At 69.6% G+C, this 41618-nt stretch carries 36 protein-coding genes and 1 pseudogene; 18 read left to right on the forward strand and 19 right to left on the reverse strand.

Annotated features, from left to right (window positions below; genetic code table 11):
• Positions 1–30: 30 nt before the first annotated feature.
• The gene (locus tag QN350_RS08880) at positions 31–1110 is read left to right on the forward strand and encodes an NADH:flavin oxidoreductase/NADH oxidase (RefSeq protein WP_323516231.1); all 1080 of its coding nucleotides are present in this window, start codon (positions 31–33) and stop codon (positions 1108–1110) included.
• Between the two features lie 34 nt (positions 1111–1144).
• Here QN350_RS08880 and QN350_RS08885 read toward each other — a convergent pair whose 3' ends face one another.
• From QN350_RS08885 to QN350_RS08895, 3 genes are all read right to left on the reverse strand, one after another.
• On the reverse strand, positions 1145–2236 hold the full coding sequence (locus QN350_RS08885) for a hemolysin family protein (protein WP_323516166.1): 1092 nt from the start codon (positions 2234–2236) through the stop codon (positions 1145–1147).
• Positions 2229–3665: a hemolysin family protein gene (locus tag QN350_RS08890; RefSeq protein ID WP_323516168.1), complete on the reverse strand. Its 1437-nt coding sequence runs from the start codon at positions 3663–3665 to the stop codon at positions 2229–2231. The genes QN350_RS08885 and QN350_RS08890 overlap by 8 nt, the downstream gene beginning before the upstream one ends.
• 169 nt (positions 3666–3834) lie before the next feature.
• A complete protein-coding gene (locus tag QN350_RS08895) occupies positions 3835–5274 on the reverse strand; it encodes a GuaB1 family IMP dehydrogenase-related protein (RefSeq protein ID WP_323516172.1) in 1440 nt (479 codons plus the stop codon).
• 130 nt (positions 5275–5404) lie between these two features.
• Between QN350_RS08895 and QN350_RS08900 the strand changes: the two genes are divergently transcribed.
• Positions 5405–9202 (forward strand): multifunctional oxoglutarate decarboxylase/oxoglutarate dehydrogenase thiamine pyrophosphate-binding subunit/dihydrolipoyllysine-residue succinyltransferase subunit, encoded by a 3798-nt coding sequence (locus tag QN350_RS08900; protein WP_323516175.1) that lies wholly within the window; start codon positions 5405–5407, stop codon positions 9200–9202.
• A 145-nt stretch (positions 9203–9347) separates the two neighbouring features.
• Complete coding sequence (locus QN350_RS08905) at positions 9348–10292, forward strand: VOC family protein (RefSeq protein ID WP_323516176.1); 945 nt, start codon at positions 9348–9350, stop codon at positions 10290–10292.
• A gap of 53 nt (positions 10293–10345) precedes the next feature.
• Here the strand turns inward: QN350_RS08905 and QN350_RS08910 are convergent, their stop codons facing one another.
• Positions 10346–10588 carry a zf-HC2 domain-containing protein gene (locus QN350_RS08910; RefSeq protein WP_281534124.1) on the reverse strand — a complete coding sequence of 81 codons (243 nt, stop codon included), beginning with the start codon at positions 10586–10588 and terminating at the stop codon, positions 10346–10348.
• Positions 10585–11223 carry a sigma-70 family RNA polymerase sigma factor gene (locus QN350_RS08915; protein WP_281536179.1) on the reverse strand — a complete coding sequence of 213 codons (639 nt, stop codon included), beginning with the start codon at positions 11221–11223 and terminating at the stop codon, positions 10585–10587. The genes QN350_RS08910 and QN350_RS08915 overlap by 4 nt, the downstream gene beginning before the upstream one ends.
• Positions 11224–11333: 110 nt before the next feature.
• On the opposite strand from QN350_RS08915, the gene aroA reads away from it, so the two are divergent.
• The 3 genes from aroA to bcp are packed head-to-tail and all read left to right on the forward strand — an operon-like array spanning position 11334 to position 14234.
• Positions 11334–12698, forward strand: a complete 1365-nt coding sequence (aroA, locus tag QN350_RS08920) for a 3-phosphoshikimate 1-carboxyvinyltransferase (RefSeq protein WP_323516178.1) — start codon at positions 11334–11336, stop codon at positions 12696–12698.
• Entirely contained in the window at positions 12695–13744 is a 1050-nt protein-coding gene (gene rsgA / locus QN350_RS08925) for a ribosome small subunit-dependent GTPase A (RefSeq protein ID WP_323516180.1), read from the forward strand. Before aroA ends, rsgA begins: the two co-directional genes overlap by 4 nt.
• A gap of 10 nt (positions 13745–13754) precedes the next feature.
• Positions 13755–14234, forward strand: coding sequence for a thioredoxin-dependent thiol peroxidase (gene bcp / locus QN350_RS08930; RefSeq protein WP_323516181.1), 480 nt, complete (start codon positions 13755–13757; stop codon positions 14232–14234).
• A 127-nt stretch (positions 14235–14361) separates the two neighbouring features.
• On the opposite strand, the gene QN350_RS08935 is transcribed toward bcp, so the two are convergent.
• Positions 14362–14817, reverse strand: coding sequence for a hypothetical protein (locus tag QN350_RS08935; RefSeq protein ID WP_323516183.1), 456 nt, complete (start codon positions 14815–14817; stop codon positions 14362–14364).
• Between the two features lie 180 nt (positions 14818–14997).
• Between QN350_RS08935 and QN350_RS08940 the strand changes: the two genes are divergently transcribed.
• Positions 14998–15246, forward strand: a complete 249-nt coding sequence (locus tag QN350_RS08940; protein ID WP_035837005.1) for a WhiB family transcriptional regulator — start codon at positions 14998–15000, stop codon at positions 15244–15246.
• Positions 15247–15292: 46 nt separating this feature from the next.
• Here the strand turns inward: QN350_RS08940 and QN350_RS08945 are convergent, their stop codons facing one another.
• Positions 15293–16786 (reverse strand): sensor histidine kinase, encoded by a 1494-nt coding sequence (locus tag QN350_RS08945; RefSeq protein ID WP_322139084.1) that lies wholly within the window; start codon positions 16784–16786, stop codon positions 15293–15295.
• An 81-nt stretch (positions 16787–16867) separates the two neighbouring features.
• Between QN350_RS08945 and QN350_RS08950 the strand changes: the two genes are divergently transcribed.
• Together QN350_RS08950 and QN350_RS08955 are read left to right on the forward strand one after the other, a co-directional pair.
• Positions 16868–17335: a hypothetical protein gene (locus QN350_RS08950; protein ID WP_323516185.1), complete on the forward strand. Its 468-nt coding sequence runs from the start codon at positions 16868–16870 to the stop codon at positions 17333–17335.
• Positions 17332–19023 carry a DUF5671 domain-containing protein gene (locus QN350_RS08955; protein WP_323516187.1) on the forward strand — a complete coding sequence of 564 codons (1692 nt, stop codon included), beginning with the start codon at positions 17332–17334 and terminating at the stop codon, positions 19021–19023. Before QN350_RS08950 ends, QN350_RS08955 begins: the two co-directional genes overlap by 4 nt.
• Positions 19024–19032: 9 nt before the next feature.
• On the opposite strand, the gene QN350_RS08960 is transcribed toward QN350_RS08955, so the two are convergent.
• Positions 19033–20289, reverse strand: coding sequence for a regulator (locus QN350_RS08960; RefSeq protein WP_323516189.1), 1257 nt, complete (start codon positions 20287–20289; stop codon positions 19033–19035).
• A gap of 2 nt (positions 20290–20291) precedes the next feature.
• Entirely contained in the window at positions 20292–20927 is a 636-nt protein-coding gene (locus QN350_RS08965) for a hypothetical protein (RefSeq protein ID WP_323516191.1), read from the reverse strand.
• A 148-nt stretch (positions 20928–21075) separates the two neighbouring features.
• Between QN350_RS08965 and QN350_RS08970 the strand changes: the two genes are divergently transcribed.
• Entirely contained in the window at positions 21076–21378 is a 303-nt protein-coding gene (locus tag QN350_RS08970; RefSeq protein WP_323516193.1) for a helix-turn-helix domain-containing protein, read from the forward strand.
• 2 nt (positions 21379–21380) lie between these two features.
• On the opposite strand, the gene QN350_RS08975 is transcribed toward QN350_RS08970, so the two are convergent.
• Positions 21381–21503, reverse strand: a complete 123-nt coding sequence (locus QN350_RS08975; RefSeq protein ID WP_323516195.1) for a hypothetical protein — start codon at positions 21501–21503, stop codon at positions 21381–21383.
• Complete coding sequence (locus tag QN350_RS08980; RefSeq protein WP_323516197.1) at positions 21491–22117, reverse strand: hypothetical protein; 627 nt, start codon at positions 22115–22117, stop codon at positions 21491–21493. Before QN350_RS08980 ends, QN350_RS08975 begins: the two co-directional genes overlap by 13 nt.
• Before the next feature lie 131 nt (positions 22118–22248).
• Between QN350_RS08980 and QN350_RS08985 the strand changes: the two genes are divergently transcribed.
• Positions 22249–22686 carry an Rv3235 family protein gene (locus QN350_RS08985; protein ID WP_323516200.1) on the forward strand — a complete coding sequence of 146 codons (438 nt, stop codon included), beginning with the start codon at positions 22249–22251 and terminating at the stop codon, positions 22684–22686.
• Here QN350_RS08985 and QN350_RS08990 read toward each other — a convergent pair.
• Complete coding sequence (locus QN350_RS08990) at positions 22673–23392, reverse strand: TetR/AcrR family transcriptional regulator (protein ID WP_323516202.1); 720 nt, start codon at positions 23390–23392, stop codon at positions 22673–22675. The genes QN350_RS08985 and QN350_RS08990 overlap by 14 nt on opposite strands.
• 132 nt (positions 23393–23524) lie before the next feature.
• Here QN350_RS08990 and QN350_RS08995 point away from each other — a divergent pair.
• Positions 23525–24826, forward strand: a pseudogene (locus tag QN350_RS08995) (MFS transporter); the annotation flags it as partial.
• Between the two features lie 161 nt (positions 24827–24987).
• Here the strand turns inward: QN350_RS08995 and secA are convergent.
• The 6 genes from secA to mtrA form a co-directional block, all read right to left on the reverse strand.
• The gene (secA, locus tag QN350_RS09000; protein WP_323516204.1) at positions 24988–27810 is read right to left on the reverse strand and encodes a preprotein translocase subunit SecA; all 2823 of its coding nucleotides are present in this window, start codon (positions 27808–27810) and stop codon (positions 24988–24990) included.
• A gap of 173 nt (positions 27811–27983) precedes the next feature.
• Positions 27984–28691 carry a ribosome hibernation-promoting factor, HPF/YfiA family gene (hpf, locus tag QN350_RS09005; protein ID WP_281534112.1) on the reverse strand — a complete coding sequence of 236 codons (708 nt, stop codon included), beginning with the start codon at positions 28689–28691 and terminating at the stop codon, positions 27984–27986.
• A 99-nt stretch (positions 28692–28790) separates the two neighbouring features.
• Positions 28791–29543: a ComF family protein gene (locus QN350_RS09010; RefSeq protein ID WP_323516205.1), complete on the reverse strand. Its 753-nt coding sequence runs from the start codon at positions 29541–29543 to the stop codon at positions 28791–28793.
• A 98-nt stretch (positions 29544–29641) separates the two neighbouring features.
• Complete coding sequence (locus tag QN350_RS09015; protein WP_323516208.1) at positions 29642–31390, reverse strand: LpqB family beta-propeller domain-containing protein; 1749 nt, start codon at positions 31388–31390, stop codon at positions 29642–29644.
• A complete protein-coding gene (mtrB, locus tag QN350_RS09020) occupies positions 31383–33092 on the reverse strand; it encodes an MtrAB system histidine kinase MtrB (protein WP_323516216.1) in 1710 nt (569 codons plus the stop codon). Before mtrB ends, QN350_RS09015 begins: the two co-directional genes overlap by 8 nt.
• A gap of 7 nt (positions 33093–33099) precedes the next feature.
• Positions 33100–33780 (reverse strand): MtrAB system response regulator MtrA, encoded by a 681-nt coding sequence (gene mtrA, locus QN350_RS09025; protein ID WP_281534107.1) that lies wholly within the window; start codon positions 33778–33780, stop codon positions 33100–33102.
• 135 nt (positions 33781–33915) lie between these two features.
• Between mtrA and QN350_RS09030 the strand changes: the two genes are divergently transcribed.
• The 5 genes from QN350_RS09030 to QN350_RS09050 are packed head-to-tail and all read left to right on the forward strand — an operon-like array spanning position 33916 to position 39274.
• Positions 33916–35067: a hypothetical protein gene (locus tag QN350_RS09030; RefSeq protein ID WP_323516218.1), complete on the forward strand. Its 1152-nt coding sequence runs from the start codon at positions 33916–33918 to the stop codon at positions 35065–35067.
• Positions 35064–35747 carry a DUF4129 domain-containing protein gene (locus QN350_RS09035; protein WP_281534105.1) on the forward strand — a complete coding sequence of 228 codons (684 nt, stop codon included), beginning with the start codon at positions 35064–35066 and terminating at the stop codon, positions 35745–35747. Before QN350_RS09030 ends, QN350_RS09035 begins: the two co-directional genes overlap by 4 nt.
• Positions 35744–36997 carry a DUF4350 domain-containing protein gene (locus QN350_RS09040; RefSeq protein WP_323516221.1) on the forward strand — a complete coding sequence of 418 codons (1254 nt, stop codon included), beginning with the start codon at positions 35744–35746 and terminating at the stop codon, positions 36995–36997. Before QN350_RS09035 ends, QN350_RS09040 begins: the two co-directional genes overlap by 4 nt.
• On the forward strand, positions 36994–37965 hold the full coding sequence (locus QN350_RS09045) for a MoxR family ATPase (protein WP_323516223.1): 972 nt from the start codon (positions 36994–36996) through the stop codon (positions 37963–37965). Before QN350_RS09040 ends, QN350_RS09045 begins: the two co-directional genes overlap by 4 nt.
• A 1-nt stretch (position 37966) precedes the next feature.
• The gene (locus tag QN350_RS09050; protein ID WP_323516225.1) at positions 37967–39274 is read left to right on the forward strand and encodes a DUF58 domain-containing protein; all 1308 of its coding nucleotides are present in this window, start codon (positions 37967–37969) and stop codon (positions 39272–39274) included.
• 184 nt (positions 39275–39458) lie between these two features.
• Here the strand turns inward: QN350_RS09050 and QN350_RS09055 are convergent, their stop codons facing one another.
• Entirely contained in the window at positions 39459–40454 is a 996-nt protein-coding gene (locus QN350_RS09055; RefSeq protein ID WP_323516227.1) for a stage II sporulation protein M, read from the reverse strand.
• A gap of 17 nt (positions 40455–40471) precedes the next feature.
• Between QN350_RS09055 and QN350_RS09060 the strand changes: the two genes are divergently transcribed.
• Positions 40472–41326, forward strand: coding sequence for an RDD family protein (locus QN350_RS09060; protein WP_281534100.1), 855 nt, complete (start codon positions 40472–40474; stop codon positions 41324–41326).
• Positions 41327–41618 lie beyond the last annotated feature (292 nt).

Genomic DNA, 41618 nt, shown 5'->3' on the forward strand with positions numbered 1-41618 from the left:
GGCCCCGCCCAGCCCCTCGCCTTCCGTCCCCTGACCGTCCGCGGCGTGACCATGCGCAACCGGCTCTGGGTCGCCCCGATGTGCCAGTACTCAATCCTCAAGAAGGACGGCGTGCCCGAAGACTGGCACCTCGTGCACCTCGGCGGGCTCGCGGCGGGCGGGGCCGGCCTCGTCATCGCCGAGGCGAGTGCGGTGAGCCCGGAGGGTCGCATCACCGACCAGGACACCGGCATCTGGAACCCGGAGCAGGCCGACGCCTGGGCCCGCATCGTCCGCTTCATCCACGGGCAGGGCGCCCGGGCCGGCATCCAGCTCGCGCACGCCGGCCGCAAGGCCTCGACCTGGCCCGCCTGGGGCACCGACGGCCACGGCGCCGTCCGGCACGGCACCGTCCCCGCTGAAGAAGGCGGCTGGCCGACGCTGTCGGCGTCGACCATCCCGTTCCCGGGCTACGCGGCTCCCGTCGCCCTCGACGCCCCCGGCATCGACACGGTCGTCGACGACTTCGCCGCCGCGGCCGTCCGCGCGATCGACGCCGGCTTCGACGTGCTCGAGATCCACGCGGCCCACGGGTACCTGCTGCACCAGTTCCTCTCCCCACTCAGCAACGACCGCACCGACGAGTTCGGCGGTTCCCTCGAGAACCGCGCCCGGTTGCTGCTGCGGGTCGTCGCGGCCGTCCGCGCAGCGGTCGGCGACACGCATCCGCTCTTCGTCCGGTTCTCGGCCACCGACTGGGCCCCGGGAGGCTGGACCCCTGAGGAGACCTCCATCGTCGCCGGCTGGGCGCGGGATGCCGGCGCCGACTTCTTCGATATCTCCTCCGGCGGCAACGTCACGGGCGTGCAGATCCCGCTCAGTCCCGGCTACCAGGTGCCGCTCGCCGCGTTCGTGAGAGGCGAAGCGGATGTGCAGGTGAGCGCGGTCGGGCTCATCACGACCCCGGCGCAGGCCGAGGAGATCCTCGCGAGCGGGCAAGCAGACGCGGTCATGCTCGCCAGGGAGCTCCTGCGCGACCCGCACTTCCCGTTGCGGGCTGCCCACGAGCTCGGGGCGACGATCGACTACTGGCCGCCGCAGTACCTGCGCGCCCGCTGGCCGGAGGCCTGAGGCCCCACCCGGCCACCCTGAGCGGGCCTGTGGGTCAGAGGCGCCTGGTCGCGTCCTGCACTTCGCCCACGAGTTCCTCGATGATGTCCTCGAGGAAGAGCACGCCCGTCGTCGCCCCGACGGCGGTGAACGAGCGGGCGAGGTGCGCTCCGGAGCGGCGCATGGTCGCGAGGGCGTCCTCGAGGTCGGTGCCCTCGTAGATCGACACCAGCTGACGGATCCGCTTGGCGGGGATCGGGTCTGCGTAGCTGCCGAGGCCGTGCCCGGCGGTGCCACCCGTGCCATCCGGGACCGGGGTCCCGGCATAGCCGTCGAGGTCGATCACGTCCTTGAGGTGCACGTAGCCGGTCGGCTCCCCTTCGGCGGTCACGAGCACGTAGCGCGAGAAACCGTGCTTGGTGACGGCCTTCTCCACGTCGGCCGGGCTGGCGGACTCCGGCAGGCTGATCAGGTCTGCGAGCGGGACCGCGACATCGCGCACCTTGCGGGTGGTGAACTCGAACGTCGCGCTGAGCGCGCCGGTCCCGTCGCGGAGGACGCCCTCCCTGGTCGACTCCGACACGATCGTCGCGACCTCCTCGAGCGTGTACGTGCTGTTCGCCTCGTGCTTGGGCTCGACCCGGAACAGGCGCAGGACGCCGTTCGCGGTGGAGTTGAGCGCCACGATCAGGGGCTTGACGAGGCGCCCGAAGAACACGAGCGGCGGCGCGAGCACGAGCACGGCCTTGTCGGGGATCGAGAACGACAGGTTCTTCGGCACCATCTCGCCGAACACGACGTGCAGGTAGGAGACGAGCAGCAGCGTCACGACGAACGCGATCGCGGTGAGCGCCTCGTCCGGCAGCCCGGTCAGGGCGAGCGGCGCCTCGAGCAGGTGGTGGATCGCCGGCTCCGAGACGTTCAGGATCAGCAGCGAGCACACCGTGATGCCGAGCTGGGTGGTCGCGAGCATGAGCGTCGCGTGCTCCATCGCGTACAGCGCCGTCCGCGCGCCCATCCGGCCGGCGGCCGCGAGCGGCTCGATCTGGGAGCGCCGGGCGGAGATGACAGCGAACTCGGCGGCGACGAAGAAGGCGTTCCCGGCGAGCAGCACGAAAAGCCAGACGATTCCTGCCCAGTCACTCATGTCGGCGCTCCTTCGACTTCGCCGATGTCGGTCTGGCGGGCGCCGAGGGCGCAGCGGGCACCGTCGTGGGCGTTGCCTCCTGCGACGGTGCGACCACGACCGCGGTGCCCGGCTCGGACTCGGTCTCCGGCTCCGGCTCCGACGTGGGTGTGAAGCGGATGCGGTCGATCCGGCGGCCGTCGAGGCGTTCGACCGAGAGTTCCCCCGTGTCGATGAGCACGACGTCACCGACGACGGGCAGCCGGCCGAGCTCGCTCATCACGAAACCGGCGACCGTCTCGTACGGGCCGTCCTCAGGGACCTCGACGCCGGTGCGTTCGAGGAGTTCGTCCGGACGGAGCATGCCGGGGAAGGTCAGGGAGTCCGGCGAACGCACGACCCCTGCCCTGGTGCGGTCGTGTTCGTCTGCGACCTCGCCGACGAGTTCCTCGACGAGGTCCTCGAGGGTGGCGACGCCGGCGGTTCCGCCGTATTCGTCGACGACGACGGCCATCTGGTAGCCGCGACCGCGGAGTTCGACGAGGAGGCCGTCGAGTTTCATGGTCTCCGGCACGCGAACGGCCTCGGACTGGAGTGCGGACACCGGCACATCCGCCCGGCGGTGCCGGGGAACCGCGACGGCCTGCTTCACGTGCACGATGCCGACGACGTCGTCGACGCCCTCGTCGACGACGGGGAACCGTGAGTACCCGGTCTGGCGGGTCAGGTCGATCACGGCCTGGGCGGAGGCGTTGCGCTGGATGCTCGCGACGCGCGGGCGGGGCGTCATGACGTCTGCGGCCGTGTGGCCGGAGAAGAGCAGGGTGCGGTGCAGCAGCGTCGCGGTGTCCTTCTCGAGCAGGCCGGCACTCGCGGAACGCCGCACGAGCGAGGAGAGCTCTTCCGCGGTGCGTGCGCCGGACAGCTCTTCCTTGGGTTCGATACCGATCGACCGGAGCACGGCGTTCGCGCTGCCGTTGAGCACGTTCACGGCGGGCTTGAACACGGTCGTGAACAGGGTCTGGAACGGGATCACGAGTTTCGCGGTCTGGATCGGCAGGGCGAGGGCGAAGTTCTTCGGCACGAGTTCGCCGATGATCATCGACGCCAGGGTCGCGATGACGATCGCGGTCGTCGAGGCGACGGCGGGCACGACGAGTTTCGGCAACCCGGCGGCGAGCAGCGGGGGTGCGAGCAGGCTGCTGATCGCGGGCTCGAGGGCGTAACCGGTGAGCAGCGTGGTCAGGGTGATGCCGAGCTGGGCGCTCGACAGGTGCGTCGAGGTGATCCGGAGGGCGGCGATGGTCTTCGCGAGCCGCGTTTCGCCGCGGGCCTGCCTGGCCTCGAGGTCGCTGCGCTCGAGGTTCACGAGGGAGAACTCACTCGCGACGAAGAGGCCGGTGCCGATTGTCAGGATGATGCCGACGCCGAGCATGGCCCACTCAAACATTGTGGGATCCGAGTGTCATCACAAGGGGAAAACCGTTCTCGCGGGGAGAACGGTCACTGGGCGAATTCGCAGGAGGAGGGTCGTCCATTATTCATCCCACTATACCGGTGAGCCCGCTGCGGGGCCGGGTGAGCTGCGCCACCCGGACCCGATTGTCAGGAAGAACCGCCTACCAGGAGACCGGCAGCGCCTTGCCCTCCTCGTAGCCGGCGGCCGACTGGATCCCGACGAGGGACCGCTCATGGAACTCGTCGAGGTTCGTCGCGCCGGCGTAGCTGAACGAGCTGCGCACGCCGGAGGTGATCATGTCGAGCAGGTCCTCGAGCGAGGGGCGGAGCGGGTCGAGGTAGATCTTCGAACTCGAGATGCCCTCTGCAAAGAGGGTCTTCCGTGCGAGCTCGTACGGGTCGAGCCTGTCGAAGCGCTCCTGGACGGCCTTGGTCGATGCCATCCCCCAGCTCTCCTTGTAGACCGCGCCGGAGGCGTCCGTGTCGAGCAGGCCTGGCGCCTCGATCGTGCCTGCGAACCAGGAGCCGATCATGACGGATGCCGCGCCGGCTGCGAGCGCGAGCGCCACGTCCCTGGGGTAGCGCACCCCGCCGTCCGCCCAGACGTGGGCGCCGAGTTCGCGCGCGGCCGCAGCGGTCTCGAGCACTGCGGAGAACTGCGGCCGGCCGACGGCCGTCATCATCCGGGTCGTGCACATCGCACCGGGTCCGACGCCGACCTTCACGATGGTGGCGCCCGCGCCGACGAGGTCGTTGACGGCATCCGCGGTCACGACGTTGCCCGCGACGATCGGGATTCCGAGGCCGAGTTCGGCGACGATGCCGAGCGCCCGGATCATGCCGGCCTGGTGCCCGTGCGCGGTGTCGACGACGAGGACGTCGACCCCCGCGGCGACGAGCGCGCGCGCCTTCGCGGCGACGTCGCCGTTGATGCCGATCGCCGCGGCGACGAGCAGGCGGCCGTGGGCGTCGACGGAGGGGCGATAGAGCGTGGAACGGAGCGCGCTCTTGCGGCTCAGGGTGCCGACTATGATGCCGTGCCGGAGCACGGGGGCGAAGTCGAGTTCTGCGGCGGTCATCACGTCGAAGGCGCGGCGCGGGCCGTCGATGTCCTCCGCGTCGAGCGAGGTCAGCGGACCGTGGAGCAGGTCGCCGAGCTGGGCGTCCGGCAGGGCGGTGCCGAGCCTGGCTGCGTCGATGCAGCCGAGGTAGGCACCGCGGGCATCGTTGACGACGATGCCCTGACCGGCGACGGGCGGCACCTGGCGCAGGGCGCTCGCGACGGTTTCACTCGGCCCGAAGATGAACGGGGTGTCGAAACGGGTCGACTGGTCCTTCACCCAGCGAATCGCGGCGTCGAGCTCCTGCAGGTGCATGTCCTGCGGCAGGACGCCGAGTCCTCCGCGGCGCGCGAGGGACGCGGCGAGCCGGGGACCGGTCACCGAGTTCATGTTCGCGGACACGATGGGGATGGTGGCCCCTGTCCCGTCACCGGGCGCCAGGGAGACGTCGAGCCTGCTCGTGACGGCCGATTCGCTCGGCACCAGGAAGACGTCGGAATACGTGAGATCGTGGCTGGGGATCGCTCCATAGAACTGCATGCAAATAACGCTAGCCCCCCGCATCGATACCCGCAGCCATGCGCGATTGGTTTAGGCTGGGCGGGCAGACCGAACCGGAGATTTTCGGCCGGGGATATCCAAAATTCAACGCAGAGAGTGGGAACCGGCTGTGTCGAGCCAGTTGACCGGTAGTGGATCCGACGAAGCAACGTCGGGTGAATTCGGAGCGAACGAGTGGCTCGTGGACGAGCTGTACGAACGGTACCTCGTGGACAAGAACTCCGTGGATGAGTCGTGGTGGCCCGTGCTGGAGAGCTATCACCAGACCGCGAACGGAGCAGGACAGGCCGCGGAAGAGCCCTCCGCCGATGCCGCACCGGCGGCCCGGCCCGGGGCATCCACCCCCGCAGCAGCAGCCCCGGTCGCTACGGCCCCCGCTGCATCGGCCCCGGCCGCATCGGCCCCTGTCGAACCCGCCCCGATCACGGCCCCGATCGCGATCATCGGCGGCCAGCGCACCGCCCGCACCACCTCGACCGCGCCGCGTTCGCTCCCCGTCCCCGCCGACGCACCCGTCAAGGGTCCACAGGCGCCGGCAGGTGCCGTCGCGTCGCAGGACCTCGTGACCCCGCTCCGCGGCATGCAGAAGAGCCTCGCCGCCAACATGGCCACGAGCCTCACCGTGCCAACGGCGACGAGCGTGCGCACCATCCCGGCCAAGCTCCTGATCGACAACCGCATCGTGATGAACAACCACATGCGCCGGTCCCGCGGCGGCAAGGTCTCCTTCACGCACCTGATCGGCTGGGCGCTGATCAAGGCCCTGAAGATGTTCCCGAGCCAGAACGTCTGGTACGACGAGATTGACGGAAAGCCCTCCGTCGTCGCGCCCGCCCACGTCGGCCTCGGCATCGCGATCGACCTGCCCAAGCCCGACGGCACCCGCGCCCTGATGGTCCCTGCGATCAAGCGCGCGGACACCATGACCTTCGGCGAGTACCTCTCGTCCTACGAGGACCTCGTCACCCGCGCCCGCAAGAACAAGCTGACCGCCGACGACTTCTCCGGCGCGACGGTGTCGCTCACCAACCCGGGCGGCATCGGCACCGTCCACTCCGTCCCGCGGCTGATGAAGGGGCAGGGCTGCATCATCGGCGCCGGCGCCCTCGACTACCCGGCCGAATTCCAGGGTGCGAGCGTGAAGACGCTCACCGGCCTGGCCATCTCCAAGACCATCACCCTCACGAGCACCTACGACCACCGCGTCATCCAGGGCGCGGGTTCTGGCGAGTTCCTCAAAATCGTGCACGAGCTCCTCATCGGCGGGCACCACTTCTACGAGGACATCTTCGCGGCGCTGCGCATCCCGTACGACCCGATCCACTGGGCGCCCGACATCAGCGTCGACCTCGCGAGCGCCGTCGACAAGACGGCCCGCGTGCAGGAACTGATCAACGCGTACCGGGTGCGGGGCCACCTGATGGCCGACGTCGACCCGCTCGAATACACCCAGCGCACCCACCCGGACCTCGACATCGCGAACCACGGCCTGACCTTCTGGGACCTCGACCGCCAGTTCGTCACGGGCGGCTTCGGCAGCCAGCGCCTGATGCTGCTCCGCGACATCCTCGGTGTGCTCCGCGACTCCTACTGCCGCACGACCGGCATCGAGTACATGCACATCCAGGACCCTGCCCAGCGCAAGTGGATGCAGGAAAAAATGGAGAAGACGTACGTCAAGCCCACGCATGACGAGCAGATGCGCATCCTCGGAAAGCTCAACGAGGCCGAGGCCTTCGAGACGTTCCTGCAGACCAAGTACGTCGGCCAGAAGCGGTTCAGCCTCGAGGGCGGCGAGTCCACCATCCCGCTGCTCGATGCGATCCTCGAGGGGGCGGCGAATGCCGGCCTCGACGGCGTCGCGATCGGCATGGCCCACCGTGGCCGGCTGAACGTGCTCACCAACATTGCAGGGAAGACCTACGGCCAGATCTTCCGCGAATTCGAGGGCACCCAGGACCCGCGAAGCGTGCAGGGCTCCGGGGACGTCAAGTACCACCTCGGCACAGAGGGCAGCTTCCGCGGAAACAACGGCGTGGAGATTCCGGTCTACCTCGCCGCGAACCCCTCGCACCTCGAGGCCGTCGACGGCGTGCTCGAAGGCATCGTCCGCGCCAAGCAGGACCGCAAGCCGATCGGCACCTTCTCGACCCTCCCCGTTCTCGTGCACGGCGACGCCGCCATGGCCGGGCAGGGCATCGTGCTCGAAACGCTGCAGATGTCCCAGCTGCGCGGTTTCCGCACCGGCGGCACGATCCACCTGGTCGTCAACAACCAGGTCGGCTTCACGACGCTGCCCCTCGACGCGCGCACTTCGGTGTATTCGACGGACGTCGCGAAGACCATCCAGGCCCCGATCTTCCACGTGAACGGCGACGACCCGGAGGCCGTCGTGCGGGTCGCTGAGCTCGCATTCGCCTACCGCCAGGAGTTCAAGCGCGACGTCGTCATCGACCTGATCTGCTACCGCAGGCGCGGTCACAACGAAGGCGACGACCCCTCGATGACCCAGCCCCTGATGTACAACCTGATCGAGGCCAAGCGCTCGGTGCGGAAGCTCTACACCGAAGCCCTCGTCGGACGTGGCGACATCACGGAGGCCGAGTACGAGGCCGCGCACGCGGACTTCCAGGACCGCCTCGAACGGGCGTTCATGGAAACGCATGCCGCTCAGTCCTCCTCGATCCCGATTGTCGGCAGCCAGGGCCTGTCTTCGGGCAACAGCCTGCAGGAGGAAGCCGTCGGCGAGCCCGCGACAACGGGCGTCCCCGAGGCGGTCGTGCACCTCATCGGAGATGCCTTCCTCAATAAGCCCGCCGGATTCACCGTGCACAACAAGCTCCAGCAGCTCATGCAGAAACGCGCGGACATGAGCCGGAACGGCAGCATCGACTGGGCGTTCGGCGAACTCCTCGCCCTCGGCTCCCTCCTGCTTGAGCGCACCCCGGTGCGTTTCGCCGGCCAGGATGCCCGCCGCGGCACCTTCGTGCAGCGTCACGCCGTTCTCCACGACCGCATCAACGGCCAGGAATGGCTGCCACTCGCGAACCTCAGTGAAGACCAGGCCCGGTTCTGGATCTACGACTCACTCCTGAGCGAATACGCGGCGATGGGCTTCGAGTACGGCTATTCCGTCGAACGCGCCGACGCCCTCGTGCTCTGGGAGGCGCAGTTCGGCGACTTCGCCAACGGCGCGCAGACCGTGATCGACGAGTTCGTCTCCTCCGCCGAGCAGAAGTGGGGCCAGCGGTCCTCCGTCGTGCTCCTGCTGCCGCACGGGTACGAGGGCCAGGGCCCCGACCACTCCTCGGCGCGGATCGAACGCTACCTGCAGCTCTGCGCCGAGAACAACATGACCGTCGCCCGCCCGTCGACGCCGGCGTCGTACTTCCACCTGCTGCGTCGCCAGGCGTACATGCGCCCGCGGCGCCCGCTCGTGGTCTTCACGCCCAAGTCGATGCTCCGCCTGCGCGGCGCGACAAGCGCCGTCGCCGACTTCACCCAGGGGCGCTTCGAACCCGTGATCGACGACGCGCGCATCACCGACAAGGCGGCCGTCAAGCGGGTGCTGTTCATGGCGGGCAAGCTCTACTACGACCTGCTCAGCGAACTCGAGAAGAAGCCGAACCCCGAGATCGCGCTCGTGCGACTCGAGCAGTTCTACCCGCTGCCCGCTGCCGAGCTGCAGCAGGTCGTCGACCAGTACCCGGACGCCGAACTCGCCTGGGTGCAGGATGAGCCAGAGAACCAGGGCGCCTGGCCGTTCTTCTACTTCAGCGCGAGCAAGCTCATCAAGCGACCGGTGCGGGTGTTCTCCCGGTCCGCCTCCGCGTCCCCGGCCGCCGGTTCTGCGAAGCGGCACGCCGCAGAGCAGGCCGAGCTGCTCTCGAACGCGCTCACGCTCTAATCGCACCGTTCCGGTCGAGGGTGCCCGTTGCAACGGGCACTCTCGACCGGAAAAGTACAGGCATTGCCGGGAGCCGGGCCCGGTCGTAGGCTGGCCGCGAACGCGACCGAACGCGACCATCGACCTGCGACGAAGGAGCATTCCCGTGCCTGCCCGCGACCTCACCCGGCTCGGCGAGCCGTGCTGGAACGACCTGATGACCTCGGACCCCACGAGGAACCGCGACTTCTACACCGGGCTCTTCGGCTGGCACGCGGGTGCGTCCGAACCCGAATACGGCGACTACGTGACGTTCCGGCGCCGCACCTCCGACGTGGCAGGGATGGCGCCTTCCCCGGAAGGATCGACAGCGGGGAACGCCTGGCTCGTCTACCTCTCCGTCGACGACGTCGATGACACGGTGACGGCCGCGGTCGCCGCCGGAGGGCAGATTCTCCAGGAGCCGTTCACCGTCGGCGCGATGGGCCGCATGGCGGTGCTCGCGGATCCCTCTGGCGCGGCCGTCGGCGTCTGGCAGCCGATCGAGTTCGTCGGCTTCCGCGTCGTCGCCGAGGCCGGCACGCCGATCTGGCACGAACTCAGCACGCGCGACTACGACGCGGCCCTGGCCTTCTACACGGCCGTCTTCGGCTGGGAGCCGCAGGTTTTGAGCGACACGCCGGAGTTCCGGTACAGCACGGTCGGGCCGGAAGGGATGCCCGTCGCCGGGGTCCTCGACTCGAGCGCCTTCCTGCCCGACGGAGTGCCCTCGCACTGGGCGGTGTACTTCGGCGTCCCCGACGCGGCCGAAGCAGCGGCACGCGTCGTCGAGCTCGGCGGCGCCGTCGTGCGCGAAGCGTGGGATTCGGAATTCGGGACCTTCGCCCAGGTGTCCGACGCGACGGGCGCGGTGTTCTACATCGGTTCCGTCGAGCCTGCGACGCCGACAGGCGCAACCCCGGACAGCACCGTCACGACGGCATCGGCCAGCGCGGGAACGGTCGCGACCGGCGTCGGCGACAACGCCGCCTTCGTGGACGCTGCCTCCGTTGACGCCGCCTTCATCGATGTCGACGAGAGCGACGTTGAAACGAGCCAGTCCGCCGGGTGACCCGACACGGGCATCCGGCAGATGAGGGCCCGGCCGAGCTGGTCAGCGGCAGCCTAGTGAGCGGACTGGATGGTGCGCAGCTTGAGCAGCACCTGGTCGCGGAGGTCTTCCGGAGCGATCTCCCGGCAGGCGCGCTGCACGGCCTCGGTCAGGGTGCGCCCGACGAGATGTTCGCTGCTGCAGTCTGTGCAGTGGGCGAGGTGCTCCTGAATGTCGGCGGCGTCCTCACCGCAGAGTTCGTTGTGGAGGTATTCCTCGAGTTCGGCCTTGGCCTTCTCGCAGCCGCAATCGGTCATTTCGTGCTCCCAGAGGTGGTGCGACCGGTCCGGCCCGTTGCAGCCTTGGCCCCGGATGCGGGCTGGGCTGAACCCAGGCCGCGTTCGAGCGCGTAGCCGGCCAACAGGTCACGCAGGAGTCGCCGGCCACGGTGCAGGCGGCTCATCACGGTGCCGATCGGTGTCTTCATGATTTCGGCGATCTCCTGATAGGAGAAGCCCTCGACGTCGGCGAAGTAGACCGCCAGCCGGAAGTCTTCCGGGATGGACTGCAGGGCGTCCTTCACGGCGCTGTCCGGCAGGTGATCGATCGCTTCGGCCTCTGCCGAACGGCTCGCCATGGCGGTCGTCGATTCGGCGCCGCCGAGCTGCCAGTCTTCGAGGTCGTCGATGGTGCCCTGGTAGGGCTCGCGCTGCTTCTTGCGATAGGTGTTGATGAACGTGTTCGTGAGGATGCGGTAGAGCCAGGCCTTGAGATTCGTGCCCTGCTCGAACTGCTTGAAAGCGGCGAACGACTTGACGAACGTCTCCTGGACCAGATCCTGCGCATCCGAGGGATTGCGCGTCATCCGCATTGCTGCGGCGTAGAGCTGGTCGATGTAAGGCATGGCCTGTTCTTCGAACAGGTCTCGCAGGTCGATCGCGTCAGTTGTCATCACGGACAATTCTAATGCGTCGATCACGGACGTTTCGGGTCGTTCAAGCACCGTTGACAGCACCATCGGAACCTCCCTCATCTGTTCATCACCGACTATCCTGATAACCGATGTTGATCTCGAGATATTCCAAGCCCGATTTCGATCCCTACGGCGACAACGCGCCCGAAGAGACGGATGCCTGGTGGCCGGCCCCCGTCGCCGCCCGGCCGCTCGCCGCCGTCGTCTCCCTTCCGGGCTCGAAGTCGCTCACCAACCGTGAGCTCGTGCTCGCCGCGCTGGCCGACGGCCCCTCCCTCCTCCGCTCACCGCTGCACTCCCGCGACAGCGACCTGATGGTCGCCGCGCTCCGGCAGCTGGGCACAACGATCGACTCCGTCCCCGGCGACGGAGAGTTCGGCGGAGACCTCAGGATCACTCCCGGCGAGCTCTTCGGCTCGACGACGATCGACTGCGGCCTCGCCGGCACCGTGATGCGCTTCCTCCCGCCCGTCGCCGCCCTCGCACTCGGCCCGACGACGTTCGACGGCGACGCCGGAGCCCGCCGCCGCCCGATGGCGACCACGGTCTCCTCCCTCCGCGCCCTCGGTGCAGACATCAACGACGACGGCCGCCATGCGCTTCCGTTCACCGTGCACGGCACCGGCAGCCTCGCCGGTGGCGAGGTCACGATCGACGCGTCCACCTCGAGCCAGTTCGTCTCCGGCCTCCTCCTCGCCGCCCCGCGCTTCGAGCACGGCCTGCACCTCCGGCACGACGGCGAACGCCTGCCGAGCCTGCCTCACATCGAGATGACGATCGCGACCCTCGCCCGCCGCGGCGTCACCGTGACGAGCCCCGCCGTCGGCGAATGGATCGTCCGGCCCGGCCCGATCCGCGGCATCGACGTCGACATCGAACCCGACCTGTCGAACGCCGCCCCGTTCCTCGCCGCAGCGCTCGTCGCCGGCGGTAGCGTCACGATCACCGGCTGGCCCGCAGAGACAACCCAGGTCGGCGCAGACCTCGAGCACCTCCTGCCGCTCTTCGGCGCGGTCGTCACCCGCTCGGGAGACCGCCTCACCGTCACGGCGGGCGAGCGTCTCACCGGCGTGACCATCGATCTGTCCACCGGGGGCGAACTCGCGCCTGCCCTCGTGGCCCTCGCCGCCCTCGCGGACTCCCCGAGCACCATCACCGGCATCGGCCACATCCGGAACCACGAGACCGACCGCCTCGCCGCCCTCGCGGCGGAGATCAACGGCCTCGGCGGTTCCGTCACGGAGCTGCCGGACGGCCTGCAGATCGACCCTCGTCCCCTGCACGGCGGCCAGTGGCACAGCTACGACGACCACCGGATGGCGACGGCCGGCGCCCTGATCGGCCTCGCTGTTCCCGGCGTCCTGGTCGAGGACATCGGCACGACCGCGAAGACACTCCCCCAGTTCCCCCAGCTGTGGCACGCGCTCCTCGCTTCGTCGACCGTGCTCTCATGAGCTGGTGGGCCGGCGCGGACGACGACGAACCCGAGTTCGACGAGTCGAGCGTGCGTGTGCGCCCCAACCGCAAGGGCAGCAAACCGCGCACCAAGACCCGCCCGGACCACGAGGACGCACTCACCGGGCGCATCCTCTCGGTCGACCGCGGCCGGTACACCGTCATGCTCGACGAGAACAAGCGCACCGAGCGCCGCGTCACCGCGGCCCGGGCGAGCGAGCTGCGCAAGCACGCCGTCGTGACCGGCGACCGCGTCGACATCGTCGGAGACACCACCGGGGCGGAGGGCAGCCTCGCCCGGATCGTGCGCATCGTGCCGCGGGTCACCCTGCTGCGGCGCAGCGCCGACGACACCGACGCCGTCGAACGGGTCATCGTCGCCAATGCCGACCAGATGCTCATCGTCGTCGCCGCCGCGAACCCGGAGCCACGCATCCGCCTGGTCGACCGGTACCTCGTCGCGGCGTACGACGCGGGCGTCACGCCGATCCTCTGCATCACCAAGACCGACCTCGCCGATCCCGCCGAGTTCCTGAACAACTTCGCCGGCCTCGACCTGATCGTCTTCACGAGCCGCGACGACGCCATGCCGCTCGAGAGCATCTCCACAGCTCTCGTCGGCCACGACACCGTCTTCGTGGGGCACTCGGGCGTCGGCAAGTCCACCCTCGTCAACGCCCTCGTGCCCGACGCGCATCGCGCCGTCGGCGTCGTGAACACCGTGACCGGCCGCGGCAGGCACACCTCGTCCTCGACGGTGTCGCTGCGCCTCGAAACGGATGCCGGCCGCGGCTGGGTCATCGACACTCCCGGAGTGCGCTCCTTCGGCCTCGGGCACATCAACACCGACAACATCCTCAAGGCGTTCACCGACCTCGCCACGATCGCGGAGAAGTGCCCGCGCGGCTGCACTCACCTGCCTGACTCGCCGGACTGCGCCATCAACGAGGCCGTCGCCGCCGGCGAACTCGGCGACACCGGCAAGGCGCGCCTCGATTCCCTGCAACGGCTGCTCGCGACCTTCGCGGTCGCCCCGCACCACTAAAGTGGCGGGCATGACGGATTCCACGCGCCTCGAAGCCGGCGACCCTGCACCGCAGTTCACGCTCACCGACCAGGACGGGGCATCCGTCTCGCTCGCCGGGTTCGCGGGCGAGGGGGTCGTCGTGTACTTCTACCCCGCAGCCCTCACTCCGGCCTGCACCAAGCAGGCCTGCGATTTCCGCGACAGCCTCGGCTCGCTCGAAACGGCCGGCTACCGGGTGCTCGGCATCTCGCGGGACACCCCGGAGAAGCTCCGGGCGTTCCGGGACGCCGAGGGCCTCACCTTCCCGCTGCTGAGCGATGCCGACCTCACCGTGCACCGGGCCTACGCGGCCTGGGGCGAGAAGAACCTCTACGGCAAGACCGTCACGGGCGTGCTGCGGTCCACCTTCGTGATCGACGAGGCCGGACTGGTCACTCTCGCGCTCTACAACGTGCGCGCGACGGGCCACGTCGCGAGCCTGCGCAAGAAGCTCGGCCTCGGCGACTGACACCCGGTCCCACGTCCCAGGGGCCGTCAGCGGCTCCTGGTGGCCGCTGACGGCATCCGCTGCCGCTGGCGGGGGCACCGACATGCTGCCCGGACGAAATAGTGGGTGAACACTCGGCGACGGATGTCTACCCGGCCGTGTCGCCCCCGTCGCGCGGGGTCTGCGTGGCCGCGAGCACCGCGGGAGTGAAGAGAAGCCCGAGCACCACGATCGACGGAACCAGGAGCGCCCAGCCGAGGTCGGGACGCGCGTACAGGCCCTGGAAGCAGCCGACCGCGACGGCGATCTGCACGACCTGCCAGGTCACGGCGGCGCCGCGGATCCAGCCCCGGTGCCTCAGGGAATTGACCGCGATCGCGGTCACCCAGACGGCGGCGATCAGCACGATGATCAGGATCGCGACCCCGCTCGCGAGCGAGGTCGGCGTCGCGGTGAGGAGCTCGAGCACGAGCCAGACCACGGCGGCCCAGAGCAGTGCGGCCTCGGCCCAGAGCAGGCCGGCGAGCAGGAGGAGTGCGGGCGCACGACGCGGGCGGAACGCACCGGCGTCACCGTCCGGACGCTGGTCGAACTGTTGATTCACAGAGATATCCCATACCAAACTATTGATTTGACCCCACCATTATGCGACCATAATTGAGGCCCGGTTGACGCTCACAGGGACGTGAGCCCTATGAATGCGTAAATCGCTTACCTTCCTGCAATCGGCAGCCTCTCATCTTCGGCCAATCGGCCAGGCACCCTGCAATAAAGGAGCATCTCTATGGACTGGCGCGACAAAGCGGCCTGCCTCACCGCCGACCCGGAATTGTTCTTCCCCGTCGGTAACACTGGACCCGCTGTGGACCAGATCGAAAAGGCCAAGTCTGTATGTGCCCGTTGCAATGTCACCGAGGTGTGCCTCCAGTACGCGCTGGAGACCGGACAGGACTCCGGCGTCTGGGGCGGCCTGAGCGAAGACGAACGCCGCGCCCTCAAGCGCCGCGCCGCACGGGCGCGCCGCGCGTCCTAGCCCACCGCACCTGTCCTGAAGCCTGGCGCGCCGCCCCCGCGGCCCGTCAGGCTTCACGCATGTAGCGCAGCGGAATCTCGATCGTCACCTCGGTGCCGCTGCCCATCATCGTGTGCCAGTCGATGCTTCCGCTGAGCTCGCCCTGGATCAGGGTGCGCACGATCTGGGTGCCCAGTCCCGATCCGACCTTGCCTTCCGGAAGACCCGAACCGTTGTCGCGCACGCGCACCGTGAGGGTCTCTTCGTTGCGCTCGGCCTCGATCACGACTTCGCCTTCGCGCCCGGCGAGACCGTGCTCGACCGCGTTCGTGACGAGCTCCGTGAGCGCGAGCGCGAGCGGGGTGGCGAAGGCGCTCGGCAGCACGCCGAAACTGCCGGACAGCTTCGGGTGCGCCGTCGTGTTGTGGGCGGATGCGACCTCGGCGATCAGGAGCAGAACCCGGTCGAAGACGACGTCGAAGTCGACCTGCTGGTTCAGCCCCGTCGACAGGGTGTCGTGGACGACGGCGATCGCCGCGACCCGGCGCATCGCCTGGTTGAGCGCCTCGCGCGCGGTATCGGAGTGGGTGCGCCTGGCCTGGATCCGCAGCAGCGACGCCACGGTCTGGAGGTTGTTCTTCACCCGGTGGTGAATCTCCCGGATGGTCGCGTCCTTCGTGATGAGTTCGCGCTCCTGGTGGCGCAGTTCGGTCACGTCGCGGCAGAGCACGATCGCGCCGATCCGCTGGCCGCGGTTGCGGATCGGGATCGCCCGGAGCGACACGGTCACGCCGCGCGCCTCGACATCCGTTCGCCAGGGCGCCCGGCCGGTGACGACGAGCGGCAACGATTCGTCGACGACGACCGTTCCGGTGAGCAGGCCCGTCGTGACCTCGGCGAGGGACTCGCCCTCGAGCTCGTCGGCGAAGCCCATCCGGTTGAAGGCGGAGAGCGCGTTCGGGCTCGCGAAGGTCGTGACACCGTCGAGGTCGAGCCGGATCAGGCCGTCGGAGGCGCGCGGGGCGCCGCGGCGCGGGCCGGTCGGGGCGCCGAGGTCCGGAAAGTCACCGGAGGCGATCATCGCGAACAGGTCGTTGGCGCAGTCGTTGAAGGTGAGCTCCTGGCGGCTCGGGGTGCGCGCCTCGCTCAGGTTCGTGTGCCGGGTGAGGACGGCGACGGGCACGGGCGCGATCTGGGAGCCGGTCGTGCTGAGCCGGCGCATCACCGGGATCGCCCGGACCCGGGTCGGCGTCTCCTCGTACCAGTCGGGGGCCGTCGTATCCACGATCCGGGCCGATTCGAAGGCCTCGGTCACCTGCTGGCGCCACTCCCCCTTGATTCCCTGGCCGACGAAGTCGCGGTAGAACAGGGTCGCCGCGCTCGAGGGGCGCGCGTGCGCGACCGCCACGAAGCTCCCGGTGGTGCCGGGTACCCAGACGACGATGTCGGCGAAAGCGAGGTCGGCGAGGAGCTGGCCGTCGGCGACGAGCATGTGGAGCCAGTCCACATCCTCGGCACTGCTGCGGCCCTGGGCAAGTACGAGATCACTGAGCGTCGACACCCTGCCAGCCTAGGTCCCCCCGAACGCGTCCGGCGACTCGAACCTCCCCCGGATCACGACCCGGGCTGCCATGCTGGCCCCATGACCTCCACGTCAGCACGACCGGATCGCACCCTGATCGCCATACTGTTCGTCATCGCAGCTCTCGTGATCGTCGCTCTGGTCGTCGTCCTCTCCCGCGGGACGCCAGAACGCCTCGACCGCGGAACCCCTGCCGGCGTCGTCCAGGCGTATGCGGCAGCGGTCCTCGATGGGGACGAGTCGACGGCCGCCGGCTACCTCACCGAGAACGCCGTCGCCGGCTGCGAGTCGTACGGACGCGACGCCGCGGCCGACGACCTCAGGATCACCCTCGTGCGCTCCGTCGAGCGCGGCGACTCTGCCGACGTGACGGTCTCCGTCGCGAGCTCGACGAACTCGGGGCCGTTCGGGGCATCCGAATACCAGACCGAGGAGGTCTTCGAGCTCGTGCGCGTGCCCGACGGCTGGAAGATCGACTCCGCGCCCTGGCGATTCGCGGTCTGCCCCGGTACGAAGGCCACCTCATGAGCGCGACGACCGGGCTGTCCACGGTGCGGCGCGTCATCGTCTTCGTCCTGCTCTTCGCCTTCGTCACGCTCGCGGCCGCCGGGCTCTCGGGGCTGTTCGGCCGGCTGTTCGATGGCGTGCTCGAGATCCTGCCGGGCGACACGGGCCGGCTCGCGGGAAACGACGTCTCCGGGCTCGCCCAATCCCTCGCCTTCACGCTGATCGCCGGCCCGTTCGCCGCGGTGCTCTGGTGGTCGCTGTGGCGGCGGATGGCCGGCGACGAACGCTCGGCGCCGGCCTGGGGCCTCTACATCGCCGCCATGTCGACCGTCGCGTGCATCACGTCCACAACGGCCCTGCTCGGCGCGGCATCCGCACTCGTCGCCGACGACCGGCAGCCGCACGGCCTGGCGACCGGCCTCGTCTGGGCGGCGGTCTGGGTCTGGCACCGGTGGATGTCCGGACACCGGGACAAGGGTCCGCTGCGCCTCAGGTCGGTCGCGCCCGTTCTCGGCAGCGTGTTCGGCCTCCTGATCGGCGCCGGCGGGGCGATCACGGCCATCGGCTCGGTGTTCGACCTGGCCGTCACGTCCCTGCTCCCCCTGCTCGACGAGGGCGCGTTCTGGTGGCGCCAGCCGGCGGTCGGGCTCGTCTGGTGCGCCGGCGGGGCATCCGTGTGGTGGTGGCACCTCAGCCGGGAACGGGTGTCGACCATGCGCGGCGGCTTCGCGGACGTCGCCCTCGTCTGCGTCGGCATCGGCGCGGCCCTCGTCACGACGCTCGTCGGGGCGGGGGTGACGCTGTACGTCCTGCTCAGGCTCTGCTTCGACAGCTCGGAACCTCTCGGCGGCATTCTCGATCCCCTCGGCCCCTCCCTCGCAGCCGCTCTCGTCGGCGCGCTCGTCTGGCGGTATCACGGCCGACTCGCCACGCGCCGTTCGGCGGCGACCCGTGGCGCGGCCACCCTGGTCACCTCCGGGCTCGCGCTGGCGTCCGCGGCAACCGGGGTCGGTGTGGTGGTCAATTCCCTGCTCTCCGTGCTCACGGACCCTCTCGTCGGGTCGGACACCCGCACGCTCCTGCTCGGCGGGCTCAGTGCCCTCATCGTCGGCGGGCCGCTGTGGTGGGCGGCCTGGCGACCGCTCACGCCGCGGGTCTGTGACCGTTCGAACCAGGGCAGCGCCGATAACGGCCGGCGGGTCTATCTCGTCCTCGTCTTCGGCCTGAGCGCCGTCGTCGCACTCATCACGCTGCTCGTGGTCGGCTTCCGGCTGTTCGAGTTCGGCCTCGGCGGCACGGCGGACCGCAGCGTCCTCGAGGACGTGCGGGCGCCGCTCGGACTCCTGGTCGCGACGGGTCTCGTCGCCGGGTATCACTTCGCCGTCTGGCGACGCGACCGGTCTCTGCTCGCAGCACCAGGGGAACGGCAGCCAGGCATCGGCAGGGTGATCCTGATCACGACCGCAGGCACAGATCCGGAACCGCTCCGACGGGCCGTCACCGAAAGCACCGGCGCAGCAGTCACCGTCTGGTCGCGCGCCGGAACCGGAGCCGGGACCGACGCCGGGACGGAAGCCGGGCAGGCAGCCGGGACGGAAGCCGGGCAGGCGACCGCCGTCGCCGAGGCCCTGGCCGGGGTCACCGGCAAGCGTGTGCTCGTCGTGACCGGACCAGGCTCAAGCATCGAGGTGATCCCGCTCGGCGACTGAGCGCCCCCTTCACACCGCGGGAGCCCGGCGACGCCACGGCATCCGCCCCAGGCCCCCGCTTCGCTCCGGAACCGGAACGGGCAGAAGCTCCCGGTGCACCAGCCGCAGGATGCCGGCGCGGGCGGGCGAATTCGGCGCGGTATCGCGCAGCGTGCGTCCGGTCAGCACGGCGGCATCGGCGCCCGCCTGGTCGTGCGGGATCAGGAACGGGGCCTGGATTCCACCGAACCGGCGGAGCGCGGCGACGACCTGCCGGTTGGCGTCGATGCCGACGGCGCTCGGTCGAACCCGGTTCATCACGACGCTGACCCTGTCGGTCGAGACCGCCTCGGCGAGCTCGGCCCAGGACCGCAGGAACCGGGCGAGCCCGACCGGGTCGGCGAGCCCGCACGCCACGACGTGGTCCGCCGCCCGGAGCGCCGTGAGTGTCGCTGCGTTGCGGCGCGGCGCGAACAGGTCGCTCGAGATCTCCTCGTCGCTCTCCAGACTGAACCCGGTGTCGAGCACGACGTAGTCCACCCAGTTCCGGAGCACCTCGATGGTCTTCGAGACGCGCTCGCCGGTCAACTCCGGCCAGCGCGAAGGCCTCCCGATGCCCGTGAGCACCCAGAACGCGCCGCGCGGCGAGGTGTAGCGCTGCGCGATCCGTTCGAGTTCCGGCCGGGTGAGGCTGTCGGTCCCGGCGAGACGGCAGGCCGCGGCGAAACCGGGCGATTCGTCGAGCATCCCGAGGGCCGGCGCGATCCCGCCTCCATAGCTGTCGACGTCGACGAGCGCAACGGTGTGCCCCGCCGCCGCGATCTCGGCGGCGACGTTGATCGCGAGCGTCGTGCGACCCGGCGCGCCGGAGGGCCCCCAGACCGCGATCACGGTGCCGCGGGCGGGCACCGGGCGGGAGGCCTCGCGTTCGGTGACCCGCAACGGGATCACCACGCCTGCCTCGATCACCGCTTCGATTCCGGCCCAGGGCGCCGTTGCGTCGATCACGTCGAGGAGGCCGAGCCCCGCTGCATGCCTGCGGTCCTGGTCGGTCGCGGCGAGCGCGATCACGCGCACTCCGTGCTCGTCGCACGCCCGGATCACGGCGGCACTCAGCGTCGCCCGTGCAGCGCTGACGAGCGCGACATCCGCCTCGGTGCGGTCGAGGACCGCGAGCAGTTCCCCTGCCCCCGACAGCCGGGCGAGGACGGCGTGCCCGTACTGCACGATGTCCGCCAGGAGGCGGTCCTCCGTCGGGCGGTCGAGCGCGAGCAGCAGCCGGGCCATGATCAACCGCCGAGGGGCTGGTTGGCCGGAACGACCGCGATCGCCGCGCGGTTGGCGATCGCGGTAAGCACAGCGGCGACGACTTCCCTCGGTACCCGGAGCTCGACCGAACGGCGGCTGGTCCCCACCGAGAGTCCACTCGGCTCGAGCACGCGCACCACTCCGGCTCGACCGACGAGCACCGTCGGCGGTCCGAACTCCCCACGCGCGGTCTGGGGTGAGGACCAGACGTCGACGACGGCGCCCGGCACGACGGCTTCCGCGAGGGCGTCGGTCAGCTCGACGACGACCGTCGTGACGCCGGCGTCAGCGGATGCGCCGACCGCGGACACCGGGATCAGCTCGCCCGCTGCAACGCTGCGGGCCAGGACCAGGCCGTCAGCGGGCATCCGCTCGGGCGTCACGTAGAGCGGGAGCGCGCCGTCGAGGCGGACCTGGCTGAGCTCGAGGTCGGCGGCCGTGACCCGGTCGCCGACCAGGAGAGCGTCGCGGGCCGCGTAGACGGCTGTCGTCCGATCGCTGCCTGCGACGACCAAAGCCACGCCGCCGACCGCACCGAGCACGAGGACGAGCCCGATGAGCAGGCGCGGATCGAACCAGACTCCCGGGCGTGGTGCCCGTTTCGGCCTCGAGACCATGGCTGCCCCTCTCCCTGGCGCGGGCGCCTGCCGCCGCCCGCCGGATCATTGGTGTCTATCGTCGCCGTTCCCGCGCGGCGGCGGGAAAGTTATCCACAGGCTGCCGCTCTCCCGGCGGAACGCCGCCGGAACCGCCGATAATCGAACCATGAATGCTCCAGACGACTATCGTGGGCTGGGCCGCTTCCTGACCCTCGCGGACACCGCCGACATCCTCGCCCTCACCCTGACCGAGGTCAGCGAGCTCGTGCACACGGGTGAGCTGCCGGCCATCAGGATCGGTCCGTCCGCACCCGAGCGGATGCAGCACTGGCGGGTGGAGCGGGTCGTGCTCGAGTCGTACATCGAGGCCAAGTACGAGGAGGCCAGGCGGCTGTCGTTGTGGGAGCAATCCGACTACGCGAACATCCCCGAGCTCTCCGGCGGCACGATCATCCGGCCGCCTGCCTGAACCTAGGCCGGCGCGGTCAGGATCAGTACCGTCAGGATCAGAGCCGGCAGGATCAGAGCCGGCAGAATCAGAGCCGGCAGAATCAGAGCCGGCAGGATCAGTACCGGGACAGTCAGGGCAGGCACAGCAGCTGGATCTCGGCGAGGGGGACGATCCGGTACTGCCGCACCTCGGAGGTACGGCGCGGCACCCCGCGGTCGTGCATCGCGAGGTCGAGGTGGTCGCGGCCGATCCGGTCGATCGTTCCGCTGAGGAGACCTCCCGGGGTGTGCACCTCGACGAATTTGCGCCGCCTGGCCAGGTCGCGGAGCACGAAGGCGAACCCGATCCGGTCGACGACCCCCGACTCGGGTTCCGCCGGCGCGGTGAGGGAGGCGCGCACCTCCGCAGACTGCAGGATCACCCCCGCGATCGCAGCGATCGGAACGACGCACTGCGGAGCGCTCAAGGCGGGGACACCGGGCGGGGTCGTCCCGGCCGACGCCGAAGCCGGATCGAGGATCTCGGCGGCGAGCCAGTCCCGCCCGAACGTCGTCGGACGAACGAAGAGAGTCGCACCGGAGGCGAGCACCAGCCGCAGGACGCCGCTGCCCGCGCCGCTCAGGCTCATCAGCCGGTGCCGCAGCGACAACCGGCCGAGCCGGAGCCGTTCCTCTTCCGCGCGCAGCTCGAGGTCCTCGGCGTTCAGCTCGTGTTCGAGCTGTCCCTCGAGGTCGTCGAACAGGTTGTCCCAGCGCACACGTCGACGCTAACTCGCCGCAAACCGGGGCGCCGTGTTATCCACAGGACATATAAGCGCTCGACACCGCCGGCATCCGCTGATTGAGTAGCGAACCTGTACCTCAGCACCCGGAACCCCCCGGAGGAGTCATGAGCGATCCAGTCGGTATGAGTGAGCAGGCGAGCGCCCGAGTGGAACGGTTCGCCGACGAGGACTACTTCGGGCTGCAGCCGAGTTCCCGCCGGCAACTGCCAGACCCGGAGCCGCTGCTCATCAACCTCACCCGGTGCGTGATCGAGGTGCTCTCCGGGGCCCGCGAACTCGACCAGCTCGCGCGCTGGGTGAGCGACGACGTCTACCGCCACCTGCTCAAGCGGGTCGTCCTCTCCAACAGGGCACGGGCGATCAAGGGCCTCCCGGCGCAGCGGCCCACGATCTCCATCGGCAGGGTCACCATCACGGAACCGAGGGACGGCGTGGTCGAAGCGGTCGTCATCGTGCACAGCAAAGTACGGGTGCGCGCGGTCGCCCTGCGCCTCGAAGGGCTCGACAACCGGTGGCGGGCCAGCGCGATCAATGTGCTGTGACGGCCGGATCCGCTGCAGCAGGCGCCTCAGGGGCCGAGCCGGACCCGGGGTCGACTCCCGAGCCGGCACCCAGGCCGACCGCGGGCAGGATCACCCCGTCGATCAGGGAGATCAGGAAGTCCCGGTTGACGGGCTTGCGCTCGAACAGGACCCGCATCGAGGCCATGGCGGTGGTCACGGTCGCCAGGTTGTCCACGTCGCTTGTCGGTGAGATCTCGCCGCGCTCGATGGCACGGCGCAGCAGGAACCGATGGGCGGTCACCCGGGGTTCGACCACGGAGAGACGGGCGGTCTCGGCGAGCTCGGGCGAGTGGGCGAGCAGGGACATCAGTCCGGCTATGACCCGCAGCTTCTTCTCGCCGTCCTCGATCGAGTGCGGCTTGATCATGGCGATCAGATCCCCGCGCAGTGTTCCGGTGTCCGGCAGCTGGGACAGGTTCAGGTCACCGTTCTTCATGCACGCGACCGCGTCGATGACGAGTTCGCCCTTCGACGGCCACCTCCGGTAGAGGGTGGCCTTGCCCGCTTTCGCCCGGGAAGCGACCATGTCGATGGTCATGCCGTCATAGCCGCATTCGGCAAGCACGTCGACGGCAGCAGCGAGGATGTCAGGGTCACGGGTATGGTCCCGCCTGCGACCGAGCTTGACGGGCTCCGCCTCCTCGGCGGGGTCATCCTCGGCCGGGCCGAGTTGGGTCCTAGCCACACTCACCGCTCTCTGATCGAACTCTTCTGATCGAACTCTTCTGATCGAACTCTTCTGATCGAATGTTACCCGGAGGTAAATTCAGGAACTGTTAAGATCCGGAACTCCACAGTATCGTATATAGTCGCCTTCATGCCAAAGACTTCCGCCACTTCTTCCACTCTCACGAGCGCACCTGTGCCGCATTCCCGGCGCTGGTGGACCCTCAGCACCGTCGCCCTCGCCCAGCTCATGGTCGTGCTCGACTCGACCGTGGTCAACATCGCCCTGCCCTCCGCGCAGGCGGACCTCGGCTTCTCCAACGGAGACCGGCAGTGGATCATCACCGCGTATTCGCTCGCCTTCGCGAGCCTCCTGCTGCTCGGTGGACGCCTGTCCGACCTCATCGGCAGGAAGCGCACCTTCATCATCGGCCTGATCGGCTTCGCCGCCGCCTCGGCTCTCGGCGGCGCGGCAGGCACCTTCGGGCTGCTCGTCGGCGCCCGCGCCCTGCAGGGTGCGTTCGGCGCCCTGCTGGCCCCGACCGCCCTCGCCGTGCTCACCACGACCTTCACCATCCCGAAGGAGCGCGCCCGCGCCTTCGGCATCTTCGGCGCGATCGCCGGTGCCGGCGGCGCCGTCGGCCTGCTGCTCGGCGGCTTCCTCACCCAGAACCTCGACTGGCGCTGGAACCTCTACATCAACATCCCCATCGCCGTGATCGGGGTGATCGGCGCGATCATCTTCGTCGACCACCTCGAGCGCACCGGCCCGCGTCCGAAGCTCGACATCCCCGGCACCATCCTGGTCTCCGGCGCGCTCTTCGGACTCGTCTACGGGTTCTCCAACGCCGAAACCGACGGCTGGGACTCTCCCCTCACCTGGGGCATGCTCGCGGGAGCCGTCGTTCTCCTCGTCGCCTTCGTGCTCTGGCAGCGCCGAGCCGCACATCCGTTGCTGCCGCTCGCGATCGTGCTCGACCGTAACCGCGGCGCCGCCTACCTCTCCGTGCTGATCGCGGGTGCCGGCATGTTCGGCATCTTCCTGTTCGTCACCTACTACCTGCAGGTCTCGCTGCACTACACCCCGGTCCAGACCGGCCTGTCGTTCCTGCCGATGATCGGGATGCTCGTCGTCGCGGCCCAGCTGTCGACGAATATCTTCGTGCCGCGATTCGGTCCGAAGATCATGGTGCCGTTCGGCATGACGCTCGGCGCGCTCGGGATGATCTACCTGACTCATCTCGACCTGAACAGCACCTATGCCGCCGACGTGCTGCCGCCGCTGATGATCCTCGGTTTCGCGATGGGCTCGATCATGCCTGCCTCGATGCAGACGGCGACGCTCGGCGTCGACCGCCAGTTCGCCGGCGTCGCCTCCGCGATGGTGAACACGAGCCAGCAGGTCGGCGGGTCGATCGGGACCGCGCTGCTCAACACGCTCGCCGCGACGGCAGCGACCAACTTCCTGGCCGCGAACACCCCGCTCACCGCTGCGGTGGCCGCGGATGCCGCGATCCACAGCTACGCGGTCGCATATTGGTGGGGCGCCGGCTTCTTCGCCGTCGGCGCCGTCCTCGCTGCGCTGCTCTTCCGTCGTGTGTGCGGCGAGTGGTGTTACTTCTTGCCCTGGGCCCGACGTTCGGCACGGTTGACCGGAACGGCCGGCGTCCCGGAGTCGCGCTGGCCGAAGGCGCCGCGGCGCGGAGGCCCGGCGGGAGCCGCGGTCTCTGCCACCGGGGTGTCTCCTGCGTTCGCGTCCGTCTCGGCCCGGCGGGCACGGTCGGTCGCGGCCTGCTGAATCTGCCCGCGCTGGTTGCGCACCTCGACTCCGCCGGAATCGCTCGGTGCGGTGTAGCTGAGCTTGTCGGCGCCGGAATCGTCGCCGGGCGTGAGGCCCTTCGCGACGACGACCGGCGCGGCGACGGGATCGGGCGCCTGGTTGACCTCGACCTCGAGGTTGAAGAGGAAGCCGACGGTCTCCTCGCGGATCTGCCCCATCATCTGCTGGAACATGGCGAAACCTTCACGCTGGTACTCGACGAGCGGGTCGCGCTGGGCCATCGCTCGGAGGCCGATGCCGTCCTTGAGGTAGTCCATCTCGTAGAGGTGCTCGCGCCAGCGGCGGTCGATCACCGAGAGCACGACCCGGCGTTCGAGTTCGCGCATGGCCGGGGAGCCGAGGCTGCCCTCGCGCTTCTGGTATGCGACCTTGGCGTCGGAGAGGATCTCCCTGCGCATGAAGTCACGGTTGATCCTGCCGCGGTTGCCGGCTTCGGAGATGACCTCGTCGATGGTGATGCCGACGGGGTAGAGGGTCTTGAGCTCGGTCCAGAGTGCGTCGAAGTCCCAGTCGTCGCCGTTGCCCTCGCCGGTGTGCACGCTGAGGACCTCGTCGATCACGTCTTCCAGGAAGCGCTGGGTGCGCTCGTGGAGGTCGTCACCCTCGAGGATGTGGCGGCGGTCGCCGTAGATCGCTTCGCGCTGGCGGTTGAGCACGTCGTCGTACTTGAGCACGTTCTTGCGGATCTCGGCGTTCCTGCCCTCGACCTGCGACTGGGCGGAGCGGATGGCGCGGCTCACGACCTTGGATTCGATCGCCATGTCGTCGGGCACGCCCTGGCGACTCATCAGGCTCTCGGCGGCACCCGCGTTGAAGAGGCGCATCAGGTCGTCGGTCAGGGACAGGTAGAAGCGGCTCTCGCCCGGGTCGCCCTGGCGTCCGCTGCGCCCGCGGAGCTGGTTGTCGATGCGGCGCGACTCGTGACGCTCGGTGCCGAGCACGTAGAGGCCACCGGCCTCGACGACCTTCTCGGCCTCTTCGGAGACCTTCGCCTTGACTCCGGCGAAGACGTCGTCCCATTCGGTCTCGTATTCGTCGGGCGTCTCGATCGGGCTGAGGCCCTTCGCGTTCATCTCGGCGACGGCGAGGAATTCGGCGTTGCCACCAAGCATGACGTCTGTGCCACGGCCGGCCATGTTGGTGGCGACCGTGACGGAGCCGAGGCGACCGGCCTGGGCGACGATCGCGGCTTCCCGCGCGTGGTTCTTCGCGTTGAGCACCTCGTGGCGGACGCCGCGCTTGGCGAGCAGCCGGGAGAGGTACTCGCTCTTCTCGACGCTCGTCGTTCCGACGAGGACCGGCTGGCCCTTTTCGTGTCTGCCGACGATGTCCTCGACGACCTGGCCGAACTTGGCCTCCTCGTTCTTGTAGACGAGGTCGGACTGGTCGATGCGCTTCATCGGCTTGTTTGTGGGGATCGAGACCACGCCGAGCTTGTAGGTGCTCATGAACTCGGCGGCCTCGGTCTCGGCGGTTCCGGTCATGCCGGACAGCTTCGAGTAGAGCCGGAAGTAGTTCTGCAGGGTCACCGTCGCGAGGGTCTGGTTCTCAGCCTTGACCGCGACGCCCTCCTTCGCCTCGATGGCCTGGTGGATGCCCTCGTTGTAGCGTCGGCCCATCAGGATGCGACCGGTGTGCTCATCGACGATGAGAACCTCGCCGTTCATCACGACGTAGTCCTTGTCCTTCTTGAACAGCGCGTTCGCCTTGATCGCGTTGTTCAGGAACGAGATCAGCGGGGTGTTCGCCGATTCGTAGAGGTTGTCGATGCCGAGGTAGTCCTCGACCTTTTCGATGCCGGGTTCGAGCACGCCGACGGTGCGCTTCTTCTCGTCGACCTCGAAGTCGACCTCGGGAACGAGCCGCTTGGTCAGGCTCGCGAACTCGGTGAACCAGCGGTTCGCCTCGCCGGATGCCGGTCCGGAGATGATGAGCGGGGTGCGTGCCTCGTCGATCAGGATCGAGTCGACCTCGTCCACGATCGCGTAGTAGTGGCCGCGCTGGACCATGTCGGCGGCCTGCCACGCCATGTTGTCGCGCAGGTAGTCGAAGCCGAACTCGTTGTTCGTGCCGTACGTGATGTCCGCGAGGTACTGTTCGTGGCGCTGCGCGGGGGTCTGGCCGGAGAGGATGCACCCGGTGGTCATACCGAGGGCGCGGAACACGCGGCCCATCAGCTCGCTCTGGTAGCTCGCGAGGTAGTCGTTCACGGTGATGATGTGCACACCGCGGCTCGTGATGGCGTTCAGGTAAGCCGCAGTCGTCGCCACGAGCGTCTTGCCCTCACCGGTCTTCATCTCGGCGATGTTGCCGAGATGCAGGGCCGCCCCACCCATGAGCTGCACGTCGAAGTGACGCAGGCCCAGGGTTCGGGTCGAGGCCTCGCGCACGGCGGCGAACGCCTCGGGCAGCAGGTCGTCGAGCGACTCGCCGTTCGAGTAGCGTTCCCGCAGCACGACGGTTTCGTTCTTCAGCTCCTCGTCGGTGAGCTGGCTGAAGTCTTCTTCCAGCGCATTGATGGCTTTCGCATACTGCTCAAGACGACGCAGGACGCGTCCTTCACCAACACGAAGAACCTTTTCAAGGATTGAGGCCACGAATGCACTCCACTAATCACGGCGCCGTTACGCCTGTCGTCTCGGTGAGATGAACCAGGGTCTGGCTGCTCACGCGACGGATTGAACCACGCCGACACTGTTGTGCGCCGGTGTGCGGCAACTATAACAATGCTAGTTGGTCAGGGAGTGCACTCGACGGCCTACCGGGCGCCTTACTCGGCGGCGACCCGCAACTCCTCGCTGTTCTCATCCAGTTCGATGACCCCATAGTCCCAGCCCTTGCGGCGGTAGACCACACTCGGCCGGTTCGTCTCCGAGTCCTGGAACAGGTAGAAGTCGTGCCCGACGAGTTCCATGAAGTAGAGGGCGTCGTCGACGGTCATCGGGGCAGCGGAGAAGACCTTCCGGCGGATGACGACCGGCGTGTAGACCTCGTCCGCTTCTTCCTCGGCTGCGGTGGCCGCGGCGGCCGCCTCCGACTCGGTGGGACGGATCACCCGAATCACTCCCGTGCGCACCTCGTCGAGGGTTTCGGCGTCGGCCGGCGTGATGTCGACGACGCTGAAGTCCACGGATGCCGCGTCGTGCAGGGAGGTGGGCCGGTGCGCTCCACCACGGTGCAGCTTCTGGCGGTCCTTGGCGCGGCGCACGCGCTCGAGGAGACGTCCGAGTGCCACGTCGAAGGCTGCGTACTTGTCCGAACCGTCCGCTTCAGCGCGGACGATGGGACCCTTCCCGATCAAGGTCAGCTCGACCCTGTCGTTGCCCGTTGCGGACCCCTTCTCGCGGTTCCGGCTGAGCTTGACTTCGAGGGCAAGGGCTTTGTCGGCCAGGCCGGCGATCTTCTCGGCCTTTTCCGACGCATATGACCGGAAACGATCAGTGATCCCCAGGTTTCGTCCGACGATGTTAGTTTCCATGACGACCTCCAGATCTGGCGAACCGCCCGGTCCCGGGCGATTGGTGCGCGCCTTTAGCTCCACCGTAGCCCTGCCGGGTGGAGAAGTCACCGCAATTTGTCAATCGGTTTCTGATGAACGTTGTGTGACCGGAAGGCGTCTCCGGGTTTCCGCGAGGGCGGCGACGCCCACGACCTCTCCCCCGGCTGCGAGGATGGCGCGACGCGCTTCCAGGACGGTGGCGCCCGTCGTGACGATGTCGTCGACGAGCAGGCAGCGCACCCCGGTCAGGGGGCGCCGGGCGCGGAGCGACTCGTCCCGGTTCCTGGCCCGGGCGGCACGGTCGAGCCCGACCTCGCTGGTGGTGAGCACGCGGCTCGGCGCGAGTCCGGACCGGCGGAGCAGCAGCTCGACCGGAAGGTACCCGCGCGCCCGCCAGGCCCGTCGCGACGAGGGAATCGTGACCAGGCGGATGCCGTCGCCCCGATGCTGCCGGGCACCGCGCGTTTCCACCGCGCCTTCGGACTCCACTGCACCTTGGGACTGCACTGCACCTTGGGACTGCTGCACTGCGGCGAGCGCGGCCACGACGGCGGCGAGGAGCGCAGGGGCGAGCGCGGCGGCGGCATCCGTTCGCCCGCCGTCCTTGAAACTCGCGATCACACGACGCGGCACACCGGCATAGTCGAGCCCCGCCCAGACCCGCAGCCCGCCACGCTCGGTCACGCGCACGGCAGGGGCCAGGCGGGCGCGGCAGGCCGCGCAGAGCGCACGGTCCGGCGCACCGCATCCGCTGCACGCCGTGGGCAGCAGAACGGCCCACGCGTCCAGGATGGCCCGCCGCGCGGCCCGTGTCGCTCCGGTTCCGGTCACGCCGCCAGACTGGTCCCCCTGCCGCGATCCCGTGGCCGGCGGGCGCGCACCGGTGCGTGCCCGGTCGGTCGTCGGCCCTGTGGAGGACGGGCCCTCGGCTACCCGCCGATTCCCTGCTGGGTGGCCACGAGTGTCACGTCGTCGATGCGCTCCTGCCAGCCGACTCCGCGCTGCACCATCAGGCTGCCCGTTGTGGCGAGTGCGCGCACGTCGCGCAGGGTGTTGCTCCCCGTGATGGACGCGCTCCCGGGCGCTGACTCGATGCTCGAGCTGACGCCGCCGAGCTGCTGGGTCACGATCCGGTCCTCGCCGGTCGGGAGCGCGACGAGGTACGCGACCGTGAGCTCGTCGATCCAGGTGGCGTCGAGGGGGGTGCCTGGGACGGACTGGAGCTGGACCTCCTCGCCCAGGGCGACCGGGACGAACTTGTCCCGCTTGATCGCGACGATCACGAAGCGGGTCTCCGTTCCGGAGGTGAGCAATGCGATCAGCCGGGTCCCGTCCCGCGACACCCGCAGCGCCACGATTCCGGAGGCCTCCGGCCAGGAGGTCGGTACGGCCGTCGCATCCCCGTTGGGGCTGTAGACGAAGAGCTCGCCCGGACGGTTCGCGGGCACGGACCACACGTAGCCGAAGTTGTCGACGGCCGGTGCGATGAGGCCGGGCCGCGGATCGAGCAGTTTCGCGACCTCGCCGACCCGGACGGCGGAGACCCCGGTCGCGGCACGCGCCGCCGCGACGGTCTGACCCGGTGAGAGGGTGACCGCCGTCGGCCCGAGAGCGACGACCTGGTCGGAGAGGCCGGGGATCGGGGTGACCGTCTTCCCGGCGGCGGAGAGGAACCCGAAGGCGCCCTGCCGGAGCACAAGCGCACGGGCATCCACCCGCGGGTTGACGATCGGTGCGTTGGCGCCGAGGTCGCCGAGGTCCTGGGAGTTCTGGTTGATCGAGATCGTCACGGTGATGCCCGTGGGAAGGCTGCTCATGAGCTGCGCCCGCATCCGCTGCAGGGTGACCCTGTCCGCGTTCAGGGCTTCGCCGTTGAGGTCGACCTTTGCATCGCGCGACACGACCTGCACGGCATCCGCTGTGAGCTTGGTTCCGTCGGGGAACGCGGTGACGACGGCCCCGCCCAGCCACGGGCTCGGCCCGTGCAACACGCCGTTGACGATCTTGGTGAGGGTGGCGCCCCCGCGCGGGAACCAGCGCAGGTCGGGCACCAGGAACGCGAAGCTCGAGTCGAAGAAGTAGAGGGCCTGGGAGCTGAACACGTCGGTGAACGTGGTCTGGTCGACGACGGTGCCGTTCGGCGCAGCGCTGATCCGCCACTGGTTGCCGACCTTTTGGAACTGGTAGCGCAGCACAACGGGCGAGGGAGACTCCACCTCGTGGTATTCGCCGATCCCGTCGACGTCGGCGATCGGATTCACCGAGAACTGCATGGTCTGGCCGTCGACGGGAACGATGGTGCGTGCGGTCCCGTCGTCGACCGTCACTCCGGCATCCGCGGCCCAGGCGCCGCTGAAGCCGGGGGCGAGGAATTCGCGGGCGATCGCGTAGTCGTTCTCCGGGCTGGTCTGGGCGTCGATGAAACCGCGCAGGATGCTTTCCTGGCTGGCATCGGCCTGCGGGTGCGACGGCAGGAAGACGGGTGCGGGGTTGTCCCCCGCCGAGACCGCCTGCCCGGTGCGAACGCTGCCGCTCCGTGGAATCCCCGAGCATCCGCTGAGCAGGACCGCAAGCACGAGCAGCGCGGTGAGCGTGCCCCCTGCGCGCCCGAGTCCCCCTCGACGGGTCGCCCGGGTGTCCCTGGTCGCACGGCGGATGCCGCCGCTTCGGTCAGTCATGGGTCGCTCCCTCACCGTGTTGGGCGCCCTTGATCCCGGCCCTGCCGACCTCGCCGAGCGTGAGGCGCGGCAGCGTGCCGTCGGACCCGGCGTCTTCGGGCGGCAGCGGGCTCGGCGAACTCAGGATCTCGCCGCGCGCGGTCCGGGGCAGGGTCAGCCGGAAGCACGAGCCCTTCCCCGGGCTCGACCAGACCTGGAGCCAGCCGCGGTGCACGGTCGCGTCCTCGAGGGAGATCGACAGGCCGAGGCCCGTGCCGCCGATGGTGCGCTTGCGGGACGGGTCGGCCCGCCAGAACCGGTCGAAGACGTGGTTGACGTCGACCTGGCTCATGCCGAGGCCGTAGTCGCGCACCGAGAGCGCCACGGCGGTCTCGTTGCTGTCGACCGAGACGATGACGGGCTTGCCCTCGCCGTGCTCGATCGCGTTGCCGATCAGGTTGTGCATGATCCGGCGGATGCGGCGGGGATCGACCTCGGCGTCGAGGTGCCCGCCCGGCGCGACGAGGTTGAGCCGGGTGCCTTTGGATTCGGCCAGGGATCGCAGGCCCTCGACGGCGTCGGCGGCGAGGTGAACGAGGTTCGTCGGCTCCGCCTCGAGCTCGACGGACCCGGCGTCGTACTTGCTGATCTCGAGCAGGTCCGCGAGCAGGAGTTCGAACCGTTCGACCTGGGTGTGCAGCAGCTCCGCGGTGCGGCTCGTCGCCGGGGGGAACGCCGACCGCTGGTCGTAGAGCATGTCGCCGGCCAGCCGGATCGTCGTCAACGGGGTGCGCAGCTCGTGCGACACGTCGGAAACGAAGCGCTGCTGTACCTCAGAGAGGTCGGCGAGCTCCTTGATCTGGCTCTGCAGGCTGTCGGCCATCCCGTTGAACGACCGGGCGAGGGTCGTGATGACGTCGTCGCCCTTCACGGGCAGCCGCACGCCGAGGTCCCCGGAGGCCAGCCGCTGGCTGGTCTCGGCCGCGACCCGGATCGGGGTCACCACGAAGCGCACGACGATCCAGGTCACCGCGCCGATCAGGATGATGAGCAGGAGCCCGGCGATGCCGAGGGTGCGCTGCACGAACTGCAGGGTCGTCTCCGCCTCACCGAGGTTGTAGCCGATGTAGAGCTCGTACCGGCCGGCGACGGGGACGGTGATCTGCGAACCGACGACGATCCCGGCGACCTGGCCGCCGTCATCCGTCGCGAGGGCCACCGACTGCCAGAACTGGGTGCCTGGCGCGCCCTGCACCGCCGTGCGCAGCTCGGGCGAGATGACTTCTGTCGAGTCGCCGAACGTCGAGAAGTCCTGGGGCGCTGCTGTCGACGGGTCCTGGCCGGGAACCCGGAACACGGCGACAAGCCGGCTCGAGGACGCCGCGGAGATGGCGCTGCGCGCCGAGGCCAGCAGGCTCTGCACCTGGACCCGGTCCGCCGCGTCCGAGGAGTCCAGGATGCCCTGGGCCGCGCTCGTGGCCCGGTTCGAGTCGAGCTCGACCTGGCTGAGCCGGGATTGGAAGAGGTCGTTGCCGACACTCACCGAGACATACACGCCGACCATGACGATGGCGATGCCGGACAGCACGACCGTGATGGTCACGGTGCGGAACTGCAGGGAGGCACGCCAGGTGCGAAGCAGTCGGGCGCGCCAGGATCTCCAGTCGCGCCAGTCCCGCCACCCCCTGCGCCATGTTCGGGCAAACCCGGTCGGTTCGGCCATCCGGAGCCTAGATGGCCGCGCCGGCCCGGTACCCGACACCGCGGACCGTCATCACGATGCGGGGGTTGTCCGGATCATCCTCGACCTTCGCACGGAGGCGTTGCACGTGCACGTTCACGAGCCGGGTGTCGGCCTTGTAGTGGTAGCCCCACACCTGTTCGAGCAGCATCTCCCGCGTGAAGACCTGCTGGGGACGGGACGCGAGGGTGAGGAGGAGGTCGAATTCGAGTGGGGTCAGGCCGATCTGCCGGTCGCCGCGGCGCACCTCGTGCCCGGCGGCGTCGACGGTGAGGTCGCCGATCGACAGGTTCGCCGGCGACTCCGTGGACACGGGCCGCAACCGGGTGCGGATCCGGGCGACGAGTTCCTTGGGGTTGAACGGTTTGACCATGTAGTCGTCCGCGCCGGATTCGAGGCCCTTGACCACATCCGTCGTATCGGTGCGCGCGGTGAGCATGATGATCGGCGTCCCCGATTCCGCGCGGATCAGGGTGCAGACCTCGATGCCGTCCAGGCCGGGCAGCATCAGGTCGAGCAGGACCAGATCGGGTTTGACCGTCCGGAACGCGTCGAGCGCGAGTGAGCCGTCCTCGCAGAAGTGAGGGTCGAAACCTTCACCCTGCAGCACAATGCCGATCATTTCCGCCAGCGCGGTGTCGTCGTCGACGACCAAAATGCGTGCGTTCATCCAACCGTTTTCCGCTTAGGTCACCGGAGGGAATACTCCCGGTGAGTCATGCAATCACTGACACCAGAGTAGTCGAGGGGGGCTGTCATTGCCCGTCGCGCCCGTTTCGATGCCGAGTATGCCAGCATAGGTCTCGTGACGGACCCGCAGAACTGGCACGCCCCGACAGGTGACGCTAACGATCGACCGCGCTACGGCGAATACGCGCCGCCGCCGGCGTCCGGTGTGCCCCAGGTCTGGGGCCCGCCTCCCGCGTGGACACCGCCGCCGCGCCCCGGCCTCCTCCCGTTACGGCCTCTCGGCTTCGGTTCCCTGCTCTGGGCGCCCTTCCAGGTGCTGCGACGCAATCCCAAGGCCACCTTCGGCAGCGCACTGCTCGTGCAGGGCGCGATCCTCCTGGTCACCCTGCTGATCGTCGGCCCCGTGACGCTGCTCGCCCTCGGCCGGGTCGACAGCGCCCCGCTCGCCGACAAGGACGCGGTCCAGGCCGGCGCCAACCTCACCATCGTGTTGTCGGCGGTCGTGCCGATCCTGCTCTCCGTGATCGCCTCCGCGCTGCTCCAGGGCGTCATCGTCGTCGAGGTCTCCCGCGCGATGCTCGGCCAGAAGCTCAGGCTCGGCCAGCTCTGGCGGGCGGCGGGCCGGCGCCTGTGGCCCCTCGCCCTCTGGGCGGCCATTCTCAGCGGCGCACTCCTCGTCGGCCTCGCGGTCGTCGCCGGAGTCGTCGTCGTGTTCGTGCTTCTCGGAGGAGCAGGCATCGTCATCGGGACCGTCTTCGGCATTCTCGGCGGGCTCGGCATCCTCGCGCTCTCGGCCTGGCTGGCCACGAAGACCTCCCTCGTCCCGAGCCTGATCGTGCTCGAACGCCTCGGCATCGGGGCGGCCATCGCCCGATCCTGGTCACTCACGAGAGGCTATTTCTGGCGCACGCTCGGAGTCCAGTTCCTCGTCGCCGCGATTGTGAACATCGTCTCCCAGATCGTCTCGACGCCGCTGTCGCTGCTCGGCGGGGTCGCCGTCTCACTCATCGACCCGACCGGCGCCGTCGACTCGTGGATCCCCGCGATCGTCCTCTACGTGCTGACCATTCTCCTGAGCCTCGTGCTCGGCGCCGTCGCCGCGGTCGTCCAGTCCGGCACGACGGCGCTCATCTATATCGACCTGCGGATGCGCAAGGAAGGCCTCGACCTCGACCTGCAGCGCTTCGTCGAATCCACCCCCGGCAGCGACGCTGCCGACCCGTACCTGATCCCGGCCGGGCGGATGCCGGCGGCCCCGCAGTCATGACCGGTGCGTGGGGGACGTGGGCTGGGACGCTTCCCGCGAGTATCCCTGTCGATCCCGATGCCCCGACGGCCACGGCCTGGTTGCGCGACGAGCTCGCCAAGCCGCCATACGAGGCTGCGCGGCCGACCTGGTTCGACCGGGTCAGCAAGGCGTTCTTCGACTGGTTCGCTTCGCTCGGTGCGCCGTCGGGGGCGGGCCTCGGACCCTGGGTTCCGCTCGTCGTGACGCTCGTCATCATCGCCGTCGTCGTCGTGGCCGTGCTCGTCTTCGGGCTGCCGCGGTGGAACCGCCGCAGCGGCCTGCAGCAGGAGGTGTTCGGCAGGAACGACGCCCGGTCCGCCGACGAGTTGCGCAGGGCCGCACTGTCCGCGGCATCGCACAAGGACTGGGACCTCGCCATCAGCGAGATGTTCCGGGCCCTGGCCAGGTCGCTCGTCGAACGCACGGTGCTCTTCGCCACCCCCGGCACGACAGCGCACGGCCTGGCCGAGCGAGCGGCGACGGCGTTCCCGGAGGAACGGATCAGCCTCCAGACGGCCGCCGCCCTCTTCGACGGCGTTCGCTACCTCGGCGCGGAAGGCACCGAGTCCGGCTTCCTGTCCCTCGCCGCACTCGAAAGCGCCCTGCGCACGCGGACGCCCAGGATCCGCGAAGACCCGGCCCCGACGGCGACGCAGTGACCACTCTCGCGGGCACCGTCGCGGTGGCGACGACTCCGACCCTGCGCGCCGCCGCACGACGCTCCCGGTTCTGGGTGCTCGCGGGCATCGGCGCCCTGCTCGTCGCCATCGCGGCGACGCTGCTCGCGGGCGCCGGTTCGGGCGGCGGAACCCCGCTCGCCGCCGACAACGCCGCACCGGCGGGCGCCCGCGCCCTCGCCGAGGTGCTGCGCCAGCAGGGTGTGCACGTCACGACCGCGGACACCCTCGTCGAGGCCCGCACGCTCGCCGCTGCGAGTTCGGATCCGACCCTGTTCTTCACCGACCCGAACGGCTATCTGACGAACGACCAGATCTCCGCCATGGCCGCCCTCGCGCCCCGCACCGTCGTGGTCGCCCCCGGCTTCCTCCTGCTGCAGACGCTGGACCCCGCCGTCGGTTTCGGCGGGGTCGCCGACAGCCTGGACGGAGCGGGCGATCGCTGCGATCTGCCCGCTGCGATCAGGGCGGGCAGCGTCGCCCCCGGCGGGAAGACGCTCAGCCTCCCCGCCGACTCCGCGGAACGCGGCTGTTTCCCTTCCGGTCGGAACTCCTTCGCCGTCGTCGGCGCGACCCTGCCGGCCACGGAGCTGACCCTCGTTGCCGACGACGGCATCTTCAGCAACGACGAGATCACGACATCCGGTCACGCTGCCCTCGCACTGGGCCTGCTCGGGGCGAGCGCGGACCTGATCTGGTACCAGCCGACCCTGGCGGATGTCGCGGTCACCGGCCCGCCGAGCCTCGGCGAGTTGACGCCGGGCTGGGTCACACCCACGATCCTGCTCCTCGCGGTCGTCTTCCTCGCCGCGGCCGTGTGGCAGGGCAGGCGGCTCGGACCGCTCGTCGCCGAGAACCTGCCGGTGACCGTGCGCGCGAGCGAGACGATGGAGGGCAGGGCCCGCCTCTACGCCCGCGGCAACGCACGCCTCCGCGCCCTAGATTCCCTGCGGGTCGCCACCGTGCAGCGCCTCGCGGCCCGGGTCGGGCTGTCCAGGCTCGCGAGCCTCGACGACGTCGTGCTCGCGGTGTCCGCCCTGACCGGGCGCGCCCCGGCCGAGGTACGCTTCGTCCTCGTCGACGGGGTCCCGGCCACGGACCGGGACCTCGTCGCCCAGTCCGACCGGCTCCAGGACCTGGAGCGAGCCGTGATCGCCGCGAGCGGCCTGCCCGCGGCTCCGCAGGCATCCGCCACACCCCCCGCAACCACCCCCGGAAGAATGGACCCATGAGCACACCGACTGACACCATCGTTTCGCTCCGGGAATCGCTCGCGCAGGTTCGCACCGAGGTCGGCAAGGCCGTCGTCGGCCAGGACGGCGCCGTGACGGGGCTCATCATCGCCCTGCTCGCGCGCGGCCACGTGCTGCTCGAGGGCGTGCCCGGCGTCGCCAAGACCCTGCTGGTGCGCTCGCTCAGCCAGGCGCTCAGCCTCGAGACGAAACGGGTGCAGTTCACGCCGGACCTGATGCCGGGCGACGTCACCGGGTCGCTCATCTACGACGCGCGGGCCGGGGAGTTCGAGTTCCGAAACGGGCCCGTGTTCACCAATATCCTGCTCGCGGACGAGATCAACCGGACACCGCCGAAGACCCAGTCTGCGCTCCTGGAGGCGATGGAGGAACGCCAGGTCAGCGTCGACGGCCGGACGCTGCCCCTGCCGGACCCGTTCATCGTCGCCGCGACGATGAACCCGATCGAATACGAGGGCACGTACTCGCTGCCCGAGGCGCAGCTCGACCGGTTCCTGCTCAAGCTCGTGCTCGACGTGCCGGAGCGCGACGCGGAGTTCGAAGTGCTCCGCCGCCACGCCGCCGGCTTCGACCCCCGCGACCTCACCGCGGCCGGAGTCACTGCCGTACTCGGTGCCGAGCAGCTCGCGGCCGCGCAGGCCGCCGTCATGGAGGTCGGGTCGAGCGCCGACGTGCTCGCGTACATCGTGGACCTCGCCCGCGCGACCCGGCGCAGCCCGTCCGTCAAGCTCGGCGTGAGCCCCCGCGGGACGACAGCGCTGCTCGCGGCCACGAAGGCGTGGGCCTGGCTCAGCGGCTACGACTCGATCACCCCTGACCACGTCCAGGCGATGGTCCTCCCGGTCTGGCGGCACCGGATCCAGCTGCAGCCGGAGGCCGAGCTCGAAGGCGTCTCCGTCGACGCCATCCTGCGCAGCGTGCTCCAGCAGGTCCAGGTTCCGATCTAAGGTGACGGTCTCCGGTCGCTTCACGCTGCTCGTCGCCCTCGGCGTCGTGCCCATCGTGCTGCTCGGACGCAGCCCGGCGGCCGCGGGCACCATCCTCGCCCTGTGGGTGCTGCTCTGCCTCGGGCTCGGCCTGCTCGACCTCGCGCTGGCCGGCTCCCCGCGGGCCGTGCGCCTCGAACGCAGCCTGCCGGCGAGGGTGCGCCTGGGCGAGACGGTGACGAGCCTGCTCTATGTCACGAATTCCGGTTCGCGCCGCCTGAGGGCTCTGGTGCGGGATGCCTGGCAACCGTCGGCCGGCGCCGGCAACAACCGCACGGCGCTGACCATCCCGGCCGGGGAACGCCGGCTCGTGTCCCTCCGGCTGACCCCGTTCCGGCGGGGCGAACGCCGGGTGGACCGGGTCACGATCCGCTCGTACGGGCCGCTCGGACTGTGGGCGCGCCAGGCCACGCTCGAAGCGCCGGGGCGCATCCGTGTGCTGCCGCCGTTCAACGCGCGGAAGCACCTGCCCTCGCGCATCACCCGGCTCAAGGAACTCGACGGGCGCACGAGCGTGCTCGTGCGCGGCCAGGGCACCGAGTTCGACTCGCTGCGGGAGTACGTGCGCGGCGACGACGTGCGCTCGATCGACTGGCGGGCGACGGCACGACACAACGACGTTGTCGTGCGCACCTGGCGACCGGAGCGCGACCGCCGGGTGGTCATCGTGATCGACACCGGTCGAACCTCCGCCGCGCGGATCGACGACGAGACCAGGCTCGACACCGCGTTCGAGGCGGCGCTGCTGCTCGCCGCGCTCGCGTCGAAAGCCGGGGACCGGGTGGACATGATCGCCTTCGACCGGCGGGTGCGCGGCAGGGTGCAGGGCGCCCAGGGCGCAGAACTGCTGTCGCGGATGGTCGACACGCTCGCGGTGATCGACCCCGAACTCCTCGAAATGGACTGGGCCGGAGTGCCGGCCCAGGTGCGCGGGATCACGAGCCAGCGCGCCCTCGTCGTGCTGCTGACCTCGATCGACGCCGCGGGGGCGTCGACGGGCCTGCTCGCGGTGCTGCCCCAGCTGACCCGGCGCCACACCGTGGTCGTCGCGTCGGTCACCGATCCCACGACGCTGCAGGCGACCCTCGAGCGCGCCGACCGCGAGCAGGTCTACCGCGCTGCGGCCGCCGAACGGGCGCTGCTCGACGTCGCCAGGGTCGCCACGGCGATCCGCCAGCAGGGCGCCGATGTCGTCACGGGTCCGCCCGCCGAGCTGCCGCCCCGCCTCGCCGACCACTACCTCGCGCTGAAGCTCGCCGGCCGCCTCTAGCCCGCCGGCCTGCGTCCCCTGTTCGCCTGTTCGCGCGCGCGACTGCTCGCTTGCGCGCGCGCGACTGCGCTCCCCCACCGCGCCCACTCTGGCTCGCGCGCCAGTTGCGCCGCTCCGCTCCAGGCACGCTTGGCGCGCAGCGGCGCTCCTGTCGCGTGGCGCCCAGGGCGGGCGGATGCCGCCCTCAGGACGCGTAGATGCGGGTGCTGCCGGCCTCGAACTCACCGATGTCGCCGGTCTCGCCTGCACGTGCCGCCCGGCGGCCGAGCACGAGCATGTAGGCCAGGAACGCGCACAGCGCGGCGAAGCCGATGCCGATCTTGACCGGCCACGGCCACGGCGCCGGGGTCACGAAGCCCTCGATCACGCCAGAGACCAGGAGCACGAACACGAGTCCGATCGCGACCGTCGCGAGGGCGCGCGAGTCCTCCGCGAGAGCCTGTCCGCGGGTGCGGCCGCCCGGGGCGATCCAAGACCAGACGATGCGGAGCCCCGCGGCCGCAGCGACGAAGATCGCCGTGAGCTCAAGCATCCCGTGCGGTGCGATGTAGAGGAAGAACACGTCGCCCTTGCCGTAGGCGAACATGACCGCGGCCGTGACGCCGATGTTCTGGGCGTTCGAGAGCACAATGTACGGCACGTAGACGCCGAGGATGCCGAAGGCGACGCACTGTGCGGCGATCCAGGCATTGTTCGTCCAGACCTGGCCGGTGAACGACGCGGCGGGGTTTGCGGAGTAGTAGTCGACGAAGTCCGAGTTCACGAGTTGCTGCAGCTGGGCGTCGGAGCCGAGGTTGGCGAGCACACGGGGGTCGCCGGTGATCCAGACCGCGTAGAGCACGGCCACCACGATCGTTACGACCGCGACGGCGAGCGTGAGCCAGCGCAGGCGGTAGAGCGCGGCGGGCAGCTGCAGTACAAAGAACCGCGGCACCTGGGACACGACGTTCGCGCCGGCTCCCGTGAAGCGCAACCGGGCACGGGACAGCGCGACGGAGAGCCGGTCGCCCGGGATCGTGGAGCCGGCCGTGCTCTTGATCGCGGACAGCTGGGTCGCCCCGGATTGGTACAGTCCGATCAGTTCGTCGGACTGCGCGCCGGAGAGCCGCCGCTCCGTGCCGAGCTCGGCGAGGCGGTCCCACTGGGCGCGGTGCGCCGTTGAATATGCGTCGAGGTCCATCTGCTCTAATAGTAGACATGGCACACCCCGGAAACGCGGCGGATCAGGGAGAAAGTCCTCCCTACGAATACGAACTCGTCACAGGCGAGGCGGTTGCCCTTGATGTGCGGCCGGCAAGTTTCATCCTGCGCGCGGCCGGCACCATCATCGACTGGCTCGCCTACCTCAGCTTCTTCGCCGCACTCGCCTTCGCAGTCGGCTTCGTCGCCGGAGACGCCCTGGACCCGGCGCTCGCGAAGTCGCTCGCGATATCGGGTCTCGCGTTCTCGATCCTCGTCCTTCCGACCATCGTCGAGACCGTGACTGGTGGACGCTCGCTCGGCAAGCTCGCCATCGGCGCCCGGATCGTACGTGACGACGGCGGAGCCATCCAGTTGCGGCACGCCTTCACCCGCGCCCTCAGCGGGATCTTCGAGATCTACCTCACCTTCGGCGGCCTGGCCGCGACGACAGCGTTGCTCAACGGCAAGTCCAAGCGCCTCGGCGACCTGATGGCCGGGACGTACAGCCAGCACGAACGGGTGGCGCGATTCGACGAGCCCGTCATCGGGCTCCCGCCAGAGCTCAGCACCTGGTCGTACACCGTCGATATCGTGCGACTGCCCGACCGGCTCTCGCGGCGCATCGCCCAGTTCCTCCGCCAGTCCGCACGCTTGACCCCGGAGACCCGCGTGCGCGTCGCCAGGGACCTCGCGGCGGAGGCTGCTCCCTTCGTCTCCCCGGTTCCCCCGGTTTCACCGGAGGTGCTCCTCGCGGGCGTCGCGGCCGTGCGCCGCACCCGTGAGTATGCAGCTCTCCTCCTCGAGCGCGACCGCCTCGAGCGCCTCCGCCCGGTGCTCACGCGCCTCCCCCACGACTTCCCCAACCGCTGACGCCCTCCTCAAGAAGACGCGCACCCTAACGCTGAGCGGATGCTGCGCTGCAGGCCCCGGGTCGCGCGCCAGTTACGCCGCTTCGCGCCTGGTATGCCTGGTGCGGAGCGGCGCAGCGGTAGCGCGCGGCAGCGCGCGGCAGGCGGGTGGCTGCGTACCGCGGGTTAAAGCAGAAAAGCCACCCCGTGGGGTGGCTTTTCTGGTGTTTCTAAGTGAAGTCCGGCGGTGTCCTACTCTCCCACAGGGTCCCCCCTGCAGTACCATCGGCGCTGAGAGTCTTAGCTTCCGGGTT

The sequence above is a fragment of the Cryobacterium sp. 10I5 genome, assembly GCF_035019865.1.
GTDB lineage: Bacteria > Actinomycetota > Actinomycetes > Actinomycetales > Microbacteriaceae > Cryobacterium > Cryobacterium breve_A.

Bases quoted from the DNA above. Each gene is read 5' to 3' on its own strand.
- QN350_RS08885 (WP_323516166.1), bottom strand. From the start codon at position 2,236: ATGAGTGACTGGGCAGGAATCGTCTGGCTTTTCGTGCTGCTCGCCGGG.
- QN350_RS08890 (WP_323516168.1), bottom strand. From the start codon at position 3,665: ATGTTTGAGTGGGCCATGCTCGGCGTCGGCATCATCCTGACAATCGGC.
- QN350_RS08895 (WP_323516172.1), bottom strand. From the start codon at position 5,274: ATGCAGTTCTATGGAGCGATCCCCAGCCACGATCTCACGTATTCCGAC.
- QN350_RS08910 (WP_281534124.1), bottom strand. From the start codon at position 10,588: ATGACCGATTGCGGCTGCGAGAAGGCCAAGGCCGAACTCGAGGAATAC.
- QN350_RS08915 (WP_281536179.1), bottom strand. From the start codon at position 11,223: ATGACAACTGACGCGATCGACCTGCGAGACCTGTTCGAAGAACAGGCC.
- aroA (WP_323516178.1), top strand. From the start codon at position 11,334: ATGTTGATCTCGAGATATTCCAAGCCCGATTTCGATCCCTACGGCGAC.
- rsgA (WP_323516180.1), top strand. From the start codon at position 12,695: ATGAGCTGGTGGGCCGGCGCGGACGACGACGAACCCGAGTTCGACGAG.
- bcp (WP_323516181.1), top strand. From the start codon at position 13,755: ATGACGGATTCCACGCGCCTCGAAGCCGGCGACCCTGCACCGCAGTTC.
- QN350_RS08940 (WP_035837005.1), top strand. From the start codon at position 14,998: ATGGACTGGCGCGACAAAGCGGCCTGCCTCACCGCCGACCCGGAATTG.
- QN350_RS08950 (WP_323516185.1), top strand. From the start codon at position 16,868: ATGACCTCCACGTCAGCACGACCGGATCGCACCCTGATCGCCATACTG.
- QN350_RS08955 (WP_323516187.1), top strand. From the start codon at position 17,332: ATGAGCGCGACGACCGGGCTGTCCACGGTGCGGCGCGTCATCGTCTTC.
- QN350_RS08960 (WP_323516189.1), bottom strand. From the start codon at position 20,289: ATGGCCCGGCTGCTGCTCGCGCTCGACCGCCCGACGGAGGACCGCCTC.
- QN350_RS08965 (WP_323516191.1), bottom strand. From the start codon at position 20,927: ATGGTCTCGAGGCCGAAACGGGCACCACGCCCGGGAGTCTGGTTCGAT.
- QN350_RS08970 (WP_323516193.1), top strand. From the start codon at position 21,076: ATGAATGCTCCAGACGACTATCGTGGGCTGGGCCGCTTCCTGACCCTC.
- QN350_RS08985 (WP_323516200.1), top strand. From the start codon at position 22,249: ATGAGCGATCCAGTCGGTATGAGTGAGCAGGCGAGCGCCCGAGTGGAA.
- hpf (WP_281534112.1), bottom strand. From the start codon at position 28,691: ATGGAAACTAACATCGTCGGACGAAACCTGGGGATCACTGATCGTTTC.
- QN350_RS09015 (WP_323516208.1), bottom strand. From the start codon at position 31,390: ATGACTGACCGAAGCGGCGGCATCCGCCGTGCGACCAGGGACACCCGG.
- mtrB (WP_323516216.1), bottom strand. From the start codon at position 33,092: ATGGCCGAACCGACCGGGTTTGCCCGAACATGGCGCAGGGGGTGGCGG.
- mtrA (WP_281534107.1), bottom strand. From the start codon at position 33,780: ATGAACGCACGCATTTTGGTCGTCGACGACGACACCGCGCTGGCGGAA.
- QN350_RS09035 (WP_281534105.1), top strand. From the start codon at position 35,064: ATGACCGGTGCGTGGGGGACGTGGGCTGGGACGCTTCCCGCGAGTATC.
- QN350_RS09045 (WP_323516223.1), top strand. From the start codon at position 36,994: ATGAGCACACCGACTGACACCATCGTTTCGCTCCGGGAATCGCTCGCG.
- QN350_RS09055 (WP_323516227.1), bottom strand. From the start codon at position 40,454: ATGGACCTCGACGCATATTCAACGGCGCACCGCGCCCAGTGGGACCGC.
- QN350_RS09060 (WP_281534100.1), top strand. From the start codon at position 40,472: ATGGCACACCCCGGAAACGCGGCGGATCAGGGAGAAAGTCCTCCCTAC.